Genomic DNA, 57,321 nt, shown 5'->3' on the forward strand with positions numbered 1-57,321 from the left:
AGTCGGTATCTTAAACTGGATGGTCGAGGGAGCGCTGAAGTGGCAACGAGAAGGATTGATTCCTCCACAGATCGTGCAGCAGGCTAGCAAGGATTATCGAAACGAAATGGACGTAACTTCTGAATTTATCGAAGAGTGCTGCACGATTGGCAAGCATGAGACAGTGAGAGCGAACCAGTTATATCAGCGATACAAGCAATGGGCTAACGATAATTCGCAGTATCTGATGAATTCGACTAAGTTTGGTAAAGAAATAAGCAATAAGTTTGAGAAAAAACATGACCGTCAAGGAACGTATTATGTTGGACTTTCACTGCTAGAATTTCATCAACCTTTTGAAATGATTGCTAGAAAGCCTAAATAGTGTGACGGGTGTGATGAGTTGTGACGGGTTTGAAATAACCTGTCACACTTACAGCCTAAAGGGTTGTGATGAGTGTGACTAGTTTTTTCTATAAATAACATATTAGGAAAAATAAAAGTAAATATATAAAAAAGAGTTTGAAAGTGCCGTCACACCCGTCACACCCGTCACATTCCTTGGGAGAGTAAGAATAGAAAGCGTGACGGGTAGTAAATTGGGTCGTCACACCCGTCACATTTTGGAGGTAACTGCTATCGAAAGTGAACACAAAATTCAATCCGACATCATGATGGAACTGTCAAAAGCAGGCTGCACCGTATTTCGTAGCAATGCCGGTAAGGTGCGAACGGATGACGGTAGAAATATCGTGCTGTTCCCTAAAGGAACCCCAGATTTATTGGGGTTTCGCCATTCAGACGGCAAAGTGTTCTTCGTTGAAGTGAAGAATGAGATTGGTCGATTAAGGCCGGATCAGATTCGTTTTGCAAAGTTTATCCGTCAATATCCGGTTTTATATGGTGTCGCACGTTCCGTAGATGATGCACTGAGAATCGTAGGTAAGTAGTATGCAGGATAAACGTATTTATGCTTTATATCATGGTGATCACTTTATTGATGTGGGCACGAAAACGGAATTGTCACAACGATTACATTTAAAGCCTGCCACATTGATGTTTAAGGCATCACCAGTCTATCGGCACCGTACAACTTATGAAAAATCTACACGGCTATATCTCATATCGAAGGAGGTGACTCAATGATGGTCTCCCGTGAGTTACTCAAAGAGATTCAGAAAGTTGAAAGCAAGTACAAATCAGTCATCAATGCACCTGACAATGTGATGGAACCAATTTTAGAAATTGCCAGCAGTTTGCATGATCAGAACCGTTCAGCACTTGGTAAAAATGCTAGTCAGCGATCTAGTGCAATAACTGAAGTACTTAAACGAATTGACACTAGTACCATGACCGCGGATGAAATAACCAATTATTTAAACACCGATATTGATGTCACTAATGACGGTGCACTGGCAATGGATAAACACAGTGTTTACAGTCTGCTGAATTATCACAAGATACCGTACAAGCATAAAGGAAAAGGTGACTACACAAAGCTAACTTAAGAAAGTGAGAGTAAACAAAAGCACCCGATGTTTGGAGTCGAGTGCAATCTAGTTTTAATAGATTTCAAAGGGTGTTAGTGTTTCCGAGTTACGCCTTTGAATGAACCACCGGAAGTTTTTCCGTCTATGAATCTTCCAGTAGCGCTATCAGATTTGGTCCACAGACCAGTGCGTGGATTGAAAGATTGAAAGCGTCCCTTTACAGAACCCTTTCGACCATTTCCACGGGAACCATTTTTAGCCATTCTTATCACCGTCCTTTAAGTAGGAGTCAAACTTAGAACATAAGTTTGCGCTTTGTATAGTACCACTAATTAGATGCAGATACCACATATAGTACCAAAAGGAGGGACAAATATTGAGTAATATGGTTTTATGGGAAAATATAACTAGAATTTTGAAGCTTAAACATGTTTCAGTCCGTGAACTGTGCCGCCTAACCGGAATTCCCAGACAAACTCTATACAACATTAAGCAAGGATCCAGTCTGAATCCAAGCTTTTACTTGATTTTAAAAATTGCTGAAGCATTAGATGTTAGCTTAGACGAATTCAGGAAGAAGGCAGACGATGACTGAAATTAAAGCTAAACAGGAATGCCCGTACTGCCACGGCCACGCTGATTTAATCCATGCTGAGGATATTCAAGGCGATATTGAGTTTGCGGAATATGTCTTTCTAAGAATGTCTGATGATTACGAAAATGTGAGTTACACAACGGAAATTAGCTACTGCCCGAAATGCGGCAGGAAATTGGAGGTATAAAAATGACACCAGAGGAATCTATGGGAGTTAACTTTAACGACTCAAAATTAAAACCAAAATACTATACAAATAATGGCAAAGACCTGTTTGATCGCTTTGAAGAAGGTTTAATGACAGCTGAACAAAACCGTGGTTTCTACATTGGTAATGTCTTTAAGTACATTACAAGGTACCAAAATAAAAATGGTGTGGAAGATCTCCAAAAGGCCAGCACATATTTAAATCGATTGATCGCTTTTGAAACCAAAGCTAATCGAACTGACAGTGAAAAGATGACTGAATTTTGGGCAAACACCTTTAAAAATTGGCAGAAGGCAGGTGATATTCGTGACTCCAGAACAGATTAAGTACCGAAATTATTTAATAGCAGTATTCAATGACCACAACCATGATATGGAAGCAACTATTAAGTGGATGTATGACCACTTCCCGAGTATGCACACCGGTGTACGGGAAGCACACAAACAGTTAACAATTCAACAGCGAAACGAAGTAATGAGAGAAAAATTGATGGGAGTGTAGCTTATATGCGCAAGTCAACCTTTCACAAGATCGAGGATATCTTACGGGATTATCCAAGGATGGATGATTATATTAAGCAGCGGGAAGAAGAACTGCGATATCCAATGCAGACTGATGATGATAATGTAGGCGGTGGCAGAAGCAACTATCCTGACCGTGATCAACCAGTGCGTACACTGATCACCATTGATGAAGACCGTCGCTTGAATGGATTAAAGCGGGAACAGCGAATCATCAAGCAATGCTTTAATACCAGTGATAAAGATACTAGAATCATTATCACAGAGTTATATTTCAATCGGCATCCGCGCTACACTCTCCGTGGATTGGTGACTATGCAAGTAGTAATGGTCAGTCGTAACCGAGCATATCAATTGCGCAATGGGTTTATCAAAGAGTGTGCTGATCAACTTGGACTGATTGATTTATAATTCGGGACAAATCCGGGACGCAGAGCCTATACTTCCGTGTTACGTTGGTATCGTGAAATACATCAGAGATGATGTATGTTTCCCCTAAACTAACGGGACCCTAGCAGTAATGCTGGGGTTTTGTAATGCATTAACGAGGTGAACATGATGCCACGAGTCAGACGGTGCCGACAACCAGGCTGCCATAACATGGTTGCTTATCCTGATCATTACTGCAGTACACACCATGTGCATGAAGCAGAGTATCAACATAAACGGCAGGCATGGCATGATGCTAACCATACTCACCACTACAACACCGTGGTACGTAACCGAGACAGCACGAAGCGTGAGCAGTATAACTTCTATCGGACAAAACAATGGGTACATCTAAGGCAGCAAGTACTAGACCGTGACCACTACCTATGTCAGTACTGCTTAGCACAAGGGGTAGTCGAGCCTGGCAAGGTGGCAGATCACATCGTGCCGTATGTTGTAGCACCTGAACACAGAACTGATATAGATAATCTAACAACAGCCTGTGCGAAATGCCACCGGCTAAAAACGGTATGGGAACAACAGCATTATTTTTCTGAACATGATGCGATTGATCCAACCGCCGAACAGATTACTGATGTAAAAATAATTTCAAATTTATTTTATAAAAAATAATTTTTTCAAAAAGATATTTTATAAATTTAAAAATAAAATTAATTTTTAAAAACGCCCCCGCCACTACTGCGAGTAAGAAAGAGCCACGCCATACCATCATCTTTTGTCGCAAACTACATTTGAAATGCTTTTGAAGGCGGGGGTGACCAATCCAAACGAATCGAGGTGCTATCTTGACGAAAAGGTCGTTTAATCAAATAAATCATGGCAAATTGTCACACGAACCGCCTAAATATTTAGGTCGGCAAGCCAAAGTTATCTGGCGGCGAATCGTTCCGTTTTTAGAGGATAATCAAGATATCATCCGGGCTGACTTTGGAGTGGTTGAAATGTACTGTACTCAGTATGAGATTTACCGGAATGCGTATAAACATATTCAAGAAAACGGTGAAGTCCAACCAATCTATAAATCTTTGCAGGATAGCAGCGGGAAAGTAATTGGTAAGACCTTTATGGGGTACAAGCGGAACCCAATGACCCAAATTTACGATTCGGCGGTTAACAAACTGACCACGATTGGTAGAGAATTGGGACTGTCACCGAAAGCCCGTGCAGAGTTATTAGAAATTCTGCCAGAAAAGAAAGATGATAAAGATATCACCGAACAAATGAAAGATTTTTTAAGTTAACATGAGATGGCTAACACCCTGCGTGTGGATGTACGCGATTTGGGAACAATAGTGACACACTAACGAACGGATTCGTTTGTTAGCGAGGTTGGAAGTGGGAACTGGAAGCCTCACCCCACAACATCAAGTCAGGGAAACCTGGCTTTTTATTTTGGAAAAGTGGTGAGTGATTGTGCGAATAGATTTAACTCAAACACATGATGTACTAGGCGCGTTTGAACAGCTTAATTTAAATAAGATTGGTGAAAAGTATCAGGATGAAGCAACCAAGTATGCTTTGGATGTACTTAATGGTCGACAGACCACCAACTATTTAATTAAGCTGGCCTGCTTCCGACATTTACAGGATTTAACTCGGCAGAACACACCGGACTTTAAATTCCATTATTCAATTAAAGAAGTTGAGAAGATTCTGAAATTCGCGTCAATCGCTCCCAATGTGGATACCGGTGAGCCAACCAAGCTAATGGATTGGCAGAAATTTATTTTTGCCATGTTATTAGGCTGGCGAAATGAAGATGGTGGCAAGCGGTTTAGCCGCGCAATTGTATCAGTTGCCCGTGGTCAAGGGAAAACATATCTTATGGCTATTTTGATGTGCTACTCCTTTTTTATTGAATCCATTGGTTTATCTAACCAAGATTATCTGGTAGCTTCAATTAATTTTAAGCAAACCATGAAGCTCTTTGGCTATATTAAATCCATGATGCGTAAGATCATCGAGATTGAACCCTTTAAATCATTTGCTAAACAAACTCGACTCTCTATCCAGACTGACCAGATTGTGATGAAAGCCAACAACAATGTATTACGGTCAATCAGTCACGAATCCGGCCAGTACGATAGTTTTCACTTTACGACTGCCGTTTTTGATGAAATCGGTGAAATAAAACACCGTGACAAAATTAATAAGATCATTTCAGGGCAGGTTAAAGTTCCGAATCGGCAGTTTATTCAAATTTCAACTGCTTATCCTGATCCATCAGTACCATTCCATTCCGATGAAAAAATGATTCAGCAAGCCATGGAACAAGATTATAAGCGGGATGCGGATAGTTATTTAGGACTGATTTGGTCACAAGATGATTTAGACGAAACCTTTAAACCAGAGACCTGGATTAAATCTAATCCACTGTTAGGACTGGATTCCCAAAAGCGAATCTTGATGCAAGGTTTAAGCGATAAGCGGGACTCCGATGCTATGACGGGTGAGATTCGCGACTTTCAAAATAAGAACCTCAACCTGTGGCTGCAGGAAGCGACAAACTCATACTTGAAGCTAGCTGATATTGAACGAGCAATTATACCTAGTTTTGATGTAGAGGGCCGACAAGTTTACATCGGTTTTGACTACTCCATGTTTTCCGATAACACAGCGATTGCGTTTGTTTATCCATACCGAAATACCGCTGGTAAAACCCGTTGGCACTTACAGCAGCACTCATTTATTCCATGGGAAAAAGCTGGCTCGATTGAAGCTAAAGAAAAACAAGATGGCATCAATTACCGTGAATTAGCTGACCAGGGTCTGTGTACGATTACCAGCCATCCACAGGGCTTAATTAATGACGATCAGGTCTATCAATGGCTAAGAACCTTTGTGGAAGATATGGATCTCAAACCAATATTCTTTGGTTATGATGCATGGGGTGCAACGAATGCAATCAAAACATTGGAACTTAATACTACCTGGCCACTCGAAGCAATCCGGCAACGGACTAGTGAATTAAAAGACCCCACTAAGTTTTTGCAGGAGATGTTTGTGGAAGGCTCAGCAACGCGTTTTGATGATCCAATTATGGAAAAGGCGTTAATCAATGCCAGGGTGATTGAAGATAAAATCGGTATCCAAGTGGATAAGGTAGCAGCTACTTTTAAAATTGATGTGGTTGATGCGTTGATTGATGCGCTGTATCAAGCAATGTATCACTTTGAAGACTTTGCTGATATTAATGATCCATCAAAAGAGATCGAACATATGGATGCTCAAGATGTTTTTGACTGGTTTAACGATCCTAAATCAGGACTAATGGGAGGCGAGTAACCGAATGCTGAAAAAACAACTTAATAGATTGGTAAGAGGCTTAATCAAAATTATTGATGGCCTCTTTTTTGTTGCAGCCATGATTTTGCTAGACGTTACGGTGTATCTAGCAAGCTGGTTTTGGGGTGGCATCGTTACCGCAATCACCTTAGTACTAATAGGATTATTGACAGAGGTCATCTTCCAGAAAGGAGGTGATAACTAATGCCAATATTTAATCCAATTAAAAATCTAATGTCAGTACCTGGTCAATCGGTAACTACGGATGATATGGAGATTCTTAATTTTGATCAGCCGTTGTTAAGCCACGAAGGTTATGTATCGATGCATGAGGCGTTAAAAAATTCTGATTTGTACTCGACTATCTCGACCATCAGTGGCGATTTAGCCACTATGAAACTGATTGCGGATAAACCACAAGTACAGTCGTTTCTGGATTCACCAAGTGCGACTACGAACGGTCATGCTTTCTGGCAGGCCATGTATACCCAAATGTTGATCAGTGGTAATGCCTTTGCCTATATCTGGCGGAATCGAAATGGCATGATCTCACGGCTGGAATATTTGCGACCCTCACAGGTTGATACGTTTTTATTGGCGGATGGCTCCGGATTAGTTTATACGATTACGTTTGATGAACCGGAAGAAGGCGTTCTGCAGTATGAACCACAGGGGAACGTTATTCATTTGAGATTACTCAGCACTAGTGGCGGCATGATTGGCTACAGTCCACTTGAAGCACTAACGGCTGAGTTAAATATCAAAGACCAGTCAAACAAATTAACGTTAGCTGCATTAGCTAAGTCAATCATTAACCCGGGCGTTTTGAAGGTTACAAACGGAAGCAAATTAAGCGCCGATATGAAGGCTGCCCGCTCATCTCAATTTATGAAACAGGTATCGAAGTCCAATGGTGGGCCAATTGTGATTGATGATCTGGAAGATTACAGCCCATTGGAAATTAAAGCGGATGTGTCTAAATTGTTAGCGCAAACTGACTGGACATCGAAGCAGATTGCTAAGGTATATGGTATTCCCGATTCGTACTTGAACGGGCAAGGTGATCAGCAGTCTTCAATCGTCATGATTGAAGGAATGTATGCGAATGCTTTAAACCGATATGTTCAGCCAATTATTAGCGAACTTGATTCGAAGTTCTGGGCGCACATCAGCGCCAACATGCAACCAGCCATTGACGCTAACGGTGATACTTACGCTGGCAGTATCGGCAATCTGAAATCAGCCGGCATTGTGGATACTTCACAAGCTCTCTGGCTCTTAAAACAGGCCGGTTATATTCCAGAGAATATTCCGGAAGCTATGCCAGTCATTCCACCGAAAGGAGGTGATAACAATGACGAAAGTAGTGATCCCGATTAAAGGAAATATTATTTCAGACGAAGATGCAGATGTTTATGATTATTTCGGTATCACAGGCTATACCAGCCCTAAGAAAATCAGTACATCATTAGCTAATGCTGAAGATGGTGATGATGTAGAACTTCAGGTAGCTTCTAACGGTGGTGATGTGTTTGCTGCTAGTGAAATTTATACCGCATTGAAATCTTCTAAGTTGCCAGTTAAGGCATCAATCCAAGGGTTAGCTGCTTCTGCTGCTTCTGTGGTAGCAATGGCAGCTGATACGGTTGAGATGTCACCCACAGCTCAGATGATGATCCACAAAGCCTGGTCAGTATCACAGGGCAACGCGGATGCTATGCAGCATGAAGCCAGTGTACTTAGCAGTATTGATGACTCAATCGTGAATGCTTATGAAGCAAAGACTGGTATGGATAAAGGCAAGTTGCTTAATTTGATGAGTGATGAGACTTGGATGGGTGCTGCAGATGCTGTGAAACTAGGGTTTGCCGACGCCATCATGAAGTTTAATGACGACGATGATGATGACGACGGCGGAGGTGATCCAGAAGATTCTAAGTTACAAGCTTTTGCTAGTTTTGGCACGGTCATTCCGCATGACTCAATTGAGAAAATGCGGAATTTGATGGTGCTGGAACAAAAACAGGAACAACAAAATACGAAAGAAAATAGCCAGTCTAGCTTGATGAAAGCTAAGCTGGCTATTTTGAATGGAGGAAAATAAACATGGAATTTATCAAAAACGTAAATGCGCTTAACGATGCGCTCATTGGCAAAGGCCAAGAAGTGTCTGACTTAGACGCCAAAATTAATGCGGCGGTGTTAGATGACAGTTTCGACGCTGACAGTTTTAAAGCTTTAAAAGCAAAGCGTGATTCAGCCGCTGCACAACGGGATGCAATCAAGGACCAACTCGAAGAAGAACGGGCTAACCAAGTTGCTGCCAGTTTAAACAATGGCAAACCTAACAAGTTGACTGATAACGAAAAATCAGTAGAAGACCAATTTTTAACTAACTTAAAGGGCATGATGACTGGTAATGCCAAGATCATGAACGAAGTTACCTCATCCACTGATGCCGATGGTCATGCAATTGGCTTAACCATTCCACAAGACTTGCAAACAGCTATTCACACATTGGTACGTCAATATGCCAGTTTACAACCATACGTTAACGTTGAAAGTACCTCAATGTCTTCTGGCTCACGGGTTTATGAAAAATGGACGGATGTTACTCCTTTAGCTGATCTTGATGATGAAACCGCCACAATTGGTGATAACGATGATCCAAACTTAGCTTTGGTCAAGTACGTTATCCATCGTTATGCCGGTATTACTACGATCACCGACACTTTGCTAAAAGATACGGCTGAAAACTTATTAGCTTGGTTGACTAGCTGGATTTCTAAGAAAGTCGTTGTTACTCGTAACAAGGCTATCTTAGGTGCTTTGGATAAGGCTACCATTACCTCTACGATTACTACGTTTGATGATGTTAAAGACTTAGTACTGACTAAGCTTGATCCAGCAATTAAGACTACGGCGTTCTTTATCACGAACACATCTGGTTTTGCTAAGTTGGCTAAGGTTAAAAATGCCATGGGTGGTTATTTATTAGGACGTGATCCATCACAACCAGATGTTCGCACAATTGAAGGTAAACCAGTAATTGAAATTGCTGATCGTTGGTTAGCTAATGATGCTGATGGTAACATGCCTTTGTTCTTCGGTGATTACAAGCAATACGCAACCTTATTTGACCGTGAGCAAATGAGCCTGTTATCTACAAATATCGGTGGCGGTGCGTTTGAAAACGATTCAACGAAAATTCGGGTTATTGACCGCTTTGATGTTGAAATCACTGATAACGAAGCAATCGTAAAGGCTACCTTTAAGAATATTGCTGATCAACCAGGTAACTTAGTGGCTGCATCTGCTACAACTACCACTCCAGCGTCAAAATAAGCGCCCCGAACGGCGCAACGACGACCGTTAATGCTGATGGAAGCGTAACGATCAAATGGAACGCCGTAGACGGGGCTAAGTCATATGTATTGCATTATGGCAACCCTGGTCAAACGACTGGTGACGCTAAGTTTATGGAATACACGACTGACACTAGCTACACTCTATCAGCCGACAAGGTTCCAGCTCATAAAGCTGGTGACAAGATTTACTTCTACGTGCAAGCCTTTGACGATTTAGGCCAAGGTGACACAACTGAAGCTCAGGCTCAATATCTGAATGCAGGTGAATTCTTAGGCTCTGACTGGTCTAAAGTTGCCAGTGCCACATTTTAAAGGGGTGATTTAAATGACGGTTAATTTAATCACCCTCAAGACCTCATTGAGAATCGACGATGATGACCTTGACGATGATGCATTGTTGACCGGTTATTTAAATGCGGCTAACACATATATCTTAAATGCCACTGGGCTGTCTGCCGAGCAATCGAAACAGGCTGATATTGCTGACTTGTTTGATACCGCTGTGATGGCACTGGCAAGTGGGTACTATACTGCGCGAGCCAATCGTTCGTTAGTCCAACTGTACGAAGTTGATTTACCAGTAAATTCAATTATCGGCCAGCTTCGCGGTGTAGTGGCAAGCTTGGAAGCCGGTGAGACGGATGGCGATTAGTCCTTACAGTTTTAACCGGCGGGTTCAATTTGGTACCGCTAAATCACTAGTTAACAAAAAGACTGGTGGAACGGTGCCAACATTTGTACCGGAGTTTAAACGCTATTGTGCGATTCGAACCCGGACACTTAATCAGCAGTATCTGGCGATTCAAAATGATATGAAGGATTCCATCGTGGTGGTAATTAGGCATACACCAAAAGTCAATGAAAGCCTACTAGCTAAATTAGGTGATAAGGTCTATCAGATTATTGATATCTCACCAGATGAGTCAAACAATATGAATACTTTTGACTTGATTACTATGACTGTGGCTGAGAAAGTAGGCGGTTAATATGGCTGAATTGGATCAAGCTCTTCAGGACTGGTTGCGACAAGTAAAATCCGCTACTGATTTGAGCTTTAAAGACAAGTCAGCCATCACATCGGCGGGTGCCCAAGTCTTTAAGAAGAAACTTGAAGAAACCACACGGCGGATGCATTATTCCCACCGAAGAGCAGCAGGTTATGAACACATGGATGATTCGATTGAACAGCGTGATCGTAACGTTGACGGTAAGCTGGATGGATCCTCAACTGTGGGATTTCAAGGCGACAAAGCACGGATTGCTCGATATCTCAATGATGGTACCAAGTACATCACAGCTGATCACTTTGTTGAGACCACCCGTGAGGAATCCAAGAATGATGTGTTTGCCGCAGAAAAGTCGGCATACGAAGAATTGATGAAGAAACGAGGCGGCTAAAATGTTAGCGACCTTTGAAGCAGAACAACTGATTGACTCTCAATCATACGAGGGGATTGACCGGATATTTACTGGTTCGATCCCTGAAGAAGCAAAACCGGATGCAAACTCGACAGATATTTTAATCACTGAGTCGGCTGGCGATATGCCGGAAGACTACGGAAATGATGATTTTGTAAATCTAAACAGAGCAGTGGAAGTGCAGATTTTCTATTCGGTAAATACTGATTTTGATATTTCAGAGTTTGAAATTGCACTGATGCACCTGTTCTCACACAACGGCTGGCGAGTTGAGACTTCCCGGCCACACACTCAAGACCCCGACACCAACCAGGTGACGAAGGTCTTTTATTTTGCACAACTCAAATATATATAGGAGGTCATACACATGGCTGTAGTAGGTTTAAAAATGATTAAAGCCGCCCTTTTGGACGACACAGGAAAGATTTTATCGGGTGAAGACGGTCTGTCTACTGATGGTCTTTACTCAATTGATGAAAAGGACATGGGTTCGAAAACAGCGAACATTACTGGTCTTGAAGGAACCTTAACGAAGGTATCCGGTAACAACAAGGTTATGGATGCTTACGTTGGACCAGCTGCTCCCTCGGTGGCTTTGGATATCAACAACTTGGCATTTGATGTCGCTCAAAAAATGCTTGGTAATGTCAGCGATGGCACAGGCGGCTATTTGTTTGCTGGTTCAAAACCTCACGTTGCTCTATTGATTGAAACCCAAACGTTGGATCGTAAAAACTCGATTTACTTTGGCTTTGCCAACGGTAATATGACGGCAGCTTCGCAAAACGTTGCTACTGATACTGATACTGCCCAAACTCGTGAAGATGATGCGCTCACTTACACAGCTCTGGCACCAGTTGATGGCAAGACATTTGTTAATGCTAACGGTGATGTGCAATTAGTTAAACGTTACTTTACCGGTGATGAAGGTTTTGATGAAGCAACCATGCTGGCTGAAGTCTTTGGTGGATATGCAGCTGGAACAACGGGTACAACAGGGACTGGTGCAACTGACTCGGGAAAATAACAACGCCGGCTAATGTCAGTGTTACGGGTGTCACCTTAGACAACCCAACACTCTCTGTTGGTACCGGCGCTACCGGTCAATTGAAAGCTACTGTTGCACCAACCAATGCTACGGACAAAACAGTTACTTGGTCATCAAGTGATGACACAGTAGCCACTGTGGATACAACTGGTAAAGTCACTGGGGTTAAAGCGGGGACTGCAACGATTACAGCAACTGCTAGCGGTAAGACCGCAACGAGTGCCGTAACGGTTACAGAGGCCGCTTAGTAGAGGAGATATCACATGAGTTTTAAATTTGCAGCTAAAGAAATTGGATTAAATCGGGCAACGGAAGTTAAATACTCTCAGAAAAACGTGCGCAGAATGTACGCTTGGCAACTTGAACAGGCTAAGGTACAGGACATGGATACTCAAATCAGTACTGCTGTAGACAACGGTGAAGATGTGGATAGTTTAATTCGCAAGCAGTATCAAATGAACATTGATTTTATGGATCACACCAGAGCATTTATGAACGATGTTTTGAAGCTGACTGCTAAACAGCTGGAAAAGTTTGACGATATGGAAGTCACAGAAGCGACTAATCTTGCAGTTCGACTCTCAATGCGCTTGATGGGGATGTCAGACAAACAAGTGACTGCTGCCATGGAAGCAAATTCCGAGGATGAGGACGATACTTCAAAAAAATCAGCACCGGAGAGCGAGTCTTCGAACTAAAAAACTTAGTGGCTGATATGGACCTTGCCGAAAAACAGGCTTTAGTGTATCTGCATTGGGATATGGATACTTATGAAAACTCGGATTATTACCATCTCAGCGAGATCCTTTCTGCCAAAGAAGCCAAAGATCGCCCGGTAGATCCAATGACTTTACTGTAGAAAGGAGGAAAAAATGTAGATGGCAAATACAATTAGCGCTACTATGGCCACACAAATTGCGTTGGACACTGTTGGCGCGACAAAGAGTTTAAGAAGCTTAACTCTGGCAGTGAACGCAACTAATAATGCCTGGCGTGCGCAAGAATCTAGTCTACGGTCAGCTGGTGAGTATCTGCAGGCAGCTGAAGCCCGTTACAAAGGCTTAGGTTCAACGATTGATGCTCAGAAAAATAAGATCACTGAGTTAAAGAGTAAACAGTCCGATTTGAACGTTGAAACCAAGGACGGTGCAACTCAGTATCTTAAGTATCAAGACCAGATTTCCAAGGCTCAGTCAAAGCTGGACGGCTTAACCGCTCAGCAAAACAAAGCTAAACAGGCGGTTGATTTACAAAAGTCTGGTGTGATCGAGCTTAATAATCAGCTACGCAACTCCGAAAATGTAACTAACTCATATGTCCAAAGGCTTAAAGCTGAGGGCGATGAGATGGGCGCACTCAAGACTAAGCGGGATTCTTTAGTCAGTCAGCAATCCAAGATGAGTGAAAGCTATCGGGCTGAAACTCGACTGCTGGAAGATCTAAAAAATGCTGAGAATCAAGACGGTGATGCGATTGCTAAGCAGACTATCCGAGTCAACAACTTGGGTACCAAGATGGCGGAGACTAAAACCAAGATTGGCGAGTTAAACACCGAGATGAAGACCGGCCCCAATATTTCTTGGGGTCAACGGCTGAAGAATAATCTGCTTGGTGTGGATGAAGCTACTGACAAAACGAATAAGCACATGGGTATCCTGAAAGGTACGATGATTGGTTCGTTTGTCGGGAATGCCGTGTATAGCGGTATTTCAAGAATTGGTTCAGGCTTACTTTCTGCCGCTAAAAATGGCTTGGAACTTGCTGAACAGGGCGAACAGACCGAACGTGTTTGGAAAGACATGGGGGTTAATTCTAAAGGGATTGAGATCCTGTCTGGTAGCATGGTTAAACTGCGGAACGAGTCTGGTTACTCTGCTGGAACGATTAAGCAATTGCAGAAATCCCTTTACGGGGTGACTGGCAGTGCTAAAGATACCAGTAAAGTAACCACGGCTTTAGTTGCTATGGGCGTTGCTTCCGGTACGACTGAAGAAAAGGTCGGCGGTTTGGCTAGGTCTATGAGTCGGATGTTTACATCTGATAAAGTAACCACCACACAACTAGCCAGAGTTGAAACACAAATTCCTAAGCTGGGAAGTGCTCTTGCTAAAGCGGCTGGTGTAAGTCAGTCCGCTTTTAATAAGATGGTTTCCAGTGGCAAGATTTCTGGTAAAGAATTCCAAGATTTAATTGAGAAAGTCTCTAAACAGTCACCAGAGATGTTCAAGAATTTTGGCAAAACTGGTGAAGGGGCTATGGCTCAGATCAAGGGTCAATGGACCAGTTTAAAGTCTAATATGATGGCACCATTAGTCACCGTTAAAGGCTCTGGACTGGTTGACCTAGAAAAAGCCATGGCTTCTAAAGAGATGACTCAGGCTTCTAAAGATATTGGCAAAGGCTTAGCTGGTATGGCTAAGTCACTCGCCAGCTTTGTGGATTACGGAGCTAGACATTCTAAGGACATTTTAGGAATTGCTAGCGCAATTGGTGCAATCACCAAAGCACTGTTAATCGGTGCTTGGAAAACTGCCTCCACAATCATTATGGATTTTGGCAAGGCGTTTGGAGTGTTCTCAAAGAATTCCAAAGCTGCTAAAGACCCACTACAGGCTGTTGATAATGGCTTAACTGGATTAGCTAAACATCAAGGCGCAATTAAAGCCATCGGCAGTACGCTGGTTGGCTTATTTGTTGGTTCTAAAGTGCTTGGCGGTATGGCTGCCATGACGAAAGGTATCTACGGTTTTTCGGCAGGACTAAAGACGGTTCATGCTGCCAAAACGATGGCAGATTTGAAGAACTTGGATAAGCTATCTCCCATGGCTAAGAAGCTTGGCTCAATCAAAATTGGTGCTAAGTGGGTAGGCGGCAAAGCTGTCTCAGCAGCTAAACTATCATTTAAAGGTCTCTCTAAAGTTGGTTCGGCAATTAAGATAAGCGCTCAATGGTTAGGTGGTAAGGCGGTTGCAGCTGGCAAACTCGCTATCGGTGGACTTGCTAAAGCTGGCCGTGGCGTTGGCAAAGCGTTGGTATGGACAGCTAAGATTGGCTGGAAAGGTGCACAGCTAGCGTTCAGCGGCATCATCAGAGGTATTGCTTTAGTTGGAACGGCATTTAAAGCCCTAGGTGCAGTGATGATTGCCAATCCGTTTATTGCGATCACGGCTGCAGTTGTAGCAGTTGGCGTGGCTTTCTACGAGCTGTATAAACACTCGAAGAAATTCCGTCAATTCGTTAACGGCATGGTCAAGACAGCGGCGAACTTTGCTGAGTCGATTGGAAAATGGTTCAGCAAAGCCTGGTCAGGCATCACCAAAGGATTGTCTAAGGCATGGAAGTCCGTTTCGCGAACCTTTTCTAAAGGCTGGAAAGGTCTTCAAAAAGGTGCTTCATCCGGCGTTAAAAAGGTTGGTAAGGCCTGGAACAGTATGAAATCCGTTGTAGGCAAGGCTACCTCGAAAGTTTGGAAATCAGTTCAGAAAACAAATTCTAAGCAATGGAAGAACTACGCTAAGTGGACTAAGTCGGGCATTAAAACGGCTGGGAAAGCTTGGAATAGCTTGAGAACAACTGTGTCTAAAACTACCTCTCGTCTGTGGAAGGCTACCAAGAAAGCGACCTCTAAAGGCTGGAAGACCATGTCAAAAACTACTAAGTCGTTTGCTAAACGAGTTAGTGATAATTGGGATGACATGCGAGACAACACGTATCAGTCGATCCGTGGCATGATGAAAGAAAATCCGAAGATCATGAAGAATGGTCATAAGACCATGCAGAACGCGACTAAGACGTGGAAAGACTTTACTTCTGGAAAATGGAGCGATCTTAGGAAGGACACCAAGAATACTACTAGCGCATTGGTTAAAACTGCTAAGTCGTTATTCTCCGGTATGTACAGTAAGCTGAACTCCATGACAAATGGTGGACTTTCAAAAATGCTGAAGTCGTTTAAAACGACTTTTGGCGGTATTGAAACGGCTTCAAAAAACGTGGTTAAACACGTCAAGTCATTTTTCAGTGGCATGTGGGGTGATCTTAAATCGATTGGCGGTAAAGGTATTAACGCTATCATCGGAGTTTTAAACGGTGGTATCGGTGGTATTGACACCGTCATTAGTTCATTCGGTGGCTCTAAATCGGCGATTGGCAAGATTAAAAAGGTTGCCTATGCTTCTGGTACTGGCAGACGGCCTATTACAGAGCCAACACTAGCAATGCTTAATGATGGCTACGATTCACCGGATACTGGCAATCGGGAAATTGGTATGCTACCCAATGGCCGAATGTTTAGCCCGAAAGAACGCAATTGGACGGGTATTGTACCAGCCGGAACGGAAATCTTTAATGCTACTGAATCTAAGATGCTGGCAAGTGTAGCTGGTTTAACACACTTTGCTTCTGGTACTGGTATTTGGGACAAGATTACCGATGTGGTATCTAAGACGGTTAAAGGTGCCGTTGGCTTTGCCAAGAATGCTTTTTCCGGTTTAAAGAATCTCTTTACTACAGCAACCAAAATTGTTAAAAACCCAACTGGATTTTTGACAGGAATGTTTAATCAGCCAACTGGTAAAAGTCCTGTTATGAAGGCATTTGCCAGTGGATTTTACAATAAGACCGTTCCAAGCGCGAAGAACTGGTGGAGCACTCTGTGGAAGATGGTCAACCTGAACGGTGGAGCTGGTGGCGACTGGGCATTACCTAAAGGACTCCAAAAAAAGGATGGTTTCGGTTCGTCTCGTGCAAGTATGTATGGTGCAGGAGCAGTCCATGATGGTGTTGATTATAGTGGACCTATGGGTTCAGCTATTGATGCCGTTCATGGTGGGACAGTTATCAGAGTTGGCGGTGTCGGTATCCCTGACCTTGGGGATGTTGTTATAACACGTTCTTCTGATGGATACGATGTTATCTATCAAGAGTTTGGTAATATGAGCAATGTCAAGGTTAAGAAAGGCGACACTGTTAAAACTGGTGATGAGGTCGCAACGTTGGGTCATTTAAATGGTGCTGGTAACGGATCACATGTTCACATTGGCGTTACTAAAGGTAATCCATTGACTAAAAACATGTTATCAACTTCTGGATGGTATGACGTTTCTAAAATGGCTGGTAAAACGACTAGTTCGGATTCTGATAGTTCTGGTGTTGACGCAAAAACGCCACTGCAAAAGATGATTAAAAAGCAAGTTGGTTCTGGATTTTGGAAAATGATTAGCAAGCTAGCTTCGATGTTTGGCGATGATGCTGGTGGTGATATGGCTAACCCTGGTGGTTCAGGCGTCATGCGTTGGAAAAATGCTGTTATTAAAGCATTAAAAGCCAACGGATTTAGTGCTAGTGATTATCAAGTAAATTCTTGGCTCAAAGTCATTGCTCGTGAATCTCATGGTGATCCAAGGGCGAAAAATAACTGGGATTCAAACGCTCAAAGAGGAACGCCATCAGAAGGGCTGGTTCAAACCATTGGCCCAACCTTCAATGCCTTTAAGTTTAAAGGCCATGGAAATATCTACAACGGGTACGATGACTTGCTGGCTGGTATTAATTACATGAAGCACATTTATGGTAAAGGAAATAGTGCTTTTGCCCGTGTTTCAGGGTCTGAAGGATATGCCAATGGTGGCTTAGTCACTAAAGAACAGCTGGCACCAATTGCTGAAGGCAACAAGCCCGAAATGGTGATTCCTTTGGATAAGATGAAACGCTCTCGCGCCTGGTCACTAGTTGGTGATGTGGTTAATAGATTTACCAGAGATGAATCAACCACAAATAACAATGTCGACAGCACTCAATTAGACGAAATGAATGCTAAGTTTGACAAGCTGCTAAGTATGTTTGGCAAATTGTTGGGTGTGAATATTAGTCAAATTGATGCGATTAAGAAATCTGCATTTGATAAAACTACGCTGTATAAACAGCAGGCACGTGATCAAACTATGCGCGATATCCAGACACTATGACAGAAAGGAGCTTGAAAAATGTCGAAACGACCAAAACTGTATGTCCAGTATGATGATACGGATGAAGTGGAGGTCTCTGAAGCAATTCGGGGACTAACTTTTTTGGGCGACTCAACAAGCCCTAATCTGTTGAATACGTACCAAACTGATGCTGCTGTGGATGGCGAGTTATTAACCTCGCAAACGTTTGATAAAAGTACCGTGACAGCTAATTTCTGGTTACATTTTGGTGACTATTACGATTATGTAATGGCTAAACACGAAATTTATAAGCTGTTTGCCAACCGGCGAATGCTCAGGTTAAGAACGGATGCACAGCCGTCACTAGTCAAGTACGTGCGGACAACACCGTTTGAAATTACAATTGATGAACCTGGCACGCACGATGTACAGTTTGCAATTCCGTTCGATAATCCTAGTGGCTATTTATATTCGGCAGTTAACTCCGACCAGCTGACAGCTGATAACAGCCAGTTTGGAATGAATTTACCCACAGATACCGCAATCGGTTACCATTTCACCACTACTTCGTTTGAAGTATTTAATGCTTCCGATATCGCAATTGAGCCATATTTACAACGGCACGAACTACGAATCATCATTAATTTTACTGGTGATAACTTAACTCTGACTAACTCAACCAATGGTTCAAGCTGGTCATACACTAAGGCTGCTACCAGTAGCGACCAAATTGTTTTAAATGGTATCAATACGACACTAAATGGAAAACCGGCTAGTGCGAATACTGATTTTGGCAATATCACACTCAACCCTGGTTTTAACTCAATCACTGCTACAGGCGCAACAGCGGTTGATATTACCTTTAGCTTCCCATTTATTTATCTTGCCTGATAAAATCTTAGTTCAGGGACTGGGCAGCGCCTATAAGGAACCATTAAACTCAGTCGTGAGCGATAGTTTTGAAATTGATTGGGAAGTTAATAGCACCTATGAGCTGCAGTTGACGGCATGGGATGATCAGTCGCTAGCATATGAAATGCTTGATAGTGAATCAAGTATCTTTTATGGTGGGCAAGAATACATCATCAAACAATGTGTTTCTGACTCATCAGAAGGCTATAACACCGTACAAGTGACGGCTACACATATTTACCTCGAATGCTCGCGGGTTCGTCAATATAATATTTCTACCGATACGTCATTTACGCCTAATAGCATAATGGCGTTTTATTTTGCCGCCAATACGATGGGCTTTACGTATGAGATCTATGGCACATTTGATGCTCAGACTATTACAGACGATGTCGGTAACGGGTCGGGTAGTGACGCTTTATCACTGATCGTTGATACTTGGCCTACCGCCGTTATCTTTGCGGACAACAAAAAGATACAGATTTATACGGCAGATGCCTGGGCTAAAGATTTAGGTAATCGGGTGGACTATCTAAATAACACACGTGAAATTGAACTGACTTATGACTCAACTGATATCGTAAATCAGGTGAAGGTCTACGGTGCTGAGGTGGAAGCTACAGATGATGGCGACGACACAGACACCACGGATGATACTGAGTCAGTTAGTATGGACGATACCAGTGCAGACGACGTTGAAGCTGATACTAGTACAACTGATGATTCAGGAGACAGTCAAGGCGACAAGTGGGGCTACCACCCAACACCAATGAATCAGGGTGACACTTGGGGCTATAAGGTAACGCCCATTGTTCCAGATGATTCTTCAAGTGCTGACAACGGTGATGATTCTACTGAGGATGACACACCTCAGTATTACTTTGAACCGCACATTCTGACCAATCAGACCAGTGTGGACAAATGGGGCTTGCATCCCGGTGATGACATCACGGTAGATACAGCTCAAGACGCAGCTACTGCAGATGAGGTTGCTAAATCACAAATGGTACCTGAACCAGCGCTCTCAATTGATGTGACGATGGAGGGCAATTTTAAACCGGTAGCCGGTGAAATGCGACGGCTGGAAAATCGAATAACTGGTTTTGTGACCAACGTACAGGTTGTGGCGTATACCTGGTATCCACTGAGTCAAACGCAGGATACTAGTATCACCCTGAACAACACCTCACAAAACATCCTTGATTATCAGACCAACCGGACCAAGAAGATCAACCAAGCCGTTTCATCACAACAGCAATTAATCAAGACGATTACTGATACAACCAATCCAACGGCGGTTTGGACAGAAAGTGAGGTGGCAGCTTATGGCGGAGACAAATAAGCCGGTAGCTGGTGCTTATGTCGGTGTGGGAGTTGATACCACCCTGGGCGGTGGTCAAGCTTATGGCTATTCCACTGATGGTAAAAATTTTATCGCGTGCATTACGCCATTTGGCTTTACTTTTCAGCAAAGCGATGCGTTAAAAATGCAGGCGTTATTTCAGCCAGTCAAGCAGCTGCAGTTGCTTTCGCCCGATGGCTCAACATTTAACTTAACTGTGGCGGATGACGGCACACTCAAAGCGACGAAAGAGGGTGAAACAAGTGGCAGTTAGTTTAATTACGGATGAGCTTGGTACCGCCCTTGATAAGGACTTTCGGCAAGCATTAATCTCCAATTTTAAAGCGATCGAGCTGGAGCTAAATAACATTCACACGGATATCACATCGCTGCAGACAGCTGATCAGACAGCTAGTCCAACAGTTACACAAGATGATTTAACTAAAGCAGTCGACAGCTTAACCAGTCGAATTAACCGGATCGTACTAGGGATTGACAGTGATTCGATTGAGATGGTAGTAACACAAATCTTAGAAGAAAAGGGAGTGATAAAGGATGCAGACACTAACGTATAGTATTGGTTCAGATAAACGAGCCGTGGTAAAAGACTTGCAAAACTTCACAGTCGACTTTTCCGGCAGTGATTATAACTGGGTGCAGGCACGCCAATACGAGCGTGACATGCGGCAGGTCTTTGTCAATGTGCAGAACGCAGATGGCTCACCCTTTGATTTAACGGGGTGCAACATTGTTTTTGAAGGCATTTTACCGAATAAAGTTAATCGAGTAATCGATTCTAAGCACGGGGTTATTTTAGATCCCACAAACGGGCAATTCCGGTTTGATATGCCAGGACAAGCTTTTGCTGTAGCCGGTTCATATCAACAAGCCTTCTTCCGCATCATGCGAGCAGGCAGCAGTATTACTACACTGGAATTTGATTTAGAAGTTTTAGCTGACAAAGTGATCTCTGATTTGCTACCTGCTGATTACATCACGCCGTTTGAAGATCTATACGGTGATCTAGAAGATGTAATCACCAAAGCAAATTCAGACATTAAAACGGCACTGGATAATGGCAATAAAAGCATTGCAGATTTAATCACAAAATCTGGTATAGATGTAGCTACTGCTGTGGACGCAATCACAGCCAAGGGCGACTCAGTTTTTGACACGCTGACTAAACAAGGCGCTGATGTTACCACTTTACTGACCACACTAGAAGCCCAGATTAAAACAGATGGTATCGCTAAGCTTACTGACTTAAACAATTATGTAAAAATCAACAGTGACGGTACTTTGAATATCCAAGGGACGACCACCAACTTTGCTAGTGCTGAGCAATTACAGCCACAACTATTAAGCAAACCAACAGATGCTCAGGTAGCTGCTAATTCTGGTAATACAGACACTTTTGTGGCAGTTAAAGGTCAGGAATATTATGTAAGTGCTTTAGTATCGATGACGACAGAAGGCGATGTATTTAAGATCACCTTTAAAGACTCAGCTGGTTCCAGTACGGATGTGGTAGCAGATACTACCTTAAACGCAAGTGCAATTGGTCAAGGTAAATGGAAAGCAACCGCGGATGGTACCGTGACGGTATCTACCAGTGAAAAAGGCACGGATGTTAAGTATCAGCATTTAACAGTCACTCAAACTGGCAATTATGTACCGTATGAACGAGCGATGGCTAACAAGTATGTCCCTCAAACGGCAGTCAATTTACCAACTGATTTAGTCCATACTGCTGACCTAACAGCATTACAGGCTACACTTAAAAAGTATACTGATGATGCTGAACAGGCAGCCATCGACCATATTCAGCCAATGATCACTGCCGAATTTACCAAGCGTAACGCACCAAGCTCATGGTGGACCGGTGACGCTACTGCATACGCTGCTATCACACCGAAGGTTGCTGATGCTTATTATGATGTGGTAGAAAGTTAGGTGAGAAAATGCCAGAAACAACTAATGCTAAAGAGGTTTTAAAAAGATTCATTGGGACTAACCAATCCTTTACTTCAAAAACTATTACGGTTTTTCCGGTTGAATTAAATACGGCGATTGTCACTGGTGAAATGTATATTCTCGTAGAACCAAGTGATGACACCAAGGGCTTGGTCATCGGCCGTTGGCAGGCAGTTAAGGATAGCCCACAAGCTGATTTCGGTAAGGTGATCACTGATCGGGTTGTAAATTCAAATGGCAGCTATATTTATTTCTCACAAGGTGGCTGGCCAACTGTTGCTGGTGGTACGGGAGCAACTTCTTCCGGATACAGTTTCATGCACATTAACGATAACATCGTTAGTAGTGTTGGTGATTCTGAGACGTTTTACCACAACAATGGTATTTACAATTTTGTACTGCCAGTTTCAATCAGTAATTAAGGAGGGTACACTATGAACGTTGATATGACAGTCTTTATAACCCTTGGGGGGGTAAAAATCACCCTCTGAACCACGGCAAATTAGACATTGGGGGCGACCTCAATGCCTGAATATCGTGGATCAATAAAAATTACCAGTCCCAACATTGGTAGTAAAAGAATTGTAGCTAAATATCGAGGCACCACTAAGTTTTACTCTGCATACGTGCCTATAGGAACATTACTATATGATTTTAGTGGATATGCCTTGGGCTTTGGTGCTGAACATGTGGGTGGTGCTACAAATCCACAAGATCCAAAGATAAGAGTATTGAGCAGTAATACTATTGTGCTTACTGCCTCAGCTGATAAAATCGCCCATGGAATTGCTTTCAAAACAGATAAAAATGCCGCCCAATATTACCCACAGCCGAGTGCATTGGGTGTTAGATCGCCGTTTAAACCAGCCTATACTTTTCAAGTTACTAAAGCACAGCTGGCAGTGGGTTTTGTTTATGCAACTATTGGGAGTACTAAATTATCAGTTACTTTAAAAGGAAATCAATTAAGCTTTACATCTACCCCAATTCCGTCAGGATACCCTAATGTTGGGACTGGCTATGATTTTGCCGGTAGTGAGAATTTTAAATTTGTTTTATTTGATTCAATTACAGCCTATTAAGGCTTTTTATTTTACTCAATTTAAGGAGTGATATGTATGACAAACGTTGATTTAACAGCGTTTCTAAATATGGGGGGGGGTGCATAGCCCTCACCTAAACCGCTTAGAGCTTTGCAAGCCTTCAATCAGTGATTGGGGGCTATTTTAATGCCACAAATAACAAATGCCAAGCGAGTGTTGCACAAGTATATCGGTCAAACACAAACTTATAAAGATACAGTAGGCGTTTGGCAAGAAATTAGTTGGAGTTCAAGTAATACCACGCCGTCAAGCGGAACAGTTCAGTTCATGGATATTGGTGGAATGATTATTTTTAAAGAGAATCTACTATTTACTTCTAACAGCACTAATGGAAGTTTAACAATCAAGAATATTCCAAGCCAATATACCAATTTGCAATTTAAATCTATTATGCTTAATCAAGAAAGTTGGTCAAATTCAGCAAACATTGCTGACAATGAATCAGTAACAATATCAGGTCGAAACTTATCACTTAGCTTTTCTGGCATCGGCCAGACGCACTGGCCGCTTATAAATGTTCGACTTTATTATGGTCAACAAAATTAAAGGAGGCCATCAATTATGGCAGATACACCAGCAGTAACGTCACCTAAGTATGTTCAGGTGGACGAAAATAACTATGTAAATGTGGTTAAAAGCACACTAACTGACAGTGATGACGCAACTAAATGGATCAAGCTTTTTATCCCGTCAGCCTTCCAGACTGATTTCGGTAAGTTCTTCGACAAATATCAAGTCGATCCCAATACCAAGGCATTAATCCCACGTCCTGGTGCTGACAATCCATCAATCGACACCGTTCAACAATCACTAAAAGACACCAATGCCGAACTGGTAGCCGTCAAGCAAGCCAACAGTGACTTGGGCGATAAACTAACTGCAGCTAATACAACGATCACTGATCTGCAAACTAAGTACAAGCAGGACAGTGACACTACTACAGAGGCCATTTTGGAATTATCTGACCAAGTTCTGTCTGCTGTTCCAGCTGGCAGTTCAACCACGCCAGCTAGTGACACCACAACACCCGCAGGAGGTGGTAAATAATGAACGCATTAGCCACTTTATACGCTGAATCAGTTAAGGCTGGAAACCGCAAGATTGAAGACGTTCCAGTTGTCATTCGTCCCAAAGTTCAAGCAATTCTAGATCAAAAATAAGAAAGAGGTAATCAATTATGACTTTAAATAAAAAGTTTTCTGCTTTAACCATGCTTTACGCTGCTAACGTGCTTGACGGTGGCCGTACCCTTGAAGAAGTCCCCGAAGTTCTGCGTGATGATGTTGCCGGCATCCTAAAAAACGACGACAGCGCCGATTCTACTTCTGCATCTTCTACACCTGCTGCTTAATCGGTGCCTTTCTGCTTGGATTATTAATTTAGAAAGGACGGTGAGCAGACAATGTATCGAATTTTTGCTTGTATGAAAAACAACCCCTTTCACACCGTGATTGGGCTGGCGGAGCTGGGTATCGGTATCCATCTCATTTCGCATGATCAATACTTCTTGTGGCCACCGGTCATTGATGGAGTCGCCAATGATGATATTGTTGGGGGCTTTTTTGTTTTGGTTGGTGCAGTCATGCTCTACTGGGTGTATGACACTAAGCGTGCAGTACGATTAGATCATGTACTCTTAATCGCGTCTTCGTTTCTGATGTGTGTGTTGACACTATATCAACTAATGCATTGGATTGTCTTAGGTATCGACATGCCGTGGATTAGTAACGCCGCAATAACCTCGGTCATTATGATCTTAGCCAGTCGGAGCGACAGCGAGTGATGGGACCCGATTTGGGGCACCTTATCTTAGAGCTAAACCCGGTAATTGCGATTATCCCAGGCTTGTTCGCGGCCTACTTTACTTATCTCCTTGGCAAACGCAAATCTCACCGAGAGGAGCTTTTTCAAGAGATGAATTATTGGAAGAACACAGCTGAAGAAGAGCGCAAACGACGCATTAAAGCCGAGACCGAAACTGATGAAGTACGTCAGATTTTGCGTAAAGAAAGAGAAAACAAAAAGGAGAATTAACTATGTTAACAAAAGATTATAGTACACCCGTTATTTTAGAGGCTTCCAATGTTATTGATGGCGGTAAGCAATTTGAAAATGTCCCTGTATTCTTACAGGGACAGGTGAAAGAACTTGTTGAATCATTAGGAATTGATCTATCGAGTAACAAGCCTGCTGCACCCAGCAATGTTGCTGCAGTCAAGGCAGCAACAAAGAGTGATACTATTGTGGTCACGCCTAAGGAGGCGTAGTCATGAATTGGACTAAGTATTTAACAGACGCGATTACATGGCTGACCGGCGGAGGTTTTACTCTGTTAGTAGCCATTTTTATTAAAAATCGCAGTTCGATTTTTGATTTGCTAGAAAAAGTAGCAGACCAGACTAAGACGAAAAAAGACAATGAAGTGGTTGACCACTTGAAGGCACTGTCATCAACTCTGGTCACATCAGCACAGCCAACTAGCTTTTCAGGTAGCGAACAGAAAGCAATGGCGGTTTCTAAGCTGACTGAGTTGGCAAAGGATTTCAATGTAGATTTAGACAGTGATAAGGCCAAAGACTACATCGAAGAAGCCTACCAATTGATTTATGGTGTGAATAAGTCTGCTGATAAGCAGCCATTAGCTGAACAGACCAAATTAGTTCAAGATATCACTTCCACAGCAGAGAAACTGGACGCTGATAATCCGCCAGCCATTCAATTAGATGATGGTGATCTGATTGAACTTAACGATTGTCAGTACACCCTCGGCACGAATGAAGCCGGTGAAATCACTCTGACTAAGAAGGCGTGATACTATGGCTCAATATTTTATCGACACCGCATCTTATCAGCCACAGACCTACAGCTATTTCCTAGATAAGCGACAACGTGGCGCTAAAGGAGTAGTTGTTAAGACCTCTGAGGGCGGTTATGGTGGTACACCATACGTTAATGGGCGTGGCCATGACCAAGTAATTAATGCAAAAAAGGCTGGCTTAAAGGTGGCCTTGTACCACTATGCTCGGTTTAACAGTGTTAGATACGGCAAGCATGATCCAGCCAGTGAAGCTGATTTAATGGTCAACACTGCTCGTTCGTGGGGCCTAGGTAAAGATACTCTGATGGTTCTTGATGCCGAGGACCCTTCGTTACGTCATCAAGTAAGTACAGATGCCGCTTTATTTTTTAACGAATTAAAACGCAGGGGTTTTAAGCATTTTGATATTTACGGCCCAGGCTCATGGTTCTGGGCTCGTCGCTTGAAGATCGGCACCTCGTATCATTTAGGCGGCTGGCCGGCATCTTATGGCAGTTCCAGCTCTGGTGTGTCTGGAGCTAAAGCTTGGCAGTATACTGACAATTGGAAGGGGCTTGGCGTGGATGGTTCGTTGGACTATGGCGGCCAATACACCACGGCTGCCAGGACATCGGCTAAGCCGAAAAAGATGACTAAAGATAACGTCCACGACTATTACTTTACTTACAACCCTGGACGGATCATCACCAAGACGACCATCTACCAGCACAAGACAGGTTCCTTGAAGAGCAAGTCTAACCGTGCTTTAAAGCTGCCAGCAGGCACAGCGGTGGATATTAAGGCCGTCCACACCTTCAGTCACTCAGTCGTTCCGTATTTCGAGTTGGCTAACCATACGTACATCACAGCTAGCCGGGAAGCCGTCACAAATGCTTTTTACGAAAGCTCGGAGTTAAAGGCTATCAAAGTCATTAAGCGGACAAATTTATATCACGATTTGCAGCGAACTAAAGTGGTCAAACGTAAAGGTTTGAAGTCTACGAAGTGGCCAGTTGGAACGCCATTTACCGTTAACAAAGTCATTCCGTACAAGGGTGCTTGGATTTTAAAACTGGACAACGGGTTCTACTGCACGGCCTACAAACAATATGTAAAGAAAATTAAGTAACACAATAAATAAGTAATCTCGATAAGAGCCTCCTAACCGCAATGGTTAGGAGGCTTTTTACTTATCTACGAGAACAATAAATTCTTCTTAACATAGATGCAAGAGTGGGGAATAAAGATGTCGTTATAATATGATTTGCTTGAAGAAACTAAGGGGCAGCTTTTATTAAGCATAATCTGGCGATAAAGGGTTCCTGCAGGTAATATGTAAGTATTAGACTGGTTATGAGTTTTTGCTTGATACCAATCATATTGAGTGCCTTTAAAATTGGCTGGAATAGTTAATCCAACGAAACCATTTCGGGCAGGCTTGGCATCCGCCCAAACTGTCCTTTCATAACCATTATCTAAAATAACTACAACTGGAAACATTTGTTCACTTAAATTCATTTATGTAACTCCTATCATTTTTGTTATAGGGTTAATAGCCAGTTAACAACTATTCCCTATACACTAATAGTATAAAAGTTTGTCGAAATGAAACGAAAATCACTGAGTAAGAGTTTATGCTGGTAAATTTGTTGATTACTTGGTATACTCCAATCTGCTTTAGTCAATCCCAGCTCGAAAGGACGACCAATGAAATTTTATATGGCCATCAGTGCTTCATTTAACGAACCTCGCAAACGCAAGTTCCGAAAAAACCGCAAAGATTTGTTTGATATTGTGGTTGCTAGGATCAATGAAATCCAACCTAGCAAAGGGGGAGAAAATCTTCTTCATCTTAAAGTTGGATATATCCCTAGTCATATTTATGAGAGTATCCCAATTAATGGTGTAGATGTAGATCGCTTTGAATTAGGGAACAACACGTACAGCGTGTTTCAATCAATTAACTTTAAAGTTCAGACTCAGGAACAAGCAAATGACATCATAGAAATGCTGAATAACGAATACCAAGTCATTAAGTGATATGAAAGCCACCCAACGAAATTTGAGCGGTTTTCTTCCTATTAAATTATGTAAATTTCCACCCCGGAATTTTTTATGGGTTAGCCAAAATGGAAGCCAATTTTTATTTATTTTCGCTAAACGCTGTTAAATCAATGGACTTAGACCCTATAGTTCTTTTATAATAAAAAAGGACTGGTTTTTAATTATTCAGAACTATGAAAGGTGGCGTTGATGTGGCGGAAGGCCAAATTCGACAATCGTTAAGCGGTTTCTACGATGTGATGACAGATTCAGGAACATTGGTGCGAACCCGGGCACGGGGGAATTTTCGGAACCGTAAAATTACCCCGTTGGTGGGAGATCGAGTTGTAATCGATGCTCCCAACGACCATGAAGGCTATATTTTAGAAGTTAAACCAAGGCATAATTCGTTGCTGAGACCACCAGTTGCTAATGTTGATCAAGCGATCGTGGCAACCGCCGTGCGCGAGCCGGCGTTCTCAACCAACTTATTAGATCGACAGCTTTTGGCACTTGAAATTGCGGATATTGAGCCGGTGATTTATTTAACCAAGACGGATTTGCTGACATCTGCTGAACAAAATGAGTTTGCCAAGTTAGCCGAAGATTACCGTGAGATCGGGTATCATGTGGTGTATACAGCAAGACCGTTCTCAACGGCGGCAATTCAAGAAGTTGACGATTTGCTGGCGGGTAAAGTCAGCGTCATCATGGGACAAACGGGTGCTGGCAAATCCACGCTGCTGAATCATGTTGCACCTAACTTAGAGCTTGAAACCGGTGAAATTTCGGCTAGTTTGCACCGTGGAAAGCACACGACTCGTCGTGTACAGCTGCTAGAAGTAGCTGGAGGGTTGATTGCTGATACGCCAGGCTTCTCTTCTTACGACACATTTACATTGGACCCCAGAGAACTTGGTAAGTACTTCCGCGAGTTTCGTCGGGCTTCTGTTAACTGTCGATTTCGTGGCTGTGTTCACGTCAATGAACCAGGCTGCGCTGTAAAGGCAATGGTTGATTCAGGTGATATTTTACAAAGTCGATACGATAATTATTTGCTGCTGTATCAAGCTCTGAAAAATCAAAAACCAAATTATCGCAAATCTGAGAAATGAGGGAATAGATATGAAAATCGCACCATCAATTTTAAGTGCTGATTATGTTAATCTTCAAAAGGATATTGAAATCGTGGATAAGGCGGGAGCTGAATACCTCCATATTGATGTTATGGACGGTCAGTTTGTCCCTGCTATCTCATACGGTCCAGGTTGGTTAAAGGCAATTCGCCCAATTACCAACATGACCCTGGATGTTCACCTAATGGTCCAAAATCCAGAACGATTCGTTGAACAATTCGCCGAAAACGGCGCAGACATTATTGGTGTCCACGTTGAGGCAACACCACATATTCACCGTGCATTGCAATTGATCAAGAACGCGGGTGCTAAGGCCGAAGTTGTGATCAACCCAGGTACGCCAGTTGAAGCAATCAAGCCATTGTTATACATGGTTGATCAAGTATTAGTCATGACGGTCAATCCTGGGTTTGGTGGGCAAAAGTTCCTGCCTGAGACTCTGAAGAAGATCACACAATTAGACCAATTAAAGCAAACAGAAGGCTATGACTTTGACATTGAAGTCGATGGCGGTGTTAAGAACAACACAATTGTGGATTGCCAAAAGGCTGGTGCAACGGTTGCTGTAGCTGGGTCATACGTGTTCGATGGTGTTGATCCTGCTGCTAAAGTCAAAATCTTAAAGGATGCGACGAAGTAATGAAACATCTCAACTTACTGGTAGGTGGTCCTACCAGCCAATGGCCTGACCAGTTAACTGCCGGTAAGGTGTCTGGTGATTGGATTGGCGTCGATCGTGGTACACTACGGTTGTTAAATCTAGGCATCAAACCGCTGGTGGCCATCGGGGATTTTGATTCATTGTCTGCCGATGAATTAAAGCGGGTCAAGAGTGCTGTTTCTGACATTCGTCAGGCTATTCCAGAAAAGGACGAAACCGATACGCAACTTGCAGTCACGGTTGCCTTGCATGAATACCAGTATGATCGTTTAGATATTTACGGTGCCACTGGTGGCCGTCTAGATCATTTTTTGGCAAACTTCTGGATGGTTTTGGAACCCCGGTATCGGCAGTACGCGCCCAAGATTCGCTTTATCGACAAACAAAATACCATTACCTTCTTTGCACCGGGTGCGTACGAGATTACAAAGGAACCAGACAAAAAGTATCTGGCTTTCGTCACACTTGAAAAGGTGGATAATCTCACCCTGCCGGATGAAAAGTATAATTTGAAGAACGAAAATGTCACCCGGCCAATTTCTTATGCAAGTAATGAATTTGTTGGCGATAAGGGTCATTTCTCTTTTGATAGTGGTATGGTTGCCGTTATTCAGAGTAAGGATTAATCGTTTACAAAAAAATATTGATCAATATTTTTGATTTGTGAGCGTTAGTTCCCGTCATGGTGTCATATGGCGGGAACTTTTTAAGTGGAATGCAGATTTCTGAAGAAAAATGAAAGTGAGCGACTAACGTGGCATTTCAAACACACTATAATTTTGGCGGTGCCAAAACCCATAATGGTGGCAGTAAGTCAGCCGCTAAAAAAGTACTCAAGCAACTTTGGCAATACATTCAGGGGTAGGGTGCTCAGCTAAGTGAGCCAGTTTCCGTTGAACAAATTGCAGCACTGCAACATCATTTGTTGGCGTACGGCACCCGGATGGTCAACAGTTACCGCGTTTCTGGCGGCCGTTACGACGCAGAACTAAGACAATACATCACTGATTGTTGTGCGTACTTAAACCAGTTTCTAACCGATGCGCCGTCTGCCTCCGCTGAGAAACTGCTTGCAGGAAATCGACAGACTTTCATGATTGATTTTGAACACGAGGTTAATCAACTGATCCGCCAGTATGAAACTGCGATTGCTAAGGCATGATCTCTAGTTGTTGGAGATTGAGGTCACTGTCACCATTAATTTCAAGCCAACAAAAAAACCACTGTCAGCGAAGTTAATCACTAACAGTGGTTCTTTTGGTTGAAAGAATAATTTTAAAAATTCACAAAAAAAGCTTGGCAATCGTGCCAAACTTTCTTAACTAAACTCGAGTCACTTTACCTGACTTCAAAGTCCGTGCAGAAATCCAAACCTTCTTAGGCTTGCCATCCACTAAGATCCGAACCTTTTGCAAGTTTGGCTTCCATGAACGCTTTGATGAATTCAAGGCGTGAGAGCGCTTGTTACCGAAACGGGTGCGCTTGCCGTTAATGAAATCTTTTGCCATTGGTAACTACCTCCTTTTAGACTTATCTAAAAAACGTTGCTTTTTAGCTCACTAAAATAATTTATCATAGACCCAATCGGAATGCAATAGTTTTCTTTCAAGTAATTTTACTTGACAGCAACAAAGTCGATTAATTATGATAACGGTAATACGCAATTTGTGGTAATATAAATTATCGTGAAGACTAGTATGCAAGGAGGCTACTTGAGATGGCCGTTAAAATTAAAACAAAACATGGCTTGATTGATATCGATAACGATGTCATTGCTACAGTCGTCGGTGGTGCTGCCACCGATTCATATGGCGTTGTAGGAATGGCCAGTAAGAACCAACTTCGAGATAACGTTAATGTTATCTTGAACCGGAATAACTATGCCAAGGGTGTTGTTGTTCGTCAGGAAGATAATGGTGTCGCTGTTGATGTGTACATCATCGTTAGCTACGGAACAAAGATTTCTGAAGTATCCAGAACAGTTCAATCGAAAGTAAAGTACAATTTAGAAACCATGCTTGGAATTACCGCTAATGCTGTTAACATTACAGTTCAAGGCGTTCAAGTATTAAGTGAGTAAGAAGCGGAGGATAAAGTTGTTGCAAACGAAAGAAATAACGAATCATGAGTTCATCAAGATGATTGAGGCTGCGTCAGCATTCCTTGATCAAAATGCCGAATTCATCAATTCATTAAACGTGTTTCCGGTGCCCGATGGTGATACTGGGACCAACATGAGTTTGTCGTTGGATAGCGGCTTAAAGTACGTTAATGAATCGAGTAGCACCAAAGTCGGTGAATTAGCTCAGGCCCTCGCAAAAGGACTGTTAATGGGTGCCCGGGGAAACTCTGGTGTTATTTTATCGCAAATTTTTAGGGGATTTTCAAAGGACGTCGCTGAAAAAGAAACGCTGTCAGCTACTGATTTAGCAGACGCCTTCGCTGCTGGTGCTCAGACAGCTTACAAGGCCGTTATGAAACCTACTGAAGGAACAGTCTTAACCGTTGTTCGGGAAGCTGCTAAGGCCGCTCGTAAGACGGCTGCTCGCGAGGATGATATCGTTGCCGTTATGGATGCCACTTATAAAGCTGCGGATGCGGCCTTACAAACGACGCCTGATTTATTGCCCGTTTTGAAGCAGGTCGGTGTGGTTGATTCCGGTGGTCAGGGCTTAACTTTTGTGTTCCAAGCTTTTGATGATGTTTTAAACGGCCGTGAAACGGCTCAAAAGGGTGCACATCAGCCTAACCCAACCGAGATGGATGAAATGGTCGATGCAGAGCATCATCGCAGTGTGCAGGGTAAATTGAACCCTGACGACATTGTCTATGGTTACTGCACGGAGATTATGGTCCGAATTGGCCGGGGCAAACAGGTCGACCAGAAGTTTGACTACGATACCTTCTATAATTACCTTGCTAAGTTGGGCGATTCCCTATTAGTGGTCAATGACGATGAAATCGTGAAGGTCCACGTTCACACTGAACACCCTGGTAAGGTTATGGCTTGGGGTCAAGAATTTGGTGATCTAGCTAAAGTCAAAGTCGACAATATGCGTTTGCAGCAGGAAACCATCATCGAAAAAGACGACGAAACTGCTGAAAAGCAAGTACCAGTTGCCACTGCAGAGGCACCAGCCGAAGCACCTGAAACAGCTATCATTACGATTGCTGCAGGAAAAGGGATGCAGACATTGTTTGAGAGCCTAGGTGCTACCACCGTTATCGCTGGTGGTCAGACCATGAATCCAAGCACTCAAGATATCGTCGAGGCGATCAATAACAGTCATGCTAAGCAGGCAATTATTGTGCCAAATAACGGTAATATTTTCCTTGCTGCTGAACAGGCGATTAAAGTTGTTGATATTCCGGCTGTAATTGTCCACAGTAAGACAATTTCACAAGGGATGACTGCCTTACTCGGTTTCGAACCTGATCACACCCTCGAAGAGAATCAAGAAGCCATGGAAGATAACTTAACCACTGTTAAGAGTGGCGAAGTGACCCATGCTATTCGGGATACGCAGATCGATGGTTTTGATATCAAGAAGGGCAACTTCATGGGCCTGATCGACGGCAAGATTGCCATTGTTACTGATAATGTCGAAGAAGCTGCTATCCAAATGGTCAATAAAATGATTGATGACGATAGCGAGATTGTGACGATCATTTATGGTGCTGACACTGATCAGCAAACGGCAGAGCATGTTGAAACTGCTGTTGAAGAGCTGGATGATGAACTGGAAGTAGAAGTTCACGAAGGCGACCAACCCGTCTATCCGTTTGTGATCTCAGTCGAATAATTGCTGTTTGTTTGTGTCTTTAACACCTTACAAGTTTAAAAGTAATGATGTTGTTTAGTGAGATTTGTTTTGAGCCTGCTGACCAATCTGGTCGGAAGGCTTTTTGTATTAGGTGGTTTAGGCTTAAGGCATTAATTGAAAGGGGAATCCAATCATGGATCAACAAATTGTGACAGTAGACGGTATACAATACGTTATTACCGAACCCGCGACCGGCGAAATCTTTGAAAGTACGGTGATGGGCGTCAGCGAAACTATTAAAACACTTAACGGTAAGGGTTATCAGCTTAACGGTGATCAAAAAAAGCTATACGAAATTGAGTGGCTGCTTGATGGGGATTTAAACAGCGATGATTTTACAAAATGGGTCAAGGATTGGCACACAGCTGATGCTGCCCTAGAATTAGATTAGTGGTGATTAACAGCCGTACTAAGGTGTACCGCTAATTTTGCAACTGGTCTTTTCAATTTATTTCGATTATAATGTATGACGTTATAAATAGAGATGCGAGTTGAGATTGAATGTTCAACTACTATTTCTGCTTGGATTAAATTTTAACTCAGTTGTCGATTAAAGGTGGCGGCGCAATTGAACCGCCACTTTGTTGATTAGTTTCAAGTTGGGAGGGAGTCACGTGGCGTTAACAGATTCCGTAACGGGTTTGCCTGGCGTTGGCCCCAAAAGAGCGCAAGCGTTGGCAGACCTTGGAATTACGACGATCGAATCGTTGCTGACTTACTACCCGTTCCGTTACGAAGATCTACGTGTGAAAGCGCTGGACGAAATTGGTGACCAGGAACAGGTTACTTTAAAGGGAATTGTGGCCGCGCCACCAACTGTGAGCCAGTTCGGCCGAAAGAAAAGTCGGTTAAACTTCAGGTTGTTAATTGGCCAAGACGTTGTTCCAGTGACATTTTTCAATCAGCCATGGTTAAAAAATAATATTGAAGTAGAATCGCCAATCATGGTATACGGTCGTTTCGATGCCAATCGGAAACAACTTAACGGTATGAAAATTTTGAGTAGTGGTAAGACGGATCCGATGGCTTCGGTTTATCCATCGAACTCAGGTATTCGGCAAAAAACGATACAGCAGCTAGTGGTTGCTGCCTGGGACCAGTATCATACCGAAATCGTTGATTTGGTGCCGACTGAGATCAAAGCACACTACCGGTTGCTTGACCGGGACCAGATGATTCATGACATGCATTTTCCAAAGGATTTGAAGGCTGCTAAGGCAGCTAGACGATCGGCTAAATTTGAAGAGTTTTTCCGCTTCCAAATGCAATTGCAAATGCTGAAACGACGGGATGAAAGTCAAGTCGGTATTTCGATTGATTATGATAATCATAGACTGCAGCGATTTGTTCATGAGTTACCATACGAGTTAACTGGTGCTCAAAAGCGAGTGGTCAACGAAATTTGTGCAGACTTAAAACGGCCAATTCACATGAACCGGCTGCTTCAAGGTGACGTCGGCAGTGGTAAGACGGTTGTAGCTGCCATTTGTATGTACGCTGCCATTACCGGTGGCTATCAAGCCGCGCTGATGGCGCCTACTGAAATTCTGGCAGAACAACATGCTAATAACTTACAAGCTTTATTTGAAGGCTTACCGGTCAATATTGTGCTGCTTACTGGTTCAACTAAACCTGCAGTACGAAAAGAAATCCTGCCAAGAATTGCTTCGGGTGAAATCAACTTGATTATTGGAACACATGCCTTGATACAAAATGGTGTTGATTATCATCGCTTGGGGTTAATCGTGATTGACGAGCAGCACCGGTTTGGAGTCGCCCAGAGGCAAGCTTTGCGGCAAAAAGGTGACAATCCGGACGTTTTAGCCATGACCGCTACTCCGATTCCAAGAACCCTAGCAATTACCAGTTATGGTGAGATGGATATTTCAGTGATTGATGAATTGCCGGCTGGTCGTAAACCAGTCACTACCCGGTGGATCAAAAATGCGCAGATTGATTCGGCTATTCAATTTGTTTTGCGGGAATTGGCTGCTGGCCACCAAGCTTACGTTGTGACGCCCTTGATTGAAGAATCTGAGGCAGTGGATATGAAGAATGCCCAGGCAATTTACGAACGGTTTTCAACGTATTTCTCACCGCACAATTACCAAGTTGGTTTGCTGCATGGTCGCATGAAAAACGATGAAAAAGACGATGTGATGCAGGCCTTCAAAAATAATCGCTATCAAGTGTTAGTCGCAACTACCGTCATTGAAGTTGGTGTGGATGTCAAGAATGCAACCGTCATGCTGATTTATGACGCTGATCATTTTGGCCTCGCTCAACTGCATCAATTACGTGGCCGAGTTGGCCGGTCTGACCAGCAATCATACTGTATTCTAGTGGCTGATCCTAAGAATAAAAACGGGGTTGACCGGATGCGCGTAATGACTGAAACTAATGATGGTTTCGTGGTCTCGCAAAAGGATTTGGAGTTACGCGGCTCAGGTGATGTGCTGGGAAAGAAACAATCTGGCTTACCCGACTTTAAAGTGGGTGACCCAGTTGCTGACCTCACTATGTTGAGCGTTGCCCAAGACGAAGCTAAGAAATTGACTAGCATGCCTGAGTGGCAGCAACAGCCGGAAAATGCGGCCTTAGTCAGTTACCTAAAGCAAGCTGAAGAACATGCCTATATGTTTGATTAAGAGAGGATGAAAAAATTGAGAATCGCAGTTGATGCCATGGGTGGAGATTACGCCCCTAAAGAGGTTGTTGCAGGAATTGAATTAGCCCGTGACCGCTATCCGGAAATTGAATTTGATTTGTACGGCCAGACTGATAAAGTGAAGCCGTTTTTGAATAATGAGGAACACATCAGTTTAATTCAAGCAGATGAAGTTATCACTATGGAAGATGAACCCGTTCGTGCTTTACGTCGAAAAAAGCAGTCCAGCATTGTGTTGGCCGCTCAAGCCGTTCGTGATGGCAAAGATGATGCCTTTTTCTCTGCTGGAAATTCTGGTGCGCTTCTGGCAGCGGGGTTATTGATTATTGGCCGGATCAAGGGAATCGATCGCCCTGGATTGACGACGACGTTACCAGTGTTAAATAAGCCAGATCAAAATCAATTTTTGATGTTGGATGTGGGTGCCAACGCCGATTCGAAGCCGTTTAATTTATACCAATACGCAATCTTAGGAAAATACTACGCACAAACAGTGATGGGTGTTAAAAACCCACGAATTGGGTTGTTGAATAACGGTACTGAAGCGGATAAGGGTGACCTGGTCCACAAAGCGGTGCATGAATACTTAGCTGGTGCCAAAGACTTGAACTTTATTGGTAACGTAGAATCCCGCGAACTGTTAAACGGTGCGGCGGATGTTGTGGTTACTGATGGATTCACTGGTAACGCTGTTCTTAAAAATACGGAAGGTACCGCGTTGTCGATGCTGAAATTAATCAAGCACAGTATTATGAATGGCGGTGTTTCCAGTAAGCTTGGCGCCCTCATGCTCAAATCAACCTTCAAAGAAATCCAGAATCAAATGGATTATTCTAAGTACGGTGGCGCTGTGTTACTAGGTGTTAAGGCGCCAGTGATTAAAACGCACGGTTCTGCAAAAGCCACGACCATTGCTAATACCATTGGCCAGATCAAAACGATGCTGGAAAACCATTCGGTGGACAACGTCGTCAGCTACTTCAATGATCACAGTGAGGAAATGGCGGCTGCTAAGGCTGAGATGCAGAAGTAGACAGGTAGTTCTACCGTTTCCAAACAGTTTGTGCTAAACTGATTGATGAACTAAATAGGGTGAGGTAAATTATGTCAAAAGACGAAATTTTTAATAAGATTGCTGACATCATCGCGGATCGCTTTGAAGTTAAACGTGATGCAATCACGATGGACTTGAACTTTAAAACTGACCTTGATGCTGACTCCATTGATTTTGTAGAATTTATTCTGGAACTTGAAGATACATTTGGTGCGGAAATCTCAGATGATGCAGCTGAAAAGTTGAACACTGTGGGAGAAGCAGTGGACTACATTGCCGCTAATGGCGACAAGTAATCGCATTGTCAAAGAATAGACGGAAAGGTTGCGGTGAAACGATTTGTTTTATCACAGCCTTTTTCCTTGTATCGTTATAATGAAAAAGGAGCGTTATTGATCTTGATAAAGGGATTAGACGATTTACTCAAACAGAATTTTAATATAGTCATTAAAAATAAGGGTTTACTAGACGAGGCGTTTACACAGGCTTCCTACGTAAACGAGCATCCCAACGAAAATTTGAAGTTTTATGAACGAATTGAATTTTTAGGTGATGCGGTCATGCAACTGGTTGTTTCAGATTATATTTATAAGCGTTATACCAAAATGCCTCAAGGCCGGTTGACCCGGCTTCGGGCTGCCATGGTAAACGAAGAAAGTTTTGCTAGTTTTGCCCGTGAGTGCCATTTTGACCAGTACATTAGGCTTGGTAAGGGTGAGGAGAAAGCGCATGCTCGAGAACGTGACTCATTACTCTGTGATATTTTTGAATCATTCATTGGCGCTTTATACCTTGATCAAGGAGTGGAACCAGTCCGTGCGTTTGCTGCTCAGGTTATTTTTCCAAAACTTGATGAGGGTCGATTCGATGAATTCTTTGATCACAAGACCGAACTGCAGGAAGTTGCCCAGAAGAACGGTCCCGTCTCAATCGATTACGAACTGTTAGACGAAAATGGTCCCGACAACGACCGCGCGTTTAAAGTTGCGGTCAAAATTGATGGTAAGGAACTCGGCGTGGGCGTTGGCCATTCGAAGAAAAACGCGGAACAAGGGGCCGCAAAACAGGCGTTACTCAAGCTTGAACCAGAGCAGGCCTAATTTGAAAGTAAGTGGGGAGCAATTATGAAACTAAAATCGCTAGAAATTAGTGGTTTCAAGTCGTTTGCGGACGATACCAAAATCGAATTTGAAGACGGTGTCACTGGTATTGTTGGCCCCAATGGGAGTGGCAAAAGCAATATCAGTGAAGCGATTCGGTGGGTTCTAGGGGAACAGTCTGCCAAAAATCTGCGTGGTAGCCGAATGCCGGATGTCATTTTTAATGGCTCTACCAAACGAAAACCGTTGAATCGAGCTCGAGTGACCATGATCTTGGACAATTCTGATCACTACCTTAAAACGGAATATACCGAGATCAACGTCACCAGAAAGCTCTTTCGAAATGGTGAAAGTAATTATCAGCTTAATGGGCAGGACTGTCGGCTAAAAGATATTTTGAATCTTTTCATGGATTCTGGAATTGGTGATAATGCTTTTTCTATGATCTCGCAAGGTCGGGTCGAATCGATTTTCAATAGTAAACCTGAAGACCGTCGATTCATTGTTGAAGAACTCATCGGTGTTTCGAAATATCGCCTTGGGAAAGAGAAAGCTAAGCGGGAGTTAGACCAAACCGCTGGCTATCTTGACCGTGTAAATGATTTGATGACGGAACTGAGTAGTCAAATCGAACCTCTGGCCCAGCAAAGCAGTTTGGCTAAGGAATACGTGGCTCAAAAGAAACAGTTCGATACCCTTGACCAAAGTCGAATCGTCCTCGAGATTGAGTCACTGCAATCCGATTTAAAAACCCAGCAGGCACAACTTAAAGAAAAACAATCCCGGGTTGCCGACACCAAACAACAATTGGCAAACAATGCTGCTCAGTTAGATGAAGCCCGTGACACAACCAACCAGTTATCCAGTAAAAAAGATGATACCAATCAGCAGTTACTTGATGTGACCTCGCGTAAACAACAGGTGGTTGGTGCACGAGCACTGGATTCTGAACGTCAAAAGCACCAACAGGAGACCTTGGGCGAGCTATCTAATCGCATAAAGGCATCGCAGGAGAATTTAAAACAAGCACAGGCGACATTAACGACCACTCAGAGTCAATTAACGGAACTAAAAGCCGCTTTGAAACAAGATCGTGCCAAGGCAAAGCAGTTGAAATTACAGCTGGCGGATTTGGACGAAGCAAAACTGGCGGATGAAGAAGATCAATTGCAGAACAACTACATTGACCAATTGCAAGCTATCACGACTCTGCATAACCAAAAGCAATACCTGGAGAAGAATCAGCAACGGGCAACTTCTGAAAGTCAGCAAGCTGATCAGCGATTACACAGCTTGCAAACAGATCTCAAAGAACAGCAAAAACAGTTAGAAGTCGCCAATCAAAAGTTGCAATCACAGCAGCAACAATATGATGAGCTGCAAGAGAAGTGTCAAAAATTGGCCGCTGCACATGAACAGCGACAACAGCAGATTGCACAGTTGAATAATCAGTGGCTATCGGCTTTAGAAGTCAGTCAGCAGGCAAAAGCGAGATTAAAGAGCCTTCAAGAGCTTGCTCAAAATTATGCTGGGTTTTATCAAGGGACGAAGGCCGTATTGAAAGCTAAGGATCAGCTATCAGGTATTATTGGTCCGGTCGCAGAGATTTTACAGGTTCCCGAGAAGTACACTAAAGCTGTCGAAGCGGCAATCGGCGCTCAGCAGCAACACGTTGTGGTCAGTGATGAAAGTGCCGGTAAAGCGGCGATTCGCTATTTGACGCAAAATCAATTGGGACGTAGTACATTTCTGCCATTGACTAAAATTAGAACCAGTCATGTTGCTGAAAACATTTTAGTGAAGTGTCGGCAGGCACCAGGTTTTCTAGGAGTTGCGGCCGATTTAATCCACGTGTATGATGAGCGGTTGCAACCAGTCGTTGACCACTTATTAGGCAACTTAATTTTTGCAGCTGATTTGAACGATGCGGTTGCATTGGCTAACCTGATTCAGCATCGCTATCGCATTATCACGTTGGCCGGAGAAGTGATTTCTACTAGTGGCGCAATGTCTGGTGGAAAAGATAAGCGAGAACGTCACGGTATTTTAAGTCAAAAACAAGAACTGACTAACTTACAGTTGAATGTTAATCAAATGGCAGCGCAACTTGCCGCTAAGCAAACCGAGTTACAGCGTCTCAAGCATGTACAGGAATCCGATAATCAATCTGATTACCAAGATCAGCTGAATGCCTTGAATGTGACTCGTCAGCAAGCTGAAAACCAAGTCAAATTATTGTCTGATCGGGTGAGTTCAGTAAAGAAACAAATTGCGGTACATCAAGCGCAGTGGGGGCTCAACCAAGAAGGCGAGGATTTTGCTACTCAGCTGAAGCGCAACCAAGAAGAAACCGCGCAAGCAGAGCAAAAACTGGCTACCCTTAAGGACCAGATTGCAACGCTTAAGACGCAACAAGCTCAACGCAGTCAATCAGTTCAGCAAATCAGCGCGGAGTATCAGGATCAACGAGCAGTAGTCACCACCAAGTCGGTTCAAGAAAAACAACTGGAAAAAGAAGCTGCAGAACAAGTTGCGCATGTGTCAACAGTTGCGCATGAAATTGAAGCGCTTCAAAATCGAATCGATGCTTTAACTGCGGAAAAATCTGAAATGGGCGCGTCGACTCATGATCATGAAGCAACTTTAAAACAGCTCGCTGAAAAGGAATTCCAATTAAAGGAACTGTTAAAACAGCTTAATCAAGATTTGGGCACAGCTAACGACAAGCAGGCGACGCTAGAACGGTCAAATCAACTCGCAACCGAAACACTTAACAACGAGCAACTAGCCGCGCAAAAGCTTGATATCGCATGTTCAAGGCTCAGCTCGCAACTCGATCAACGCCAAAATACGCTTGCTGAAACCTACCACGCTAGTTTTGCGTTTGCGAAACAACACCAAGTTGACCTACCTCTCGACCAGATCCGCGAAAAGCTGAAATTGCTGAAACGTGGCCTGGATGATTTAGGTGAAGTCAACGTTTCAAGTATTGATGAGTATGACCGAGTAAAATCACGGTATGACTTCCTGACGCAGCAAAGAGAAGATCTCAGTGCGTCTAAGAATAATCTCTTGGACACTATGAACGAAATGGATCAGCAGGTTATTGGGCGCTTTGATACCACGTTTAAGTTACTGAATGAGCAATTTCAGGAGACTTTCACTAAAATGTTTGGTGGCGGTCAAGCTAAATTAGTCTTGACCGATCCAGAACATTTGCTCACTACGGGAATCGAAATCATGGCAGAACCACCTGGAAAACGGTTGCAGAGTATGCGATTATTGTCAGGTGGTGAACGGGCTTTAACTGCAATTACTTTACTATTTGCCGTCTTGCGGGTTCAACCGGCACCGTTTTGTGTGTTAGACGAAGCCGAAGCAGCTTTAGATCCAGCGAATACTGGCCGTTTTGCCAGCTATTTAAACCATTTTGATGATGATACTCAGTTTATTGTGATCACCCACCGGAAAGAAACCATGGTTCAAGCTGACCGGCTTTATGGGATTACCATGCAGGAATCTGGTGTGTCAAAATTGGTTTCAGTCGATCTCGATAAAGTACCAACTCAAAGATAATAAATGAAGGACGTGATTTTGTGGGATTATTTGATTTTTTCAAACGCCGTGCCAAACAAGACGAATCGGAAAAGGCAACTGAGGAAAAGGCCGATGCTAAAACTAGTCAAATCAGTGACTCAGCTGACGATTCAGACGTGTCTGATGCACAGCTCACTGAAGCGTCGTCTACAAATGTGGAAGCCCAATCTGAGGTGAACGATTCGGCTGCAGTGACTTCTTCTGAAGCCATTGATCAAGTTACAAGCGAAGCCGTAGCGACTGAATCAGTTGATACGCAAAGTTCAATCTCGGCAGAAGCCAATGAAACCGTTGTCGCACAGCCAACGAACTCTGACGAATCCACTAACGCATCTATGGAAACCGCAGCTGTGACTGAACAGCCACAGCCTGATTCTGAATCTGTGGTCGAAGAAACAAATCAACCTGTCTCTGAACCAAAACCAGAAGATGACTCCGCTAAAGCTGACCAGACTGAACCCACTGAAGCGGAGCGGTATGATAAAGGGCTTGAAAAATCTCGCTTGACGTTTGGTCAACGGTTAAACCACCTATTAGCCAATTTTCGATCAGTTGATGAGAGTTTCTTTGATGATTTGGAAGAAACCTTAATCGGTGCGGATGTTGGTTTTGATATGGCCATGAAGATCAGTGACGAATTGCGCGAAGAGGTTAAGCTCAAAAACGTCAAAAAATCAACGGACGTTCAAAACGTTGTGGTTGAAAAACTGATAGAACTTTATGACCAAGCGGGCACTGACGAGCATAATGGTTTGACCTTTGCCAAAGAGGGTCCAACAGTGATCCTCTTTGTTGGGGTTAATGGTGTTGGGAAAACCACCACGATTGGGAAGATGGCTAACCTGTTTAAGCAACAAGGCAAAAAGGTGCTGTTAGCCGCTGCTGATACGTTCCGTGCTGGTGCGATTGAACAATTAAATGTTTGGGCACAACGAGATGGTGTGGACATCGTCAAAAAACCGGAACAAAGCGATCCATCTGCGGTGGTTTTTGACGCGCTGAAAAAAGCAAAATCGGAAAATTACGATATTTTATTCGTTGATACCGCGGGTCGATTACAAAACAAAACCAATTTGATGAATGAATTAGCGAAAATGAAACGGATTATTACCCGTGAAATCCCTGATGCCCCTCAAGAAGTCCTTTTGGTACTGGATGCCACTACCGGTCAAAATGCTTTAAACCAAGCCAAGATGTTTAAGGAGGCTACTGATGTTTCCGGCATCGTGCTGACAAAACTTGATGGAACAGCACGTGGTGGTATCGTCTTGGCTATTAGAAACGAACTTCATTTGGCGGTTAAATATGTCGGTCTTGGTGAGCAAGTTGACGATTTACGACCGTTTGAACCTAGTGAATTTGTCTATGGACTGTTCAAAGGTTTAATTGACGTTAAATAACGGCAAAGCAAAGATGTGACGTCACTCGGTAGCTCCTGGTCATATAACACCAACAGCGTCATTCCGAAAGTGCTTCGTCGGGATGGCGTTGTTTGTGGTGTTGCCTGAGAACTCTGGATTGTCAGACAGGTAAAGCCGACATTCAAGTACTGAGCTAATGCCAATATCAACTTTAGCCTCAGTCAGTTTCTGATTTTTTACACGAAACCCTATCGCTATTGTGAGGATTTGGTATAATGAATGAGCTGGGTTAATGAATTGTGGACGCAACTGGAGGCATCAACGTGGAAATCGAAAAAAATAATCGGATCAATTCGCTGTTTGCCTTTTATCAACCGCTTTTGACCAACAAACAAAATGACTACATGCAACTCTATTACGGTGACGACTATTCATTAGGTGAAATCGCTGAGGAGTATCATGTGAGTCGGCAGGCGGTTTATGATAATATTCGTCGGACTGAAAAAATCCTTGAAACCTATGAAAAAAAGTTGTCTCTTTTATCGGAATTCACCAAGCGAAATCAATTAGCGGATGACATTCAGAGCTACGTTGCTAAACAATATCCAGATGATCAAAAACTTAACCAGCTGGTTCATCAATTAGAATCAGCTGAAGAAGAATGAAAGTTGGGTGCATAATAAATGGCATTTGAAGGATTAACAGAGCGTTTACAAAACGCCATGAAGAAGCTTCGTGGTAAGGGAAAAATCTCCGAATCTGATCTCCGGGATACCATGCGAGAGATTCGGCTCGCATTACTGGAGGCTGACGTCAACTTTGACGTTGTTAAGGATTTCGTTAAAACCGTCCGTGAACGCGCTGTCGGCGCCAAAGTGCTGGAAGGGTTAAATCCCGCTCAGCAAATCGTTAAAATTGTTGATGAAGAATTAACTAAGACCATGGGTGAGACCGAAGTGCCCCTGAATAAATCACCGAAAATTCCAACCATTATCATGATGGCAGGGCTTCAAGGTGCTGGTAAAACCACCACTGTTGGGAAACTGGCAAACCGCCTTAAAACTGAGGAAAATGCCCGGCCATTGATGATTGCAGCCGACGTTTATCGGCCTGCTGCCATCGATCAATTGGTGACGGTCGGTAAGCAGATTGACGTTCCCGTGTTTGAAATGGGGACTGATACTGATCCCGTAGAAATCGTGCGCCAAGGTTTGGCTAAAGCCGAAGCCGATCACAATGATTACGTTTTTATTGATACTGCTGGTCGATTGCAGATCGATGAACAACTCATGGATGAACTGGCGCGAATCAAAGAGTTGGCTAATCCGACTGAAATCATGCTGGTCGTGGATGCCATGACTGGTCAAAACGCAGTGGCTACCGCACAAGGGTTCAACGATAAACTCGACGTTACCGGTGTTATCCTCACCAAATTGGATGGTGACACGCGTGGCGGGGCTGCACTGTCTATACGTGCCGTTACTGGTAAACCCATCAAGTTCGTTGGTGAAGGTGAAAAGATGTCTGATTTGGACGTCTTCCATCCTGATCGAATGGCTTCACGGATTCTGGGTATGGGGGATATGTTATCTCTGATTGAGAAAACCCAGAAAGAGTATGACGAGAAACAGGCGCAAGAATTAACCGAGAAAATGCGGGAAAATTCATTTGACTTCAACGATTTCTTGGATCAAATGCAGCAGATTCAAAAGATGGGCCCGATGGATCAAATCATGAAGATGATTCCAGGGATGGCTAATAATCCGGCACTGGCAAACGCTCAGATGGATCCAAAAGATATGGACCATATCAAGGCTGTCATTTATTCTATGACTGAGCAAGAACGGACTGAACCCGATGTTTTGAACCCATCTCGTCGGCGTCGAATCGCGGCTGGTTCTGGTCGACCGATTCAAGAAGTTAACCGGATGATCAAACAATTCAATCAAATGAAGAAAATGATGAACCAAGTTTCAAAAGGCAACTTCTCCGGCATGGAGGGCATGATGAACAACGCTGGTATGGGTAATGCTCTTGGTGGTAAAATGGGGCAAATGGCAATGAAGTCCATGTCCCGGCGGATGAAGAAAAACAAGAAACGCCGTAACAACTTGAAGCGGCGACGAAAATAAGTAGTGGGTCATTGAGTCGGGGGTGAAAACCCTGGGCTCTTTTTTGAAAATGGGAAGAAGGCTGATAAATGTTATCATTTCAAGAGTTATTGAAAGCAATTCCGGTTGTGATTGAAGCTGGTAATGTGCCCGCAATTGTCGGTGAAGCTGGAATCGGAAAGTCAGCATTGGTTCAAACAGTTGCTGACCAGATGGACGCGAAACTTTATACCACGGTTGTTAGTCTTTCTGAAAAGGGGGATCTCGCAATTCCTGTTCCACCAATGACCGATAGTGCCTTTGTCAAAACTTCACAGTACGGTGAGTTGGCGGACGTGAAATATGGCTACACGCATACGCTGATAGAAATCATTCAATGGGCTGAAGCGCACCCCAATCAACCCATTATTTGGTTCCTTGATGAATTCAACCGGGGAACGCAAGCAGTTCAAAGCGAGCTGATGAACCTTGTTTTACAGCGCCAAATTAATAATTTACGCTTGCCAGATTCAGTTCATATGATAATCGCTGAAAACCCTGACGCCACCATGGCTGGCTTTGAAACCAGTGACTATGGCGTGACGGTGGGTGATGCCGCCATCAATGACCGAACAGTGCGGCTGGTGATGCGGGCAGCTGCTTCGGATTGGCTTGAATGGGCAAAATCCAACGGGCAGATTGTTAAGAGCGTTTGCCGGTTTATTGAAGAAAACCCGCAGGAATTAGCGCCGGTAGACCATGATACTGATTTATATCCTACTCCGCGAGCATGGCAGCGGGTCTCGCGGAATTTACAAACACTAAGTGACTTGCCAACAGAGGATCAGCAACGAATCCGACTGGATATTTTACAGGGCGATTTAGGAGTGACGGTTGGACAGAGCTTCGAGCGGTTCATTAGACAGCAAAACGTTGGGCTCAGTGCACCGGAAATTTATGCCGGTAATTCATTAAGTCCAGCCGTTGCTCAAATTTTTACCGAGTCCGGAATCGACCAACAACAATCAATCATGAACAGCCTGATTCAACAAGTTGCCCAGTATCCGTTAACGGACGACTCACACGCTAGTCATTTCACCGCATTATTAAACTTGATGCCGGTGGATGCCCAATTCGCCGTCGCACTGAAATTGGCGGAGGTTCCTGAGCTGTTAGAACGGTTGTACCAGGCCGCTCAAGAACACCCACTGGTTAAGCAGCTATATGATCAATTAACTGCCATCGGGCTAAAAAACAACCTTGACTGAGAGAGGGTTTGAGACATGTTTTACACGCGATTGCATGCATTAGCTCACGAGCAAAATTCACAAGAGCTGCAGCGGCAAACCCGAGCACTATTTCAAGCAGTGACCAGCCAAATGCTCAACAGTCAACGTTTTTATGGCGAATTGTTGCTGCGATTGGATAAGCGAGCTGATACGGGACTTGCTTCGGCTATTTCACTAACGACAGCTAAACAGCCGGTCTTGCTGATCAACCCAGTGTGCTTAAGTGAGATCATTCGTTCTGACCAGGATCTGTTGAGCTTAATTCAGCATGTCGTGAGTCACTTAGCTTGGCAACATCCAATGCGTTATGCAAAACAGGGTGCTGATCCGTTGGTGCAACTCGCAACGGATATGGCCGTCAACGATCATTTGATGTCATTGTATCCGGGAGCAATTACCCGACAGCGCGTTAATTTCAAACTCGACCTACACTTAGCAGCAAATCTTGGCTCATCGGAATATTTAGCACAATTAAAGGATGCTATTCGTCAAGATCAAAGCGGAACAAAGGCGCGACAAATCAAACAAATTTTAGGACAATCACCAGAAACTCACCTTGGCTGGCAACGGTTAAATAACGATTCAGCACTCCAATTGAATCAAATGGTTGCGAAATCCTGGCAGGAAACCCCTACCAAACAGCGAGGATTGTTACCAAGTAAACTTCAGCACCGCTTAAACCGGCGTCCAGCGACGTTGACATTGGACTGGCGGTCATTGGTCATGGTCGGCTTAAACGGCCCTCAAAAGCGACAGGAGCCTGCATTCAATCGATTTAATCGACGCCAGCCCTACCGACTGGAATTACCCGGAGTAACTCGGACAGCAACCCGTCAGCTTTACCTGTTTGTCGATCAATCAGGATCCATGACAGATGCCGAGGTTCAAAACATCCTGGCTCAGATTGTTCAGTTATTAAAACGATATCGTGATAAAATAACGGTAATTCCCTTTGATGCGTCAGTCCATGACGAACATTTGCAGGCGATTTCCCACAGCAGCCGGATTTTATTTCAACGGGTTGCTGGCGGTGGCACGGCTTATCAGTCGATTTTTGATTGGCTGATCAAGCGGGGAGCGACCGATGGGAGTGCCTTGGTATTGATTTTAACTGATGGTCATGGTGAAGGAGTCGTCAACACCCATGGATTAACCAATATCATTTGGGGGCTGACCACCACTAAGGCGGATCTTTCAGTGAAAAAACCAGTTGGTAGATTAACCGTCATTCGTGAAAGGAAGTAGCTTATGCTGACAGCTCAGCAATTACGTGCCGTTATTCAACAAAATATGCCCTTCAAACGAGCGCAATCGATTTTGCAAAATGACTGGCAGAACATCGATGATCAAAATCCCTTAGCAAGACAATTAATGACCATAGAAGATCTGCAATTTGCTCTTGCCTTGCAAAATTGTCAATCCGAGACTCAGTTTACTGATACGAGAGATTATGCCAGCGTCATGTCGTTTGTGAATCAGCACCAAGACGATTTAGCTCCCGGTAGTCGAGATTTTTTACTTCGTGGGTTTAAGTGAATTTACTTGTTACGCATTGTTTTGAAAAGGTTATTCGTGCTTACGGCCACATTGTTTTCAGGTGTAAAGAAAAAAACCTTTACAACCTACTAGATAACTGGTATATTATTTATCGTTGAAAGAATTAACAGGAGGTGTCATGCATGTCAGTAAAGATTCGTTTAAAGCGGATGGGTTCTAAGAAGCGTCCATTCTACCGTATCGTTGTTGCGGACTCACGGAGTCCTCGTGATGGTCGTTTCATCGAAAAAGTTGGGACTTATAACCCACTTGTTGAACCAGCTCAAGTTGAACTTGAAGAAGAGAGTATCATGAACTGGTTAAACAACGGTGCCCAACCTTCAGATACTGTTCGGACCTTGCTTTCCCAAGCAGGTATCATGAAGAAGTATCACGAAGCCAAGTTTTCAAAAAAGTAGTGATCAGTCATGACTGACTTTAAAAAATTAATTACCACGATTGTAACGCCCCTCGTTGAACACCCTGAAGCGATTGAGATTGAACGCGTTGAAACTGATCGGTTTTACGAGTATCACTTAACGGTTGCCGGTGACGATGTGGGTCGTGTAATTGGCAAGCGGGGGCACGTTGCTTCTGCAATTCGCACAATCGTATATAGCGTACGGATCAATGATCCCAAGCGTGTACGGCTTGTCATCAATGATGAGTCTAAAGCTCCCAAATGAGACTCGTTCTCGGGAGCTTTTTTGTTACTGTAAATAAATTACGCAGTGAAGGGCAGGTGCTTAAATGTACTATAAAGTTGGAACCATTGTTAACACTCACGGTATTCGCGGTGAATTGAGAGTCGTTGCCACCACGGACTTTCCTGAACAGCGTTTCAAAAAGGGCAGTCAATTGGCACTCTTTAAGAGCGATCACGATTCTAAGCCAGTCGGAACGATTACGATTAATAGTTCTCGACAACATAAGGGATTCATCTTGATTACATTAGCGGGCTATGACAACATTAACGATGTCTTAAAGTATAAGGGCATGGTCCTAAAAATCGCCGAAGAAAATCTGACGGATGACGACCTGGAAGACGGCCAGTATTACTATCACCAGATCATTGGCCTTAAGGTGCTTACCGAAGATGGCGAAGAACTGGGAACCATCAAAGAGATCATGGCGCCGGGCGCAAATGATGTGTGGGTAGTCGCTCGCCCAGAAAAGGATGACCTGTTGTTGCCCGTGATTGACCAAGTCGTTAAAAAGGTGGATTTGGCCGCTGGACAAGTGACAGTGGAATTAATGGAGGGCTTAGAATAATGCGAATTGATGTTCTCAGCTTGTTCCCCGACATGTTTGGGCCCTTGCATGACTCAATCGTGGGTAAAGCACTTGACCGCGATGAGCTTGAAGTAGAAGTGACCGATTTTCGCCAATATTCCACGGACAAACACGGGAATGTTGACGACTACCCATTCGGTGGCGGAGCTGGTATGCTGCTGCAGGCACAGCCAATTTTTGATGCGATGGCTGCGACTCAAAAAAAGGCGCAGGATTCTGGTCACGAAAAGGGTCGGGTCATTTTGACAGATCCTGCGGGTGTGCCCTTTACTCAAAAAGTGGCCGAAGACTTTGCTGGCGAAGATCACCTGACATTTATTTGCGGGCACTACGAAGGTTATGATGAACGCATCAGGTCACTGGTCACCGATGAAGTGTCCATGGGTGATTACGTGCTAACTGGTGGGGAATTACCAGCCATGGTGATGATTGATGCCATTTCCCGGTTGTTACCGGGAGTGCTAGGAAATGAAGACTCAGCGCCTGGCGATTCGTTTTCCACTGGGTTACTGGAATATCCGCAATATACCCGGCCAGCCGATTTTCGGGGAATGAAAGTACCAGACGTCCTCATCAGTGGTAATCACCAAAAAATCGATGAATGGCGCGAGATTCAGTCTTTGAAACGGACGCTGCTCAGACGACCAGATCTTTTGGATCAGTTAGAACTAACGGCTGATCAAAAACGAAAACTGCGTGATATTCAAATCGATTTAGAAGAGAACCAGCAGTCAGGTAAATAACCCTTTACTCACGTAAATAGATATGATATTGTAGTACATGGCTGTTTAGCCACAATTAACAATATTCCGCTGTCGAGTTCGAGTATGAATGTTGATTGAAGGAGAGAAACAACATGCGACAAAACCAATTAATCGAAAAGATCAATCAGGATCAATTACGGACCGATATTCCTAACTTCCGCCCTGGTGACACTATCCGTGTTCATGCCAAGGTTGTTGAAGGAACTCGTGAACGTATCCAATTGTTTGAAGGTGTCGTGATCAAACGTCGCGGTACTGGTATCCAAGCAATGTACACTGTTCGTAAGATTTCTAACGGTGTTGGTGTTGAACGGACTTTCCCTGTTCACTCACCACGTGTTGCCCAAGTAGAAGTTGTTCGTTACGGCCGTGTTCGTCGTGCTAAACTTTACTACATTCGTGCATTGCACGGTAAAGCAGCTCGTATCCCAGAAGCTCGTCGTCCTCGTAAGTAGTCGACAGTTCCTGTTAAAAAAGGCGTTCAAGCTAGCAATTGCTAACTTGAACGCTTTTTTTTGAACCGATTTTCTCACAAATTCAAATCTTGTTTATAACGCAAAGGTGATAATGCGGTTGCTTGGGTAATTAATTTAGCTGATAGTTCACGGTACTTCTCAAGAGCTAATTTGGCATTTTTCGAACTTTCCGCAGTTAATGCAGCGCTCAATTCTAGTCCGTTAAGATGCCGTGTCTTCTGATCAGTCTGAATCACGGAGCTAGCAAAGTGCTGATTGAGTTCCTGCTGTACTTGTTTCAACTGCTCGCCAAACAACTTGTAATGTGGGTCAACCAGAACGCCAGTCTGCTTGAATACCCAGTAGGCACTGTCCGGGCTGTAAGTTTCAAGTCCGCGTTGATAATCAACCGGCGTCTCAGTAATTCCAGCATAGAAGGGAACGTAGACGCTTTGGGCTGCCACACCCATTGCCAGCCAATGAATGCCTGACAGTTCCGGTTGAGCATACTGTCGTAACTGCAAAACGTGTGATTCTTGAGTGGTGGCTAAACTGACTGGACGGAACCGTTTCTTTTCCTCTGGCGTCCCAGTTCCAATCGGGTCATAGGGCGTTTCTTGATAGTGAGAACTTAGAAATGCTTTTGCGTCTTCCACCGATAACAATTTTTCAGCTTGACAGATGAACGGTAACGTGTGGCTATTCGTGGCTTGTTCAATACTGGGATTAAACATCTTCTGGCCGTACCAGACTCGGGGTAAATTGTAATAAGCATCCATCTGGTTATTAGTGCCGAAAATCTCTCGAAAATTGAATCCTTCTCGGCGAGGATTTAGCGCATATTTTTCAACAAATGATTGAATTCCAGTGTGCCACATGAAATTGTCAGGATCAGTAAAATCAATGGTTTGAATCGCCATTTGATTAGCAATCACTGCATAGCTGTCATCGGGTATTCTCTGAGCGACCCAATAGTGACCAGAGCCGGTTTCGAAGTACCAAGCTTCGTTGCGATCAGCAAATAAGACGCCATTGGATTCGCTGGTGCCATATTGAGAAATAATGGTCCCTAACCGATTGACTCCTTCTCGAGCTGTTTTAATGTATGGCAGGGTCACGGTCACCATGGCCTCTTCGCCGATGCCGTCTTTGACTAGCGGATCTGCGGCCAACACGCGATCATTGGCATAGGTGCTCTCAGTAGCGCTCATTGCAACACCATACTGATTGATGCCGTCTTCTTCAAACAAGCCGTATTTATCGCTCCATTCAGGCGTTGCGGTATATTTAAAAGCTTCGTTTGGCAAGGGCATTTGAAAACCGTTATCCGTTGATTTAAAAGTCGCATTGATTGTGGTCGCAGCCGGATGAACAACAAAATGTTTTGGCCAAGCTGGTCGTGAGTCTTCGTTACGTCCGATCATTACCGATCCGTCCACAGAGGCTGCCTTGCCGATCAGAATACTGGTACAAGCAGAATAAGGTGTTAATGACATACTGATTCCTCCAAATAAAGATGATTAAAAGCATTCTACCATAATTACGACCAAAGCATGGTATCATGGTTCAAACTTAAGCGTTTCAAGCGCATTAAAATAGGCAGCAGCATCAAAATATGATTCAATTAGACTTGTGTTTCAAATCTATTGGAAGGGTGGCACGTGTGATGCAGGCAATCATCGACCGTAAGGATTTTGCAATCAAGTGTGGGCTGATTATTGGTTCAGCCTTTATCAATGCGATTGCCCTGAACTTTTTCTTAATTCCCGGTAACATTTTTAGTGCGGGTATCAATGGCGTCTCACAAATCTTATCAATTCTTGTACTTAAATGGTTCCACTTTCGTCTAAATACTGGGTGGCTCATTCTGTTATTTAACATCCCAATTGGCATTCTGGGCTGGTTAAAAATTGGCCGAGGATTTACCATCTATAGTTTCCTCACTTCATTTTTCACGTCAATTTTGGCGGTGTTACTCCCCATTCAGACACTCTCTCATAATCCCTTGTTAAGTGCCTTATTTGGTGGCATTTTAACGGGTGTGGGTGTTGCTTACCCGTTGAAATATGGCTTTTCTACCGGAGGCATGGATATTATTGCGGTGATTCTTGAGAAAACCACTGGCAAAACAATCGGCACATTGATGATTGCAATCAACCTGGTGATCGTTTTGATTGCGGGAGCTTTGGTTGGCTGGGAAAATGCGATGTATACCATCATTTCGTTATACGGGATGTCTCGGGTTGTCGACGCCATTCATACTCGGCACCAAAAATTGACGGCATTCATTGTGACCACCAAGTCAGATGACGTCATTGAAGGGCTAAAAGCAACGTTGATTCGCGGAGTGACCATTTTACCGGCACAGGGAGCCTATAAACGGCAACGGGGTGCAGTTTTGATGGTGGTTATTTCTCGTTATGAACTCTATGATTTAGAACACGTGGTTAAAACAGTGGATCCCGGATCATTTGTTAACTTAGTGAGCACCATCGATATTGAGGGAAATTTTTACGATGAAACTGAGCAGTTAAAATATAAACAAGAACGCTCATAGTCCTCTTGCTTGAACTTCTGAAACGGGGTATACTTTTAGCATCTTAGACGAGGGAGGCACTTCACATGCCAATCGTAAATATTGATTTGATTGCTGGTCGTTCACAAGAACAGCTTAAAAATTTGGTGAAAGATGTTACCGATGCCGTCACCAAGAACACCGGTGCTCCTGCTGAACACGTTCACGTTATTTTGAGAGAAATGGCTAAGGATCGTTACAGTGTCGGCGGCGTTCTTAAGAGCGACGAAAAGTAATTCTGGAGGGCGAACGACATGTCGTTGGTCCTTTTTTTACGAGTAATTTGTAACCGATTACACCAGCGATGTACATGCTTTTTTAAAGAAAACTAGTTGGCTATTTTGCCGGACTTCGGTATACTATAGAGAGTTAACTAACTTGAGAACGTAAATGAATGGAGACTTAACGATGAATGACGAACAGTACATAATGGCAATTGACGAAGGTACGACCAGTACGCGTGCAATTCTATTTAACCGGGATGGTCAGATTGTGGGTCAGGCGCAACGTGAATTCACCCAGCACTTTCCAAAATCTGGCTGGGTGGAACATGACGCCAATGAAATTTGGGGCGCCGTTCAATCGGTCATCTCAGATGCTGTGATCAATGCCAATATCCAGCCTTACAAAGTTCGGGGGATTGGGATCACTAACCAGCGTGAAACGACGATCATTTGGGATAAAAATACCGGTGAGCCAGTTTATCATGCGGTGGTTTGGCAGTCTAAACAAACCAGCGAAATTGCCGATCAGTTGAAGGAAAAGGGTTATGCTGACTTAATCCACAAAAAAACTGGGCTAGTTATCGATTCCTACTTCTCTGCAACCAAGATCATGTGGATTCTGGATAATGTTCCAGGTGTTCGTGAACGAGCTGAAAAGGGTGAACTGTTATTTGGGACCATTGATACGTGGATCCTCTGGAAGCTCACCGGTGGCCGAGTCCATGCGACTGACTACACGAACGCTTCACGAACTATGCTGTTCAATATTCATGACTTAAAATGGGATGAGGAGATTTTAAACCTGTTAAATATTCCAGCAAGTCTATTGCCTGAAGTGCATCCTTCCTCATACACCTTTGGTTATACGGCCGGGTATACCTTCTTTGGTCTGCAAGTGCCTATCGCCGGAATTGCCGGTGACCAACAGGCGGCTTTATTTGGTCAAACGGCATATGAAAAAGGGTCGGTTAAAAATACTTATGGTACCGGTGCTTTCATTGTGATGAATACGGGTACTGAGCCAACTTTATCCGACAAGGGACTCTTAACAACGATTGCCTACGGGATTAACGGAGAGGTCACTTATGCGTTGGAAGGAAGCATCTTCGTGGCTGGTTCAGCTGTTCAGTGGCTGCGTGATGGGATGCGGCTCTTCGAACACGCCCCAGAATCCGAGAAGATGGCGGTGGAAGCCAAAACAACTAATGACGTTTACGTCGTTCCTGCCTTTACAGGGCTTGGTGCACCATACTGGGACCAAGAAGTTCGTGGCGCAGTCTTTGGATTGACTCGTGGGACAACCCGCGAACAGTTCGTCAGAGCGACTTTAGAGGCCATTGCTTACCAGACCCGGGACGTTGTTGATACTATGGCTGCTGATACGGGGATTGATATTAAAAACCTGAGTGTCGATGGTGGTGCTGCCAACAATGATTTCCTCATGCAGTTTCAAGCTGATATTTTAAACACGCATATTCAGCGGGCTGCCATCGCTGAAACGACTGCTTTGGGCGCCTCATACTTGGCTGGATTGGCAACCGGCTTTTGGCAGGATATGGATGAAATCAAACGGATGCATAAACCCGGTGAAGAATTTGATCCGCAAATGTCTGAAAACGACCGCGAAAATTGCTATTCAGGATGGCAAGCAGCAGTGAAAGCAACACAGTTATTTAAGCCAAAGAAGAACTTATGATGAGTAAAATCAATTTAACAGGTTGTGACACAATTTGGTAGATTTCAGAATATAACACGAACAACGTCATTCCGATGGGATGGCGTTGTTTTGTGTTATATGGCTGAAGTCTGTATTGTGAAACAGGTTAAGGCGATATAGACTTGTGTCACAAGCCCTTCGCTTAATAATCGAAGTAGCCACGAAAACCGTGCCAGACCTGATCGACTTGTTTATTTTGATTCTGATAATACAGCGCATTTCCAGTTGGATGCGGATCCGGCTGATTGAAAAAGGTTTTTATCGACGGATGCCGAGTATCTGTACCATCACCAAACAACCGATATTGCCAGTTGCGAATTCGACCGGCGTAATCACGCCAACCATAACGTAAGCGGAATAATTGTCGCTGCTTAGGATTAATGACTAAAATATCCCAAGCCCCGAGTGATTTGCTGTTTAAGCGGCTAGTTTTCCGCCGATCTGCAATGTCACTGGTGGTTGTTATCCAACTGATACCATCCTGCTGCGACCAGTCATCAACGTGAGTGTGACCGGACATCACGGCGATAATCTGCTGTCGATGCTTCACTAGGCAGTTGTAAACCTGTGAAAATGACCCTTGCTGATTATTAGCGAACCAGTCGTAGGTCCAAAACGGTTTGACTGCTTGCTTATCAGTGGCTGAACGAATTGAATCGTGAGTAAAGATGATCACTTGTTCATCAGCAGCCAATTGGTCCAGGTTTTTTGACAACCAGTCGGCTTGCTCACTAGCGATGCGAGAGCGACTGTGACGGATGTTTTGAAGAATCCCAGTCCAGTGGATGCCATTTGGCTGATCATCGTAATCACGGTCATAATACCCGTCTGAGAACGAATCACGGATGTCAAAGGTATTGAGCATAATTAGGCTAACACTGGTCCCTGGTACCTTGTATTTGCCATAGAAGTTATCTTGAGAAGCTAGCCAGCTATTATTTGGTTTGTTTCGTAAGTTTAGGGCAGTTTGTTCCGTCATGACCTGCTCTGTTCGAAAACCGTTTAAATAACGCGCAAACCCTGAATTGTCATCGTGGTTTCCTTGGGTGATAAAAGTGGGCAAGCGTCCAGCAAGTAAAGCCGATACTGCATTGCCAGTGTCAATAATGGTGCGATCGAGTGTCTGATTGCCGTCTACTAAGTCGCCGTTCATCACCAGACCGTCGAAGTGGTGCTTGCTTGCAAAATCACTGATTAACTGAAGGTCATGGATTGTTCGTTGACTGTAAGAAGACTGATGAGAGTCGTAATGGGTGTCGTTGATCAAACCAATCACAATAGAATCTGATTGGCGAACGCGGTTTAACTGATTTGCCACGTGTTTAAGTTCCTTTACTTCCGATTGTGTGGTTCTCAAATCAACTTGTGAGTTGCAACGGGTGAACGACCATGGCTCACTTAAACGAGTCACGGTTTTAGAACCAGTAATCTCGCGGCCAAAATAGTGTTCAAAGTGAGGATATCGGCTCATAAAGGGGACGTATGCCATCTGATCAGTAAAAGAAAGCTGTAACCA

General features: G+C 43.6%; 70 protein-coding genes (1 of these 70 only partly in view). 66 read left to right on the forward strand and 4 right to left on the reverse strand.

The genetic code is table 11. The features are described 5' to 3' along the window. The 39 genes from HC026_RS01895 to HC026_RS02080 form a co-directional block, all read left to right on the forward strand. On the forward strand, positions 1 to 364 hold a 364-nt coding region (locus HC026_RS01895; protein ID WP_269814097.1), incomplete at its 5' end, for a primase-like DNA-binding domain-containing protein. A 253-nt stretch (positions 365 to 617) separates the two neighbouring features. Beyond that, on the forward strand, positions 618 to 929 hold the full coding sequence (locus HC026_RS01900; protein WP_168924460.1) for a VRR-NUC domain-containing protein: 312 nt from the start codon (positions 618 to 620) through the stop codon (positions 927 to 929). Positions 930 to 1,121: 192 nt separating this feature from the next. Beyond that, a complete protein-coding gene (locus HC026_RS01905) occupies positions 1,122 to 1,487 on the forward strand; it encodes a hypothetical protein (protein ID WP_168924298.1) in 366 nt (121 codons plus the stop codon). 367 nt (positions 1,488 to 1,854) lie between these two features. Continuing rightward, complete coding sequence (locus tag HC026_RS01910) at positions 1,855 to 2,064, forward strand: helix-turn-helix domain-containing protein (protein WP_232843571.1); 210 nt, start codon at positions 1,855 to 1,857, stop codon at positions 2,062 to 2,064. Continuing rightward, positions 2,057 to 2,251, forward strand: a complete 195-nt coding sequence (locus HC026_RS01915; protein WP_168924300.1) for a hypothetical protein — start codon at positions 2,057 to 2,059, stop codon at positions 2,249 to 2,251. The genes HC026_RS01910 and HC026_RS01915 overlap by 8 nt, the downstream gene beginning before the upstream one ends. A 2-nt stretch (positions 2,252 to 2,253) precedes the next feature. After that, complete coding sequence (locus HC026_RS01920) at positions 2,254 to 2,598, forward strand: DUF3310 domain-containing protein (RefSeq protein WP_232843565.1); 345 nt, start codon at positions 2,254 to 2,256, stop codon at positions 2,596 to 2,598. 180 nt (positions 2,599 to 2,778) lie between these two features. Further along, positions 2,779 to 3,204, forward strand: a complete 426-nt coding sequence (locus HC026_RS01925; protein WP_168924301.1) for a transcriptional regulator — start codon at positions 2,779 to 2,781, stop codon at positions 3,202 to 3,204. Positions 3,205 to 3,351: 147 nt separating this feature from the next. Continuing rightward, positions 3,352 to 3,855 carry an HNH endonuclease gene (locus HC026_RS01930; RefSeq protein ID WP_168924462.1) on the forward strand — a complete coding sequence of 168 codons (504 nt, stop codon included), beginning with the start codon at positions 3,352 to 3,354 and terminating at the stop codon, positions 3,853 to 3,855. Positions 3,856 to 4,028: 173 nt separating this feature from the next. After that, positions 4,029 to 4,484: a phage terminase small subunit P27 family gene (locus HC026_RS01935; protein WP_168924302.1), complete on the forward strand. Its 456-nt coding sequence runs from the start codon at positions 4,029 to 4,031 to the stop codon at positions 4,482 to 4,484. Positions 4,485 to 4,656: 172 nt separating this feature from the next. Further along, a complete protein-coding gene (locus tag HC026_RS01940) occupies positions 4,657 to 6,528 on the forward strand; it encodes a terminase large subunit (RefSeq protein ID WP_168924303.1) in 1,872 nt (623 codons plus the stop codon). A gap of 4 nt (positions 6,529 to 6,532) precedes the next feature. Beyond that, positions 6,533 to 6,733 (forward strand): DUF1056 family protein, encoded by a 201-nt coding sequence (locus HC026_RS01945; RefSeq protein ID WP_168924304.1) that lies wholly within the window; start codon positions 6,533 to 6,535, stop codon positions 6,731 to 6,733. Further along, positions 6,733 to 7,908 (forward strand): phage portal protein, encoded by a 1,176-nt coding sequence (locus HC026_RS01950; protein WP_168924305.1) that lies wholly within the window; start codon positions 6,733 to 6,735, stop codon positions 7,906 to 7,908. The genes HC026_RS01945 and HC026_RS01950 overlap by 1 nt, the downstream gene beginning before the upstream one ends. Then, a complete protein-coding gene (locus HC026_RS01955; protein ID WP_168924306.1) occupies positions 7,883 to 8,632 on the forward strand; it encodes a head maturation protease, ClpP-related in 750 nt (249 codons plus the stop codon). The genes HC026_RS01950 and HC026_RS01955 overlap by 26 nt, the downstream gene beginning before the upstream one ends. An 11-nt stretch (positions 8,633 to 8,643) precedes the next feature. After that, positions 8,644 to 9,873: a phage major capsid protein gene (locus tag HC026_RS01960; RefSeq protein ID WP_168924463.1), complete on the forward strand. Its 1,230-nt coding sequence runs from the start codon at positions 8,644 to 8,646 to the stop codon at positions 9,871 to 9,873. A gap of 89 nt (positions 9,874 to 9,962) precedes the next feature. Then, positions 9,963 to 10,208 (forward strand): fibronectin type III domain-containing protein, encoded by a 246-nt coding sequence (locus HC026_RS01965; RefSeq protein WP_211089375.1) that lies wholly within the window; start codon positions 9,963 to 9,965, stop codon positions 10,206 to 10,208. 13 nt (positions 10,209 to 10,221) lie between these two features. After that, positions 10,222 to 10,548: a head-tail connector protein gene (locus tag HC026_RS01970; protein WP_168924307.1), complete on the forward strand. Its 327-nt coding sequence runs from the start codon at positions 10,222 to 10,224 to the stop codon at positions 10,546 to 10,548. After that, positions 10,538 to 10,882 (forward strand): phage head closure protein, encoded by a 345-nt coding sequence (locus HC026_RS01975; RefSeq protein WP_168924308.1) that lies wholly within the window; start codon positions 10,538 to 10,540, stop codon positions 10,880 to 10,882. Before HC026_RS01970 ends, HC026_RS01975 begins: the two co-directional genes overlap by 11 nt. A gap of 1 nt (position 10,883) precedes the next feature. Continuing rightward, positions 10,884 to 11,294, forward strand: coding sequence for an HK97-gp10 family putative phage morphogenesis protein (locus HC026_RS01980; protein WP_168924309.1), 411 nt, complete (start codon positions 10,884 to 10,886; stop codon positions 11,292 to 11,294). A 1-nt stretch (position 11,295) separates the two neighbouring features. Continuing rightward, positions 11,296 to 11,670 carry a DUF806 family protein gene (locus HC026_RS01985; RefSeq protein ID WP_168924310.1) on the forward strand — a complete coding sequence of 125 codons (375 nt, stop codon included), beginning with the start codon at positions 11,296 to 11,298 and terminating at the stop codon, positions 11,668 to 11,670. Positions 11,671 to 11,682: 12 nt separating this feature from the next. Beyond that, a complete protein-coding gene (locus HC026_RS01990) occupies positions 11,683 to 12,342 on the forward strand; it encodes a phage tail protein (RefSeq protein ID WP_168924311.1) in 660 nt (219 codons plus the stop codon). Further along, a complete protein-coding gene (locus tag HC026_RS01995; protein WP_168924465.1) occupies positions 12,339 to 12,611 on the forward strand; it encodes an Ig-like domain-containing protein in 273 nt (90 codons plus the stop codon). Before HC026_RS01990 ends, HC026_RS01995 begins: the two co-directional genes overlap by 4 nt. Positions 12,612 to 12,626: 15 nt before the next feature. Then, positions 12,627 to 13,061, forward strand: coding sequence for a phage tail tube assembly chaperone (locus HC026_RS02000; protein ID WP_168924312.1), 435 nt, complete (start codon positions 12,627 to 12,629; stop codon positions 13,059 to 13,061). Positions 13,062 to 13,241: 180 nt separating this feature from the next. Then, entirely contained in the window at positions 13,242 to 18,329 is a 5,088-nt protein-coding gene (locus tag HC026_RS02005) for a tape measure protein (protein ID WP_168924313.1), read from the forward strand. 18 nt (positions 18,330 to 18,347) lie between these two features. Then, positions 18,348 to 19,181 carry a phage tail domain-containing protein gene (locus HC026_RS02010; RefSeq protein WP_168924314.1) on the forward strand — a complete coding sequence of 278 codons (834 nt, stop codon included), beginning with the start codon at positions 18,348 to 18,350 and terminating at the stop codon, positions 19,179 to 19,181. Beyond that, positions 19,141 to 20,544, forward strand: coding sequence for a prophage endopeptidase tail family protein (locus HC026_RS02015; RefSeq protein ID WP_168924315.1), 1,404 nt, complete (start codon positions 19,141 to 19,143; stop codon positions 20,542 to 20,544). Before HC026_RS02010 ends, HC026_RS02015 begins: the two co-directional genes overlap by 41 nt. Then, complete coding sequence (locus HC026_RS02020) at positions 20,528 to 20,818, forward strand: hypothetical protein (RefSeq protein WP_168924316.1); 291 nt, start codon at positions 20,528 to 20,530, stop codon at positions 20,816 to 20,818. Before HC026_RS02015 ends, HC026_RS02020 begins: the two co-directional genes overlap by 17 nt. Next, the gene (locus tag HC026_RS02025) at positions 20,808 to 21,119 is read left to right on the forward strand and encodes a hypothetical protein (RefSeq protein ID WP_168924317.1); all 312 of its coding nucleotides are present in this window, start codon (positions 20,808 to 20,810) and stop codon (positions 21,117 to 21,119) included. Before HC026_RS02020 ends, HC026_RS02025 begins: the two co-directional genes overlap by 11 nt. Beyond that, positions 21,100 to 22,497: a phage baseplate upper protein gene (locus HC026_RS02030; RefSeq protein ID WP_168924318.1), complete on the forward strand. Its 1,398-nt coding sequence runs from the start codon at positions 21,100 to 21,102 to the stop codon at positions 22,495 to 22,497. Before HC026_RS02025 ends, HC026_RS02030 begins: the two co-directional genes overlap by 20 nt. An 8-nt stretch (positions 22,498 to 22,505) precedes the next feature. Next, positions 22,506 to 22,940 carry a hypothetical protein gene (locus HC026_RS02035; RefSeq protein WP_168924319.1) on the forward strand — a complete coding sequence of 145 codons (435 nt, stop codon included), beginning with the start codon at positions 22,506 to 22,508 and terminating at the stop codon, positions 22,938 to 22,940. 102 nt (positions 22,941 to 23,042) lie between these two features. Beyond that, positions 23,043 to 23,600 (forward strand): hypothetical protein, encoded by a 558-nt coding sequence (locus tag HC026_RS02040; protein ID WP_168924320.1) that lies wholly within the window; start codon positions 23,043 to 23,045, stop codon positions 23,598 to 23,600. 147 nt (positions 23,601 to 23,747) lie between these two features. After that, complete coding sequence (locus HC026_RS02045) at positions 23,748 to 24,167, forward strand: hypothetical protein (RefSeq protein ID WP_168924321.1); 420 nt, start codon at positions 23,748 to 23,750, stop codon at positions 24,165 to 24,167. A gap of 15 nt (positions 24,168 to 24,182) precedes the next feature. Then, positions 24,183 to 24,668, forward strand: coding sequence for a hypothetical protein (locus tag HC026_RS02050; protein ID WP_168924322.1), 486 nt, complete (start codon positions 24,183 to 24,185; stop codon positions 24,666 to 24,668). Beyond that, positions 24,668 to 24,781 (forward strand): CD1375 family protein, encoded by a 114-nt coding sequence (locus HC026_RS12855; RefSeq protein ID WP_269814098.1) that lies wholly within the window; start codon positions 24,668 to 24,670, stop codon positions 24,779 to 24,781. Before HC026_RS02050 ends, HC026_RS12855 begins: the two co-directional genes overlap by 1 nt. 17 nt (positions 24,782 to 24,798) lie before the next feature. Continuing rightward, positions 24,799 to 24,972, forward strand: coding sequence for a CD1375 family protein (locus HC026_RS02055; protein ID WP_168924323.1), 174 nt, complete (start codon positions 24,799 to 24,801; stop codon positions 24,970 to 24,972). 72 nt (positions 24,973 to 25,044) lie between these two features. Next, a complete protein-coding gene (locus tag HC026_RS02060) occupies positions 25,045 to 25,404 on the forward strand; it encodes a hypothetical protein (RefSeq protein ID WP_168924324.1) in 360 nt (119 codons plus the stop codon). Continuing rightward, on the forward strand, positions 25,404 to 25,655 hold the full coding sequence (locus tag HC026_RS02065) for a hypothetical protein (protein ID WP_168924325.1): 252 nt from the start codon (positions 25,404 to 25,406) through the stop codon (positions 25,653 to 25,655). The genes HC026_RS02060 and HC026_RS02065 overlap by 1 nt, the downstream gene beginning before the upstream one ends. Positions 25,656 to 25,657: 2 nt before the next feature. Further along, on the forward strand, positions 25,658 to 25,888 hold the full coding sequence (locus HC026_RS02070) for a hypothetical protein (RefSeq protein ID WP_168924326.1): 231 nt from the start codon (positions 25,658 to 25,660) through the stop codon (positions 25,886 to 25,888). Between the two features lie 2 nt (positions 25,889 to 25,890). After that, entirely contained in the window at positions 25,891 to 26,433 is a 543-nt protein-coding gene (locus HC026_RS02075) for a hypothetical protein (RefSeq protein WP_168924327.1), read from the forward strand. Positions 26,434 to 26,437: 4 nt separating this feature from the next. Continuing rightward, complete coding sequence (locus tag HC026_RS02080) at positions 26,438 to 27,547, forward strand: GH25 family lysozyme (protein ID WP_168924328.1); 1,110 nt, start codon at positions 26,438 to 26,440, stop codon at positions 27,545 to 27,547. 65 nt (positions 27,548 to 27,612) lie between these two features. Here the strand turns inward: HC026_RS02080 and HC026_RS02085 are convergent, their stop codons facing one another. Next, positions 27,613 to 27,936 (reverse strand): hypothetical protein, encoded by a 324-nt coding sequence (locus HC026_RS02085; RefSeq protein ID WP_168924329.1) that lies wholly within the window; start codon positions 27,934 to 27,936, stop codon positions 27,613 to 27,615. Between the two features lie 189 nt (positions 27,937 to 28,125). Here HC026_RS02085 and HC026_RS02090 point away from each other — a divergent pair, with 189 nt between their 5' ends. From HC026_RS02090 to HC026_RS02110, 5 genes are all read left to right on the forward strand, one after another. Beyond that, on the forward strand, positions 28,126 to 28,458 hold the full coding sequence (locus HC026_RS02090) for a hypothetical protein (RefSeq protein ID WP_168924330.1): 333 nt from the start codon (positions 28,126 to 28,128) through the stop codon (positions 28,456 to 28,458). A gap of 215 nt (positions 28,459 to 28,673) precedes the next feature. Next, entirely contained in the window at positions 28,674 to 29,576 is a 903-nt protein-coding gene (rsgA, locus tag HC026_RS02095; protein WP_168924331.1) for a ribosome small subunit-dependent GTPase A, read from the forward strand. 10 nt (positions 29,577 to 29,586) lie between these two features. Then, a complete protein-coding gene (gene rpe, locus HC026_RS02100) occupies positions 29,587 to 30,237 on the forward strand; it encodes a ribulose-phosphate 3-epimerase (protein ID WP_168924332.1) in 651 nt (216 codons plus the stop codon). After that, the gene (locus HC026_RS02105) at positions 30,237 to 30,884 is read left to right on the forward strand and encodes a thiamine diphosphokinase (RefSeq protein WP_168924333.1); all 648 of its coding nucleotides are present in this window, start codon (positions 30,237 to 30,239) and stop codon (positions 30,882 to 30,884) included. The genes rpe and HC026_RS02105 overlap by 1 nt, the downstream gene beginning before the upstream one ends. A gap of 317 nt (positions 30,885 to 31,201) precedes the next feature. After that, complete coding sequence (locus tag HC026_RS02110; RefSeq protein ID WP_168924334.1) at positions 31,202 to 31,420, forward strand: hypothetical protein; 219 nt, start codon at positions 31,202 to 31,204, stop codon at positions 31,418 to 31,420. 160 nt (positions 31,421 to 31,580) lie between these two features. Here HC026_RS02110 and rpmB read toward each other — a convergent pair whose 3' ends face one another. Continuing rightward, a complete protein-coding gene (rpmB, locus tag HC026_RS02115; RefSeq protein ID WP_089087725.1) occupies positions 31,581 to 31,766 on the reverse strand; it encodes a 50S ribosomal protein L28 in 186 nt (61 codons plus the stop codon). A 209-nt stretch (positions 31,767 to 31,975) separates the two neighbouring features. Between rpmB and HC026_RS02120 the strand changes: the two genes are divergently transcribed. From HC026_RS02120 to rplS, 19 genes are all read left to right on the forward strand, one after another. Beyond that, positions 31,976 to 32,338 carry an Asp23/Gls24 family envelope stress response protein gene (locus HC026_RS02120; RefSeq protein ID WP_168924335.1) on the forward strand — a complete coding sequence of 121 codons (363 nt, stop codon included), beginning with the start codon at positions 31,976 to 31,978 and terminating at the stop codon, positions 32,336 to 32,338. A 19-nt stretch (positions 32,339 to 32,357) separates the two neighbouring features. Then, positions 32,358 to 34,061, forward strand: a complete 1,704-nt coding sequence (locus HC026_RS02125; RefSeq protein WP_168924336.1) for a DAK2 domain-containing protein — start codon at positions 32,358 to 32,360, stop codon at positions 34,059 to 34,061. Between the two features lie 154 nt (positions 34,062 to 34,215). Next, positions 34,216 to 34,473, forward strand: coding sequence for a hypothetical protein (locus HC026_RS02130; RefSeq protein WP_168924337.1), 258 nt, complete (start codon positions 34,216 to 34,218; stop codon positions 34,471 to 34,473). A 223-nt stretch (positions 34,474 to 34,696) separates the two neighbouring features. Next, positions 34,697 to 36,730, forward strand: a complete 2,034-nt coding sequence (gene recG, locus HC026_RS02135; RefSeq protein WP_168924338.1) for an ATP-dependent DNA helicase RecG — start codon at positions 34,697 to 34,699, stop codon at positions 36,728 to 36,730. A 15-nt stretch (positions 36,731 to 36,745) separates the two neighbouring features. After that, positions 36,746 to 37,783, forward strand: a complete 1,038-nt coding sequence (gene plsX / locus HC026_RS02140) for a phosphate acyltransferase PlsX (RefSeq protein WP_168924339.1) — start codon at positions 36,746 to 36,748, stop codon at positions 37,781 to 37,783. 71 nt (positions 37,784 to 37,854) lie between these two features. Then, complete coding sequence (gene acpP / locus HC026_RS02145; RefSeq protein ID WP_168924340.1) at positions 37,855 to 38,100, forward strand: acyl carrier protein; 246 nt, start codon at positions 37,855 to 37,857, stop codon at positions 38,098 to 38,100. A gap of 102 nt (positions 38,101 to 38,202) precedes the next feature. Further along, positions 38,203 to 38,904 carry a ribonuclease III gene (rnc, locus tag HC026_RS02150; protein WP_168924341.1) on the forward strand — a complete coding sequence of 234 codons (702 nt, stop codon included), beginning with the start codon at positions 38,203 to 38,205 and terminating at the stop codon, positions 38,902 to 38,904. A 24-nt stretch (positions 38,905 to 38,928) separates the two neighbouring features. Continuing rightward, positions 38,929 to 42,480: a chromosome segregation protein SMC gene (smc, locus tag HC026_RS02155; protein WP_168924342.1), complete on the forward strand. Its 3,552-nt coding sequence runs from the start codon at positions 38,929 to 38,931 to the stop codon at positions 42,478 to 42,480. Positions 42,481 to 42,500: 20 nt separating this feature from the next. Then, a complete protein-coding gene (gene ftsY, locus HC026_RS02160; protein WP_168924343.1) occupies positions 42,501 to 43,901 on the forward strand; it encodes a signal recognition particle-docking protein FtsY in 1,401 nt (466 codons plus the stop codon). Positions 43,902 to 44,185: 284 nt separating this feature from the next. Beyond that, positions 44,186 to 44,527 carry a putative DNA-binding protein gene (locus tag HC026_RS02165; RefSeq protein ID WP_168924344.1) on the forward strand — a complete coding sequence of 114 codons (342 nt, stop codon included), beginning with the start codon at positions 44,186 to 44,188 and terminating at the stop codon, positions 44,525 to 44,527. A gap of 18 nt (positions 44,528 to 44,545) precedes the next feature. Beyond that, positions 44,546 to 45,994 carry a signal recognition particle protein gene (gene ffh / locus HC026_RS02170; protein WP_168924345.1) on the forward strand — a complete coding sequence of 483 codons (1,449 nt, stop codon included), beginning with the start codon at positions 44,546 to 44,548 and terminating at the stop codon, positions 45,992 to 45,994. A gap of 68 nt (positions 45,995 to 46,062) precedes the next feature. After that, complete coding sequence (locus HC026_RS02175; protein WP_168924346.1) at positions 46,063 to 47,220, forward strand: ATP-binding protein; 1,158 nt, start codon at positions 46,063 to 46,065, stop codon at positions 47,218 to 47,220. Positions 47,221 to 47,235: 15 nt separating this feature from the next. Further along, entirely contained in the window at positions 47,236 to 48,486 is a 1,251-nt protein-coding gene (locus HC026_RS02180; protein ID WP_168924347.1) for a vWA domain-containing protein, read from the forward strand. Positions 48,487 to 48,489: 3 nt separating this feature from the next. Then, positions 48,490 to 48,777, forward strand: coding sequence for a hypothetical protein (locus HC026_RS02185; RefSeq protein WP_168924348.1), 288 nt, complete (start codon positions 48,490 to 48,492; stop codon positions 48,775 to 48,777). Between the two features lie 143 nt (positions 48,778 to 48,920). Then, entirely contained in the window at positions 48,921 to 49,196 is a 276-nt protein-coding gene (gene rpsP, locus HC026_RS02190; RefSeq protein WP_054656367.1) for a 30S ribosomal protein S16, read from the forward strand. Positions 49,197 to 49,205: 9 nt separating this feature from the next. Further along, positions 49,206 to 49,463, forward strand: coding sequence for a KH domain-containing protein (locus HC026_RS02195; RefSeq protein ID WP_089109470.1), 258 nt, complete (start codon positions 49,206 to 49,208; stop codon positions 49,461 to 49,463). Between the two features lie 64 nt (positions 49,464 to 49,527). Continuing rightward, positions 49,528 to 50,049: a ribosome maturation factor RimM gene (gene rimM, locus HC026_RS02200; RefSeq protein WP_168924349.1), complete on the forward strand. Its 522-nt coding sequence runs from the start codon at positions 49,528 to 49,530 to the stop codon at positions 50,047 to 50,049. Then, a complete protein-coding gene (gene trmD, locus HC026_RS02205) occupies positions 50,049 to 50,813 on the forward strand; it encodes a tRNA (guanosine(37)-N1)-methyltransferase TrmD (RefSeq protein ID WP_168924350.1) in 765 nt (254 codons plus the stop codon). The genes rimM and trmD overlap by 1 nt, the downstream gene beginning before the upstream one ends. Positions 50,814 to 50,926: 113 nt before the next feature. Further along, on the forward strand, positions 50,927 to 51,289 hold the full coding sequence (gene rplS / locus HC026_RS02210; RefSeq protein ID WP_168924351.1) for a 50S ribosomal protein L19: 363 nt from the start codon (positions 50,927 to 50,929) through the stop codon (positions 51,287 to 51,289). A gap of 74 nt (positions 51,290 to 51,363) precedes the next feature. Here rplS and HC026_RS02215 read toward each other — a convergent pair whose 3' ends face one another. Beyond that, entirely contained in the window at positions 51,364 to 52,785 is a 1,422-nt protein-coding gene (locus HC026_RS02215; RefSeq protein WP_168924352.1) for a C69 family dipeptidase, read from the reverse strand. Between the two features lie 170 nt (positions 52,786 to 52,955). On the opposite strand from HC026_RS02215, the gene HC026_RS02220 reads away from it, so the two are divergent. The 3 genes from HC026_RS02220 to glpK all read left to right on the forward strand — a co-directional run bounded on the left by HC026_RS02220 (position 52,956) and on the right by glpK (position 55,784). Continuing rightward, entirely contained in the window at positions 52,956 to 53,846 is an 891-nt protein-coding gene (locus HC026_RS02220; RefSeq protein ID WP_168924353.1) for a YitT family protein, read from the forward strand. 65 nt (positions 53,847 to 53,911) lie between these two features. Then, positions 53,912 to 54,100 carry a 2-hydroxymuconate tautomerase gene (locus tag HC026_RS02225; protein WP_168924354.1) on the forward strand — a complete coding sequence of 63 codons (189 nt, stop codon included), beginning with the start codon at positions 53,912 to 53,914 and terminating at the stop codon, positions 54,098 to 54,100. Between the two features lie 172 nt (positions 54,101 to 54,272). Then, on the forward strand, positions 54,273 to 55,784 hold the full coding sequence (glpK, locus tag HC026_RS02230; protein WP_168924355.1) for a glycerol kinase GlpK: 1,512 nt from the start codon (positions 54,273 to 54,275) through the stop codon (positions 55,782 to 55,784). A gap of 163 nt (positions 55,785 to 55,947) precedes the next feature. Here the strand turns inward: glpK and HC026_RS02235 are convergent, their stop codons facing one another. Further along, a protein-coding gene (locus HC026_RS02235) for a metallophosphoesterase family protein (protein WP_168924356.1) crosses the window boundary here: on the reverse strand, positions 55,948 to 57,321 show its 3' portion. Its footprint extends 735 nt past the window's final position; the window shows 1,374 of its 2,109 coding nt (coding positions 736-2,109); its start codon lies beyond the right edge, outside the window; the stop codon is at positions 55,948 to 55,950.

It is taken from the genome of Secundilactobacillus angelensis (assembly GCF_012641075.1).
Classification (GTDB): Bacteria; Bacillota; Bacilli; order Lactobacillales; family Lactobacillaceae; genus Secundilactobacillus; species Secundilactobacillus angelensis.

Bases quoted from the DNA above. Each gene is read 5' to 3' on its own strand.
- HC026_RS02065 (WP_168924325.1), top strand. From the start codon at position 25,404: ATGGGACCCGATTTGGGGCACCTTATCTTAGAGCTAAACCCGGTAATT.
- HC026_RS01925 (WP_168924301.1), top strand. From the start codon at position 2,779: ATGCGCAAGTCAACCTTTCACAAGATCGAGGATATCTTACGGGATTAT.
- HC026_RS02035 (WP_168924319.1), top strand. From the start codon at position 22,506: ATGCCAGAAACAACTAATGCTAAAGAGGTTTTAAAAAGATTCATTGGG.
- rpe (WP_168924332.1), top strand. From the start codon at position 29,587: ATGAAAATCGCACCATCAATTTTAAGTGCTGATTATGTTAATCTTCAA.
- HC026_RS02080 (WP_168924328.1), top strand. From the start codon at position 26,438: ATGGCTCAATATTTTATCGACACCGCATCTTATCAGCCACAGACCTAC.
- HC026_RS01990 (WP_168924311.1), top strand. From the start codon at position 11,683: ATGGCTGTAGTAGGTTTAAAAATGATTAAAGCCGCCCTTTTGGACGAC.
- rpmB (WP_089087725.1), bottom strand. From the start codon at position 31,766: ATGGCAAAAGATTTCATTAACGGCAAGCGCACCCGTTTCGGTAACAAG.
- HC026_RS02120 (WP_168924335.1), top strand. From the start codon at position 31,976: ATGGCCGTTAAAATTAAAACAAAACATGGCTTGATTGATATCGATAAC.
- HC026_RS02220 (WP_168924353.1), top strand. From the start codon at position 52,956: ATGCAGGCAATCATCGACCGTAAGGATTTTGCAATCAAGTGTGGGCTG.
- HC026_RS12855 (WP_269814098.1), top strand. From the start codon at position 24,668: ATGAACGCATTAGCCACTTTATACGCTGAATCAGTTAAGGCTGGAAAC.
- HC026_RS01950 (WP_168924305.1), top strand. From the start codon at position 6,733: ATGCCAATATTTAATCCAATTAAAAATCTAATGTCAGTACCTGGTCAA.
- HC026_RS02000 (WP_168924312.1), top strand. From the start codon at position 12,627: ATGAGTTTTAAATTTGCAGCTAAAGAAATTGGATTAAATCGGGCAACG.
- trmD (WP_168924350.1), top strand. From the start codon at position 50,049: ATGCGAATTGATGTTCTCAGCTTGTTCCCCGACATGTTTGGGCCCTTG.
- HC026_RS01930 (WP_168924462.1), top strand. From the start codon at position 3,352: ATGCCACGAGTCAGACGGTGCCGACAACCAGGCTGCCATAACATGGTT.
- HC026_RS02090 (WP_168924330.1), top strand. From the start codon at position 28,126: ATGAAATTTTATATGGCCATCAGTGCTTCATTTAACGAACCTCGCAAA.
- HC026_RS02215 (WP_168924352.1), bottom strand. From the start codon at position 52,785: ATGTCATTAACACCTTATTCTGCTTGTACCAGTATTCTGATCGGCAAG.
- HC026_RS02055 (WP_168924323.1), top strand. From the start codon at position 24,799: ATGACTTTAAATAAAAAGTTTTCTGCTTTAACCATGCTTTACGCTGCT.
- glpK (WP_168924355.1), top strand. From the start codon at position 54,273: ATGAATGACGAACAGTACATAATGGCAATTGACGAAGGTACGACCAGT.
- HC026_RS02070 (WP_168924326.1), top strand. From the start codon at position 25,658: ATGTTAACAAAAGATTATAGTACACCCGTTATTTTAGAGGCTTCCAAT.
- HC026_RS01910 (WP_232843571.1), top strand. From the start codon at position 1,855: ATGGTTTTATGGGAAAATATAACTAGAATTTTGAAGCTTAAACATGTT.
- acpP (WP_168924340.1), top strand. From the start codon at position 37,855: ATGTCAAAAGACGAAATTTTTAATAAGATTGCTGACATCATCGCGGAT.
- HC026_RS02020 (WP_168924316.1), top strand. From the start codon at position 20,528: ATGGCGGAGACAAATAAGCCGGTAGCTGGTGCTTATGTCGGTGTGGGA.
- HC026_RS02040 (WP_168924320.1), top strand. From the start codon at position 23,043: ATGCCTGAATATCGTGGATCAATAAAAATTACCAGTCCCAACATTGGT.
- rimM (WP_168924349.1), top strand. From the start codon at position 49,528: ATGTACTATAAAGTTGGAACCATTGTTAACACTCACGGTATTCGCGGT.
- HC026_RS01945 (WP_168924304.1), top strand. From the start codon at position 6,533: ATGCTGAAAAAACAACTTAATAGATTGGTAAGAGGCTTAATCAAAATT.
- HC026_RS02075 (WP_168924327.1), top strand. From the start codon at position 25,891: ATGAATTGGACTAAGTATTTAACAGACGCGATTACATGGCTGACCGGC.
- HC026_RS02045 (WP_168924321.1), top strand. From the start codon at position 23,748: ATGCCACAAATAACAAATGCCAAGCGAGTGTTGCACAAGTATATCGGT.
- HC026_RS02105 (WP_168924333.1), top strand. From the start codon at position 30,237: ATGAAACATCTCAACTTACTGGTAGGTGGTCCTACCAGCCAATGGCCT.
- HC026_RS01975 (WP_168924308.1), top strand. From the start codon at position 10,538: ATGGCGATTAGTCCTTACAGTTTTAACCGGCGGGTTCAATTTGGTACC.
- HC026_RS02130 (WP_168924337.1), top strand. From the start codon at position 34,216: ATGGATCAACAAATTGTGACAGTAGACGGTATACAATACGTTATTACC.
- HC026_RS01970 (WP_168924307.1), top strand. From the start codon at position 10,222: ATGACGGTTAATTTAATCACCCTCAAGACCTCATTGAGAATCGACGAT.
- HC026_RS02005 (WP_168924313.1), top strand. From the start codon at position 13,242: ATGGCAAATACAATTAGCGCTACTATGGCCACACAAATTGCGTTGGAC.
- HC026_RS02010 (WP_168924314.1), top strand. From the start codon at position 18,348: ATGTCGAAACGACCAAAACTGTATGTCCAGTATGATGATACGGATGAA.
- rplS (WP_168924351.1), top strand. From the start codon at position 50,927: ATGCGACAAAACCAATTAATCGAAAAGATCAATCAGGATCAATTACGG.
- HC026_RS01915 (WP_168924300.1), top strand. From the start codon at position 2,057: ATGACTGAAATTAAAGCTAAACAGGAATGCCCGTACTGCCACGGCCAC.
- HC026_RS01920 (WP_232843565.1), top strand. From the start codon at position 2,254: ATGACACCAGAGGAATCTATGGGAGTTAACTTTAACGACTCAAAATTA.
- HC026_RS01980 (WP_168924309.1), top strand. From the start codon at position 10,884: ATGGCTGAATTGGATCAAGCTCTTCAGGACTGGTTGCGACAAGTAAAA.
- HC026_RS02060 (WP_168924324.1), top strand. From the start codon at position 25,045: ATGAAAAACAACCCCTTTCACACCGTGATTGGGCTGGCGGAGCTGGGT.
- HC026_RS02050 (WP_168924322.1), top strand. From the start codon at position 24,183: ATGGCAGATACACCAGCAGTAACGTCACCTAAGTATGTTCAGGTGGAC.
- HC026_RS02110 (WP_168924334.1), top strand. From the start codon at position 31,202: ATGGTCAACAGTTACCGCGTTTCTGGCGGCCGTTACGACGCAGAACTA.
- HC026_RS02180 (WP_168924347.1), top strand. From the start codon at position 47,236: ATGTTTTACACGCGATTGCATGCATTAGCTCACGAGCAAAATTCACAA.
- HC026_RS02185 (WP_168924348.1), top strand. From the start codon at position 48,490: ATGCTGACAGCTCAGCAATTACGTGCCGTTATTCAACAAAATATGCCC.
- HC026_RS01905 (WP_168924298.1), top strand. From the start codon at position 1,122: ATGATGGTCTCCCGTGAGTTACTCAAAGAGATTCAGAAAGTTGAAAGC.
- HC026_RS01985 (WP_168924310.1), top strand. From the start codon at position 11,296: ATGTTAGCGACCTTTGAAGCAGAACAACTGATTGACTCTCAATCATAC.
- ffh (WP_168924345.1), top strand. From the start codon at position 44,546: ATGGCATTTGAAGGATTAACAGAGCGTTTACAAAACGCCATGAAGAAG.
- HC026_RS02030 (WP_168924318.1), top strand. From the start codon at position 21,100: ATGCAGACACTAACGTATAGTATTGGTTCAGATAAACGAGCCGTGGTA.
- HC026_RS02085 (WP_168924329.1), bottom strand. From the start codon at position 27,936: ATGAATTTAAGTGAACAAATGTTTCCAGTTGTAGTTATTTTAGATAAT.
- HC026_RS02225 (WP_168924354.1), top strand. From the start codon at position 53,912: ATGCCAATCGTAAATATTGATTTGATTGCTGGTCGTTCACAAGAACAG.
- HC026_RS01955 (WP_168924306.1), top strand. From the start codon at position 7,883: ATGACGAAAGTAGTGATCCCGATTAAAGGAAATATTATTTCAGACGAA.
- rpsP (WP_054656367.1), top strand. From the start codon at position 48,921: ATGTCAGTAAAGATTCGTTTAAAGCGGATGGGTTCTAAGAAGCGTCCA.
- HC026_RS02175 (WP_168924346.1), top strand. From the start codon at position 46,063: ATGTTATCATTTCAAGAGTTATTGAAAGCAATTCCGGTTGTGATTGAA.
- smc (WP_168924342.1), top strand. From the start codon at position 38,929: ATGAAACTAAAATCGCTAGAAATTAGTGGTTTCAAGTCGTTTGCGGAC.
- HC026_RS02195 (WP_089109470.1), top strand. From the start codon at position 49,206: ATGACTGACTTTAAAAAATTAATTACCACGATTGTAACGCCCCTCGTT.